This window comes from Streptomyces sp. NPDC050423 (genome assembly GCF_040655445.1).
In the GTDB taxonomy this organism is placed as follows: Bacteria; Actinomycetota; Actinomycetes; order Streptomycetales; family Streptomycetaceae; genus Streptomyces.
Genome location: NZ_JBFAJY010000003.1, coordinates 1 through 57671, shown reverse-complemented (window position 1 = coordinate 57671; position 57671 = coordinate 1). Strand labels below are relative to the sequence as shown.

The 57671-nt window shown below is 70.6% G+C and carries 44 protein-coding genes, 1 tRNA gene and 2 pseudogenes (1 of these 47 running past the window's edge); 24 read left to right on the top strand and 23 right to left on the bottom strand.

The genetic code is table 11. The features are described from left to right. A protein-coding gene (locus tag AB0I52_RS03200) for a lytic transglycosylase domain-containing protein (protein ID WP_363068394.1) crosses the window boundary here: on the bottom strand, positions 1–38 show its beginning. The gene continues 1666 nt to the left of window position 1, outside the view; the window shows 38 of its 1704 coding nt (coding positions 1–38); the start codon lies at positions 36–38; its stop codon lies beyond the left edge, outside the window. Between the two features lie 186 nt (positions 39–224). On the opposite strand from AB0I52_RS03200, the gene AB0I52_RS03195 reads away from it, so the two are divergent. Then, positions 225–1097, top strand: a complete 873-nt coding sequence (locus tag AB0I52_RS03195; protein ID WP_363068392.1) for a DUF4184 family protein — start codon at positions 225–227, stop codon at positions 1095–1097. An 83-nt stretch (positions 1098–1180) separates the two neighbouring features. Here AB0I52_RS03195 and polA read toward each other — a convergent pair whose 3' ends face one another. Further along, positions 1181–3892 (bottom strand): DNA polymerase I, encoded by a 2712-nt coding sequence (gene polA / locus AB0I52_RS03190; RefSeq protein WP_363068390.1) that lies wholly within the window; start codon positions 3890–3892, stop codon positions 1181–1183. 158 nt (positions 3893–4050) lie between these two features. Here polA and AB0I52_RS03185 point away from each other — a divergent pair, with 158 nt between their 5' ends. From AB0I52_RS03185 to AB0I52_RS03155, 7 genes are all read left to right on the top strand, one after another. Then, the gene (locus AB0I52_RS03185; protein WP_363068388.1) at positions 4051–6324 is read left to right on the top strand and encodes an FdhF/YdeP family oxidoreductase; all 2274 of its coding nucleotides are present in this window, start codon (positions 4051–4053) and stop codon (positions 6322–6324) included. 161 nt (positions 6325–6485) lie between these two features. Continuing rightward, entirely contained in the window at positions 6486–6956 is a 471-nt protein-coding gene (locus tag AB0I52_RS03180) for a hotdog fold thioesterase (protein WP_362953760.1), read from the top strand. A gap of 647 nt (positions 6957–7603) precedes the next feature. Then, positions 7604–8815: a branched-chain amino acid ABC transporter substrate-binding protein gene (locus AB0I52_RS03175; protein WP_363068779.1), complete on the top strand. Its 1212-nt coding sequence runs from the start codon at positions 7604–7606 to the stop codon at positions 8813–8815. A 100-nt stretch (positions 8816–8915) separates the two neighbouring features. After that, entirely contained in the window at positions 8916–9845 is a 930-nt protein-coding gene (locus AB0I52_RS03170) for a branched-chain amino acid ABC transporter permease (protein WP_124283810.1), read from the top strand. A 5-nt stretch (positions 9846–9850) separates the two neighbouring features. Then, positions 9851–11650, top strand: a complete 1800-nt coding sequence (locus tag AB0I52_RS03165) for a branched-chain amino acid ABC transporter permease (RefSeq protein WP_363068386.1) — start codon at positions 9851–9853, stop codon at positions 11648–11650. Between the two features lie 5 nt (positions 11651–11655). Then, the gene (locus AB0I52_RS03160; RefSeq protein ID WP_363068384.1) at positions 11656–12552 is read left to right on the top strand and encodes an ABC transporter ATP-binding protein; all 897 of its coding nucleotides are present in this window, start codon (positions 11656–11658) and stop codon (positions 12550–12552) included. Further along, positions 12549–13265 (top strand): ABC transporter ATP-binding protein, encoded by a 717-nt coding sequence (locus AB0I52_RS03155; RefSeq protein WP_363068382.1) that lies wholly within the window; start codon positions 12549–12551, stop codon positions 13263–13265. Before AB0I52_RS03160 ends, AB0I52_RS03155 begins: the two co-directional genes overlap by 4 nt. A gap of 74 nt (positions 13266–13339) precedes the next feature. Here AB0I52_RS03155 and AB0I52_RS03150 read toward each other — a convergent pair whose 3' ends face one another. After that, positions 13340–13990, bottom strand: a complete 651-nt coding sequence (locus AB0I52_RS03150) for a response regulator (protein WP_123526669.1) — start codon at positions 13988–13990, stop codon at positions 13340–13342. A gap of 98 nt (positions 13991–14088) precedes the next feature. On the opposite strand from AB0I52_RS03150, the gene AB0I52_RS03145 reads away from it, so the two are divergent. Both AB0I52_RS03145 and AB0I52_RS03140 read left to right on the top strand, forming a co-directional pair. After that, positions 14089–14164 (top strand) — tRNA-Leu (locus AB0I52_RS03145). A gap of 109 nt (positions 14165–14273) precedes the next feature. Continuing rightward, the gene (locus AB0I52_RS03140) at positions 14274–15029 is read left to right on the top strand and encodes a transcriptional regulator (RefSeq protein ID WP_363068380.1); all 756 of its coding nucleotides are present in this window, start codon (positions 14274–14276) and stop codon (positions 15027–15029) included. Between the two features lie 6 nt (positions 15030–15035). On the opposite strand, the gene pyk is transcribed toward AB0I52_RS03140, so the two are convergent. Beyond that, positions 15036–16469 carry a pyruvate kinase gene (pyk, locus tag AB0I52_RS03135; protein WP_363068378.1) on the bottom strand — a complete coding sequence of 478 codons (1434 nt, stop codon included), beginning with the start codon at positions 16467–16469 and terminating at the stop codon, positions 15036–15038. A 123-nt stretch (positions 16470–16592) separates the two neighbouring features. Then, positions 16593–17288: an SIMPL domain-containing protein gene (locus AB0I52_RS03130; RefSeq protein ID WP_363068376.1), complete on the bottom strand. Its 696-nt coding sequence runs from the start codon at positions 17286–17288 to the stop codon at positions 16593–16595. Positions 17289–17453: 165 nt separating this feature from the next. Between AB0I52_RS03130 and AB0I52_RS03125 the strand changes: the two genes are divergently transcribed. After that, entirely contained in the window at positions 17454–19265 is a 1812-nt protein-coding gene (locus tag AB0I52_RS03125; protein WP_363068777.1) for a 5'-nucleotidase C-terminal domain-containing protein, read from the top strand. Between the two features lie 78 nt (positions 19266–19343). On the opposite strand, the gene AB0I52_RS03120 is transcribed toward AB0I52_RS03125, so the two are convergent. From AB0I52_RS03120 to AB0I52_RS03110, 3 genes are all read right to left on the bottom strand, one after another. Then, on the bottom strand, positions 19344–20780 hold the full coding sequence (locus tag AB0I52_RS03120; protein WP_363068374.1) for a SidA/IucD/PvdA family monooxygenase: 1437 nt from the start codon (positions 20778–20780) through the stop codon (positions 19344–19346). Then, positions 20777–22174, bottom strand: coding sequence for an aminotransferase class V-fold PLP-dependent enzyme (locus AB0I52_RS03115; protein WP_363068372.1), 1398 nt, complete (start codon positions 22172–22174; stop codon positions 20777–20779). The genes AB0I52_RS03120 and AB0I52_RS03115 overlap by 4 nt, the downstream gene beginning before the upstream one ends. A gap of 338 nt (positions 22175–22512) precedes the next feature. Further along, positions 22513–23631, bottom strand: coding sequence for a serine hydrolase domain-containing protein (locus tag AB0I52_RS03110; protein ID WP_363068370.1), 1119 nt, complete (start codon positions 23629–23631; stop codon positions 22513–22515). A 185-nt stretch (positions 23632–23816) separates the two neighbouring features. Here AB0I52_RS03110 and AB0I52_RS03105 point away from each other — a divergent pair, with 185 nt between their 5' ends. After that, the gene (locus tag AB0I52_RS03105) at positions 23817–24476 is read left to right on the top strand and encodes a helix-turn-helix domain-containing protein (protein WP_363068368.1); all 660 of its coding nucleotides are present in this window, start codon (positions 23817–23819) and stop codon (positions 24474–24476) included. 94 nt (positions 24477–24570) lie between these two features. Here AB0I52_RS03105 and pepN read toward each other — a convergent pair whose 3' ends face one another. Then, entirely contained in the window at positions 24571–27114 is a 2544-nt protein-coding gene (gene pepN / locus AB0I52_RS03100; protein ID WP_363068366.1) for an aminopeptidase N, read from the bottom strand. 201 nt (positions 27115–27315) lie between these two features. Here pepN and AB0I52_RS03095 point away from each other — a divergent pair. Then, positions 27316–27579, top strand: a pseudogene (locus AB0I52_RS03095) (MarR family transcriptional regulator); the annotation flags it as partial. Between the two features lie 169 nt (positions 27580–27748). Here AB0I52_RS03095 and AB0I52_RS03090 read toward each other — a convergent pair. Both AB0I52_RS03090 and AB0I52_RS03085 read right to left on the bottom strand, forming a co-directional pair. Then, positions 27749–28084, bottom strand: coding sequence for a chorismate mutase (locus AB0I52_RS03090; RefSeq protein ID WP_363021442.1), 336 nt, complete (start codon positions 28082–28084; stop codon positions 27749–27751). Between the two features lie 35 nt (positions 28085–28119). After that, a complete protein-coding gene (locus AB0I52_RS03085; protein WP_363068364.1) occupies positions 28120–28998 on the bottom strand; it encodes an AraC family transcriptional regulator in 879 nt (292 codons plus the stop codon). 220 nt (positions 28999–29218) lie between these two features. On the opposite strand from AB0I52_RS03085, the gene AB0I52_RS03080 reads away from it, so the two are divergent. From AB0I52_RS03080 to AB0I52_RS03070, 3 genes are all read left to right on the top strand, one after another. Next, complete coding sequence (locus AB0I52_RS03080; RefSeq protein ID WP_363068362.1) at positions 29219–31039, top strand: beta-galactosidase family protein; 1821 nt, start codon at positions 29219–29221, stop codon at positions 31037–31039. A 77-nt stretch (positions 31040–31116) separates the two neighbouring features. Beyond that, complete coding sequence (locus AB0I52_RS03075; protein WP_363068360.1) at positions 31117–32025, top strand: hypothetical protein; 909 nt, start codon at positions 31117–31119, stop codon at positions 32023–32025. 51 nt (positions 32026–32076) lie between these two features. Continuing rightward, positions 32077–33048, top strand: coding sequence for an ankyrin repeat domain-containing protein (locus AB0I52_RS03070; protein WP_363068358.1), 972 nt, complete (start codon positions 32077–32079; stop codon positions 33046–33048). Between the two features lie 185 nt (positions 33049–33233). Here the strand turns inward: AB0I52_RS03070 and AB0I52_RS03065 are convergent, their stop codons facing one another. The 5 genes from AB0I52_RS03065 to AB0I52_RS03045 all read right to left on the bottom strand — a co-directional run bounded on the left by AB0I52_RS03065 (position 33234) and on the right by AB0I52_RS03045 (position 37448). Next, positions 33234–34826, bottom strand: a complete 1593-nt coding sequence (locus AB0I52_RS03065) for a DEAD/DEAH box helicase (RefSeq protein WP_363068356.1) — start codon at positions 34824–34826, stop codon at positions 33234–33236. A 242-nt stretch (positions 34827–35068) separates the two neighbouring features. Beyond that, positions 35069–35272, bottom strand: coding sequence for a cold-shock protein (locus tag AB0I52_RS03060; protein WP_015607926.1), 204 nt, complete (start codon positions 35270–35272; stop codon positions 35069–35071). 299 nt (positions 35273–35571) lie between these two features. Beyond that, on the bottom strand, positions 35572–36183 hold the full coding sequence (locus AB0I52_RS03055) for a TetR/AcrR family transcriptional regulator (RefSeq protein ID WP_363068354.1): 612 nt from the start codon (positions 36181–36183) through the stop codon (positions 35572–35574). 68 nt (positions 36184–36251) lie between these two features. Further along, positions 36252–36758, bottom strand: a complete 507-nt coding sequence (locus AB0I52_RS03050) for a pyridoxamine 5'-phosphate oxidase family protein (RefSeq protein WP_363068352.1) — start codon at positions 36756–36758, stop codon at positions 36252–36254. A 105-nt stretch (positions 36759–36863) separates the two neighbouring features. After that, positions 36864–37448, bottom strand: coding sequence for a HutD family protein (locus AB0I52_RS03045; RefSeq protein ID WP_363068350.1), 585 nt, complete (start codon positions 37446–37448; stop codon positions 36864–36866). 154 nt (positions 37449–37602) lie between these two features. Between AB0I52_RS03045 and AB0I52_RS03040 the strand changes: the two genes are divergently transcribed. Further along, the gene (locus AB0I52_RS03040; protein WP_363068348.1) at positions 37603–38526 is read left to right on the top strand and encodes a rhomboid family intramembrane serine protease; all 924 of its coding nucleotides are present in this window, start codon (positions 37603–37605) and stop codon (positions 38524–38526) included. A 119-nt stretch (positions 38527–38645) separates the two neighbouring features. Here the strand turns inward: AB0I52_RS03040 and AB0I52_RS03035 are convergent, their stop codons facing one another. The 3 genes from AB0I52_RS03035 to AB0I52_RS03025 all read right to left on the bottom strand — a co-directional run bounded on the left by AB0I52_RS03035 (position 38646) and on the right by AB0I52_RS03025 (position 45878). Beyond that, the gene (locus AB0I52_RS03035) at positions 38646–40172 is read right to left on the bottom strand and encodes a glutamate synthase subunit beta (protein WP_363068346.1); all 1527 of its coding nucleotides are present in this window, start codon (positions 40170–40172) and stop codon (positions 38646–38648) included. Next, positions 40165–44724, bottom strand: coding sequence for a glutamate synthase large subunit (gene gltB / locus AB0I52_RS03030; RefSeq protein WP_363068344.1), 4560 nt, complete (start codon positions 44722–44724; stop codon positions 40165–40167). The genes AB0I52_RS03035 and gltB overlap by 8 nt, the downstream gene beginning before the upstream one ends. A 419-nt stretch (positions 44725–45143) precedes the next feature. Then, a complete protein-coding gene (locus tag AB0I52_RS03025) occupies positions 45144–45878 on the bottom strand; it encodes a VIT1/CCC1 transporter family protein (protein ID WP_363068342.1) in 735 nt (244 codons plus the stop codon). Between the two features lie 265 nt (positions 45879–46143). On the opposite strand from AB0I52_RS03025, the gene AB0I52_RS03020 reads away from it, so the two are divergent. The 7 genes and pseudogenes from AB0I52_RS03020 to AB0I52_RS02990 all read left to right on the top strand — a co-directional run bounded on the left by AB0I52_RS03020 (position 46144) and on the right by AB0I52_RS02990 (position 53300). Continuing rightward, positions 46144–47331 (top strand): ADP-ribosylglycohydrolase family protein, encoded by a 1188-nt coding sequence (locus tag AB0I52_RS03020; RefSeq protein ID WP_363068775.1) that lies wholly within the window; start codon positions 46144–46146, stop codon positions 47329–47331. Further along, complete coding sequence (locus tag AB0I52_RS03015; protein ID WP_363068340.1) at positions 47328–48548, top strand: ADP-ribosylglycohydrolase family protein; 1221 nt, start codon at positions 47328–47330, stop codon at positions 48546–48548. The genes AB0I52_RS03020 and AB0I52_RS03015 overlap by 4 nt, the downstream gene beginning before the upstream one ends. Beyond that, positions 48475–49677: an ADP-ribosylglycohydrolase family protein gene (locus AB0I52_RS03010; protein WP_363068338.1), complete on the top strand. Its 1203-nt coding sequence runs from the start codon at positions 48475–48477 to the stop codon at positions 49675–49677. The genes AB0I52_RS03015 and AB0I52_RS03010 overlap by 74 nt, the downstream gene beginning before the upstream one ends. Next, entirely contained in the window at positions 49674–51056 is a 1383-nt protein-coding gene (locus AB0I52_RS03005; protein ID WP_363068336.1) for an ADP-ribosylglycohydrolase family protein, read from the top strand. Before AB0I52_RS03010 ends, AB0I52_RS03005 begins: the two co-directional genes overlap by 4 nt. Continuing rightward, a pseudogene (locus tag AB0I52_RS03000) lies at positions 51053–51205 on the top strand (PfkB family carbohydrate kinase); the annotation flags it as partial. The gene AB0I52_RS03005 and the pseudogene AB0I52_RS03000, both read left to right, overlap by 4 nt. A gap of 71 nt (positions 51206–51276) precedes the next feature. After that, complete coding sequence (locus AB0I52_RS02995) at positions 51277–52476, top strand: CoA transferase (RefSeq protein ID WP_363068334.1); 1200 nt, start codon at positions 51277–51279, stop codon at positions 52474–52476. Next, positions 52473–53300 carry a CoA ester lyase gene (locus AB0I52_RS02990; protein ID WP_363068332.1) on the top strand — a complete coding sequence of 276 codons (828 nt, stop codon included), beginning with the start codon at positions 52473–52475 and terminating at the stop codon, positions 53298–53300. The genes AB0I52_RS02995 and AB0I52_RS02990 overlap by 4 nt, the downstream gene beginning before the upstream one ends. 231 nt (positions 53301–53531) lie before the next feature. Here AB0I52_RS02990 and lgt read toward each other — a convergent pair whose 3' ends face one another. The 4 genes from lgt to trpB form a co-directional block, all read right to left on the bottom strand. Next, on the bottom strand, positions 53532–54494 hold the full coding sequence (gene lgt / locus AB0I52_RS02985) for a prolipoprotein diacylglyceryl transferase (protein WP_363068330.1): 963 nt from the start codon (positions 54492–54494) through the stop codon (positions 53532–53534). Positions 54495–54592: 98 nt separating this feature from the next. Next, on the bottom strand, positions 54593–55420 hold the full coding sequence (locus tag AB0I52_RS02980; protein ID WP_363068328.1) for a thioredoxin domain-containing protein: 828 nt from the start codon (positions 55418–55420) through the stop codon (positions 54593–54595). A 75-nt stretch (positions 55421–55495) separates the two neighbouring features. Further along, on the bottom strand, positions 55496–56308 hold the full coding sequence (trpA, locus tag AB0I52_RS02975) for a tryptophan synthase subunit alpha (protein WP_363068326.1): 813 nt from the start codon (positions 56306–56308) through the stop codon (positions 55496–55498). Next, on the bottom strand, positions 56305–57588 hold the full coding sequence (gene trpB / locus AB0I52_RS02970; protein ID WP_363068324.1) for a tryptophan synthase subunit beta: 1284 nt from the start codon (positions 57586–57588) through the stop codon (positions 56305–56307). The genes trpA and trpB overlap by 4 nt, the downstream gene beginning before the upstream one ends. Positions 57589–57671: the final 83 nt, after the last annotated feature.

Sequence of the window (57671 nt, the reverse complement as noted above, 5' to 3'; positions counted from 1 at the left end):
GCCCCTCTGCGCAGTCGGCGACCGAATTGCACTGCCATAACGTGTGGGCCCTCCCCGTCGTCGGCTGTCCGCGCTCCCCTGCGCCTGGACTCAGGCGACCCTACGGCAACTTGTGCCGCCCGGACACAGTGGCCTTACCGCTTCTCACCGGTTTCTCACGTTCCGGATCACAAGGTGTACAAGGGCCGACGCTTCGGTGACGGCGGCTCACACATACTTTCACCATGCCGTTCACCCTCAGCCATGCCGCAGCCGTCCTGCCGGGGCTCCACCGCGACGGAACGGGGCGCGGACCACTCGTCGCCTCAGCCCTCGTCGCAGGTTCGTTCGCGCCCGACATCACGTACTACGCGGACACCGCCATTCCGGGCGCCATGGAGTTCGGGCAGGTCACGCATGCGGTGTGGGGCGTGTTCACGGTGGACGTCCTCATCACGGCGGCGACCGTCGCGCTGTGGCTGCTGCTGCGCGAACCGCTGGTGGCGCTGCTGCCGCGGAACCGTCAGGGGCGAGTGTACGCACTGGTGCGGGGAGCCGTCCGTGCGCCGGGGCGGGGGCCGCGGGGTGTCCGGGACGGTGCCTGGTTCGTGGCATCGGCGGTCGTCGGGGCCGGTACGCATGTCGTCTGGGACGCGTTCACCCACCACGACCGGTGGGGGGTGCGACTGGTGCCGGTGCTCGGCCGGGACGCGGGCGGATACCCGGTGTTCCAGCTGGTGCAGTACGGCACTTCGGCACTGGCGCTGGCCGTGCTCACGTGGTTCACCGTGTCCGCGCTGCGGCGCACCGGTGAACAGCCGGATCCGGCGTCCGTACCGGTGCTCGGCCGCCGGGCGCGGTGGTACGCGGGCGGCGCCATCGGCCTGTGCGTGCTGCTGGGTGTCATTCACCGGTGCGCGCGCTGGTACGCGTACTTCGGGCACATCGACACACCGCTCGACATCATCCCCACCGCGTGCTTCGGCGCGGGCGCCGGACTGGCGGTGGGACTGGTGCTGTACGGGGTGTGGATGCGGCTCCCGGGCCGCGGCGGCACCGGCACACCGTCGCCCTCAGTCGCCTCAAGCGCCCGGAACGCGGGCCCGTCCGGCGACTGAGGGCGATACGCCCCCTGGGCCGCGTCCGCGAAGTCCCGTCTGGTGCGCGACGGGACTTCGCGGACACGACCTGGTCCTGCCTGTCAGTGCGCGGCGGACTCCCAGTCCCCGCCCACGCCGACCGACACGTCCAGCGGCGCGCGCAACTGCACCGCCGTCGACATCTCGTGGCGCAGGATGCGCTCCACCTGCTCGCGTTCCCCCGCGGCGATCTCCAGCACGATTTCGTCGTGCACCTGGAGCAGCATCCGCGACTCCAGCTTCGCCTCGGTGAGTGCCCGGTCGACGTGGAGCATCGCGACCTTGACGATGTCCGCCGCCGTGCCCTGGATCGGCGCGTTGAGCGCCATCCGCTCGGCCGTCTCCCGGCGCTGGCGGTTGTCGCTGTTCAGGTCCGGCAGGTAGCGGCGGCGGCCGAAGACCGTCTCCGTGTAGCCGGTGGCACGGGCCTCCTCCACCACCCGGCGCAGATAGTCACGGACCCCGCCGAACCGCTCGAAGTAGGTGTCCATCAGACCGCGGGCCTCGCCCGCCTCGATGTTCAGCTGCTGGGAGAGGCCGAACGCGGAGAGACCGTATGCCAGCCCGTAGCTCATGGCCTTGATCTTGCGCCGCATCTCCGGGTCGACCGCGGACTTCTCCACGCCGAACACCTGCGAGGCGACCGTGGTGTGCAGGTCCTCGCCGGAGGTGAACGCCTCGATCAGGCCCGCGTCATCGGAGAGGTGGGCCATCACCCGCAGTTCGATCTGGCTGTAGTCCGCCGTCATCAGCGACTCGAAGCCCTCGCCGACGACGAACCCGCGACGGATCGCCCGGCCCTCGTCCGTACGGACGGGGATGTTCTGCAAGTTGGGGTCGGTCGAGGAGAGCCGGCCCGTCGCCGCCACCGTCTGGTTGAACGTGGTGTGGATGCGGCCGTCCGCCGCGATCGTCTTGACCAGGCCCTCGACCGTCACCCGGAGCTTCGCCTGCTCACGGTGGCGCAGCATGATGACCGGCAGCTCGTGCTCGGTCTGTGCGGCCAGCCACGCCAGGGCGTCGGCATCCGTGGTGAAACCGGTCTTCGTCTTCTTCGTCTTCGGCAGGCCCAGCTCGCCGAAGAGCACTTCCTGGAGCTGCTTGGGCGAGCCGAGGTTGAACTCCCGGCCCACCGCGGCGTGCGCCTCCTTCACCGCCTGCTGCACGGCGCCCGCGAACTGCTGCTCCATGCCCTCCAGATGGGACCGGTCGGCCGCGATGCCGTGCCGCTCGAGGCGGGCCAGCAGGATGGACGTCGGCAGCTCCATGTCGTGGAGCAGTTCGGCGGCGCCGACCTCCTTGAGCCGCGTCGTGAACGCCTCCCCGAGATCCAGGACCGCGCGGGCCTGCGTCATCAAGGCGTCGGCCTCCGCCTGGTCGTCCGCGCCGAAGGCCAGCTGCCCGTCGGAGGAGGCCGCCGGGGCCAGCTCCCGCCCCAGGTACTCCACGGCCAGCGCGTCCAGTGCGAAGGAACGCCGGCCCGGCTTGACCAGGTAGGCGGCGAGCGCGGTGTCCATCGAGACGCCGTCGATCCGCCAGCCGTGCTCCGGGAAGACCCGCATGGCGCTCTTCGCGTTGTGCATGACCTTCGGGCGCCCGGCATCCGCGATCCAGGCCGCGAACGCCTGCTCGTCGGCCTCGTCGAGCTGCGAGGGGTCGAACCAGGCGGCGGCCCCGCCGGCCGCGGCGAGCGCGATCTCGGTGACCGTGCCGCTGCCGAGCGCCCAGGTGTCGACCGTGGCGACGCCGAGCGGCTGCCCGCCGTGCTCGGCCAGCCACGGGGCGACCTCGCCGGCGCCCAGCACCGAACCGTCCAGCTCGATGCCCGCGGCGGGTGCCGGGGCCTCGTCCTCCGCGGCGCCCGGGTCCACGGCCAACAGCCGCTCGCGCAGGCTCGGGTTGCGGATCTCCAGCACATCCAGGACACCGGTGACCGCCGTGCGGTCGTAGGGGGCACGCTCCAGGTCGGCCGGGGTCTTCGGCAGCTCCACGTCACGGACCATCTCGGTCAGCCGCCGGTTCAGCAGCACCGCGTCCAGGTGGTCGCGGAAATTCTGCCCGGCCTTGCCCTTGACCTCCTCGGCCCGCGCCACCAGGTCGTCGAACGAACCGAACTGGTTGATCCACTTCGCGGCCGTCTTCTCGCCGACCCCGGGAATGCCCGGAAGATTGTCCGACGGGTCACCGCGCAGCGCCGCGAAGTCCGGGTACTGCCGCGGGGTGAGCCCGTACTTCTCCTCGACCTTCGCCGGGGTGAAGCGCGTCAGCTCCGAGACGCCCTTGGTCGGGTACAGCACCGTGACGTTGTCCGTGATCAGCTGGAACGAGTCCCGGTCGCCGGTGACGATCAGCACTTCAAAGCCGGCCGCCTCGGCCTGGGTGGCCAGCGTGGCGATCACATCATCCGCCTCGAAACCGTCGACCGCGAACCGGTCGGCGTGCATCGCGTCGAGCAGCTCCCCGATCAGCTCGACCTGCCCCTTGAACTCGTCCGGGGTCTTCGACCGGTTCGCCTTGTACTCGGGGAACTCCTCCGAGCGCCAGGTCCTGCGGGACACGTCGAACGCCACCGCGAAATGCGTCGGCGCCTCGTCACGCAACGTGTTCGCCAGCATCGACGCGAAGCCGTACACGGCGTTCGTCGGCTGCCCCGCCCCGGTCGTGAAATTCTCCGCAGGCAGCGCAAAGAACGCCCGGTACGCCAGGGAGTGCCCGTCCATCAGGAGCAGGCGCGGTCGGTTGTCTGCCGTCTTCTTCGATGCCGTCTCAGCCACGCCCCCGATCCTGCCACGTACCACTGACAATCCGGACCGGCGGCAACCCCGCGACCGCTCGCCGGGCCGCCGCGCCGCCCCGCGTGCCAGGATCGAAGGACACGGAATCACGCACAGCGGACCCCGCCCGGTCCGCAGCCGGCTCAAAGGGGAACACGATGGCCACCAAGCCGCCCGCAGATGACCCGGTCCAGGACGCACCGAAGGTCGAACCGGCCCAGCTCGCCGCCGCCGGGCTGCCCGCCGTCGCCCACAGCCTGCGCATCGCCCAGCAGCAGATGGGGGTGCGCCGCACCGCGCGGACCCTCCTCAAGGTCAACCAGAAGAACGGCTTCGACTGCCCCGGCTGCGCCTGGCCCGAGGGCGACAAGCGGCACACGGCCGAATTCTGCGAGAACGGCGCCAAGGCCGTCGCCGAGGAGGCGACACTGCGCCGCGTCACCCCGGACTTCTTCGCCGAACACCCGGTCGCCGATCTGGCCACCCGCAGCGGCTACTGGCTCGGCCAGCAGGGACGCATCACGCAGCCCGTGTATCTGCCCGAGGGGGCCGACCGGTACCAGGCCGTGACCTGGGAGCGCGCCTTCGACATCATCGCCGAGGAGCTGGGCGCGCTCGCCTCCCCCGACGAGGCCCTCTTCTACACCTCCGGGCGCACCAGCAACGAGGCCGCGTTCCTGCTCCAGCTGTTCGCCCGCGAATTCGGCACCAACAACCTGCCCGACTGCTCCAACATGTGCCACGAGTCCTCCGGCTCGGCCCTGACGGAGACCATCGGCGTCGGCAAGGGCTCCGTCTCCCTGGAGGACCTGCACCACGCCGACCTGATCATCGTCGCCGGACAGAACCCCGGCACCAACCACCCCCGGATGCTCTCCGCCCTGGAGAAGGCCAAGTCCGCCGGCGCGAGGGTCATCTCGGTGAACCCGCTGCCCGAGGCCGGACTCGAACGGTTCAAGAACCCGCAGACCCCCCTCGGCGTGATCAGGGGCGCGGCCCTCAACGACCTCTTCCTCCAGATCCGCATCGGCGGCGACCAGGCCCTCTTCCGGCTCCTCAACAAGCTGATCCTGGAGACCGAGGGCGCCGTCGACGAGGCCTTCGTCGCCGAACACACCCACGGCTACGAGGCGTTCGCCGCGGCGGCCGCCGAAGCCGACTGGGACGAGACCCTCGCCGCCACCGGCCTCGACCGCTCCGCCATCGAAGAGGCCCTCGCGATGGTCCTCGCCTCGGAGCGCACCATCGTGTGCTGGGCCATGGGCCTCACCCAGCACAAGCACTCCGTGCCGACCATCCGCGAAGTCGTCAACTTCCTCCTGCTGCGCGGCAACATCGGCCGGACCGGCGCCGGCGTCTGCCCCGTACGCGGCCACTCCAACGTCCAGGGCGACCGCACCATGGGCATCTTCGAGCGGCCCGCGCCCGCGTTCCTCGACGCCCTCGACAAGGAATTCGGCATCACCTCGCCGCGCCACCACGGCTACGACGTGGTCCGCTCCATCGAGGCACTGCGCGACGGCCACGCCAAGGTCTTCTTCGCCATGGGCGGCAACTTCGTGGCCGCCTCCCCCGACACCGACGTCACCGAGGCCGCCATGCGCAACGCCCGCCTCACCGTGCACGTCTCCACCAAGGTCAACCGCTCCCACGCCGTCACCGGCACCCGGGCCCTGATCCTGCCCACGCTGGGCCGCACCGACAAGGACGTCCAGGCCGGCGGCAAGCAGTTCGTCACCGTCGAGGACTCCATGAGCATGGTGCACGCCTCCCGCGGCAACCTCACCCCCGCGAGCCCCCACCTGCTCTCCGAACCCGCCATCGTCGCCCGCCTCGCCCGCGCCGTACTCGGACCCGCCTCCACCACCCCCTGGGAGGAGTTCGAGAAGGACTACGGGACGATCCGCGACCGCATCTCCCGCGTCGTCCCCGGCTTCGAGGACTTCAACGCACGCGTCGCCCGTCCCGGCGGATTCAGCCTCCCGCACGGCCCCCGCGACTCCCGCCGCTTCCCCACCGCCACGGGCAGGGCCAACTTCACGGCAGCGCCCGTCGAGTTCCCCGAACTCCCCGAAGGACGGCTCCTGCTGCAGACGCTGCGCTCCCACGACCAGTACAACACCACCATCTACGGCCTCGACGACCGCTACCGCGGCATCAAGGGCGGCCGTCGCGTCGTCCTCGTCAACCCCGACGACGCCACCGCCCTCGGCCTCACCGACGGCGCCTACGCCGACCTGGTCAGCGAATGGAAGGACGGTACGCGACGGCGCGCCCCCGGCTTCCGCGTCGTCCACTACCCCACCGCCCGGGGCTGCGCGGCCGCCTACTACCCCGAGACAAACGTCCTGGTCCCCCTCGGCTCCACCGCCGACACCAGCAACACCCCCGCCAGCAAGTCCGTGGTGATCCGCTTCGAGAACGTGCGCTGACACCGCGGACGAGCCCTCACCACGAGCGCGCACTAACGACCTGATCCGCTCCCTATCGCGCACCAGGTCGTAAGCGTCCGCTCAGTCGTCTGATAAGAACAGCGCACCAGGAACAAACGCACACAGCGACGAACCACCGCACAGAGACGGAGCCGGACCCCATGGGCGAGCACACCGCACCCAAGTTCCCCCAGGAGATCATCGACGAGTACGCCGCCCTCGGCGTCGACCTGCCCGCCCTCTTCTCCGCCGGCCACCTCGGCGAGCGCATGGGCGTCCGGATCACCGAGGCCTCCGCGGACCGCGTCGTCGGGACCATGCCCGTCGAAGGCAACACCCAGCCCTACGGACTCCTGCACGGCGGCGCCTCCGCCGTCCTCGCCGAGACCCTCGGCTCCGTCGGCACCATGCTCCACGGCGGCCCCGCCAAGCTCGCCGTGGGCGTCGACCTGAACTGCACCCATCACCGAGGGGCACGGAGCGGACTCGTCACCGGCGTCGCCACCCCCGTGCACCGCGGCCGCACCACCGCCACGTACGAGATCGTCATCACCGACGAACACGACAAGCGCGTCTGCACCGCCCGCCTCACCTGCCTCCTGCGTGACGCGCCCAAGGCTGAATCCGCCTGACCCCCCGACACCCCCGCACCACCCCTGCCCGGCCGGACCCGCAAACCGGCCGGGCATCGCCATATCCCCCCACAACCACAGCCCCGCACACCGAACTTGCACATCCGCACCGACCAACGCCCTTGACCACAAACCGCGTTCTGTGGCCCACTCAGCAGCCACTCCCCGCCCGCACCCCCGCCACACCGCGTCGATCACACCACCCCCGATGTAACACTGCGTAACATCCGCGCAATGTTCACCCGCCCCGACGTGGCCCGAGGAACCCGGCCCCACAGACGCCGGGCACTTCCGCACGCACTCACGCGCCCTGCGCACCCCCACGACGCGACAGCAGCAAGATCGCTTCAAGCCCCTTAGCAGAGCTGCGCGTTCTCAGGATGCGGTCACTTCGCCGTCCGGTAAAAAGCCGTACATGTCCACACAGCCACCTCAAGCCTTCCTCAAGGGCATAACAAGACAGTCACATCATTCGACTGACCCGTCCCCGACCCCCGCCCCTGCCCATAGAGTCACCGCCAGTCACCGCGCCGCCGGGCGCGTCTGCGGCACGGCCCTGTACCCACCAGTACGGCCCGGCGAACGACACGGCACCTCAAGCAGAGGAGGCCGCGCCAGGGAAAGGACTTTTCGTGCGACACCGTTCTTTGCTCATCCTCACCACAGTGCTCACCACAGGAGCACTGACACTCACCGCCTGCGGGTCGCGCGACGACGGCAAGAAGAGCAGCGACAGCGGCGGCACCCAGACCGTCGTTATCGGCGTCGACGCACCCATCACCGGTGACCTGTCCGCCCTCGGCCTCGGCATCAAGAACTCCGCCGACCTCGCCGCCAAGACGGCGAACAAAAACAAGACGGTCCCCGGCATCAACTTCGTCGTCAAGCCCCTCGACGACCAGGCACAGCCCTCCGTCGGCCAGCAGAACGCCCAGAAGTTCATCGACGACGACACCGTCCTCGGCGTCGTCGGCCCCCTGAACTCCGGCGTCTCCCAGTCGATGCAGAAGCCGCTCAACGACGCCAGCCTCACCCAGGTCTCCCCCGCCAACACGGGCACCGAACTGACCCAGGGCGAGAACTGGAAGACCGGCGACAAGAAGCGCCCCTTCAAGACCTACTTCCGCACCGCCACCACGGACCAGATCCAGGGCGCCTTCGCGGCGAAGTACCTGTACAACAATGCGAAGATCAAGCAGGTCTACCTCATCGACGACCAGAAGCCCTACGGCGCCGGTCTCGCGGCCTCCTTCAAGGCGACCTTCACCGGCCTCGGCGGCAAGATCGTCGGCTCCGACCACGTCAACCCCGACGACCGCGACTTCAACGCCGTCGTCACCAAGGTCAAGAAGTCCGGCGCCAAGGCCGTCTACTACGGCGGTGAGTACCCCGCCGGCGCACCCCTGAGCCAGCAGCTCAAGGACAGCGTCAAGATCCCCCTCATGGGCGGCGACGGCATGTACAGCGCCGACTTCATCAAGCTCAACAAGAAGGCCCAGGGCGACATCGCCACCTCCGTCGGCAAGCCCGTCGAGGAGCTCGACTCCGCCAAGACCTTCATCGCGAACTACAAGACGGCCGGATACAAGGACGCCTACGAGGCCTACGGCGGCGGCACCTACGACGCCACCTGGTCCATCATCGAGGCCGTCAAGATCGCCGTCGCCGACAACAACGGCAAGCTCCCCGACGACGCCCGCGCCAAGGTCCTCGCCGCGATGAGCAAGGTCAAGTTCGACGGCGTCACCGGCCCCGTCTCCTTCGACGAGTTCGGCGACACCACCAACACCATGATGACCGCCTACCAGGTGGACGGCGGGAAGTGGGCCTCCAAGCTCAGCGAGGTCTACAAGCCGTAACAAGCTCCCGGTCACGCACTGACTGACACCAGACCGCGCGGGAGCGCCATGAGCGCTCCCGCGCGGTGCCATATCCGAACCACTCCACGGAGGCCCTGCGGTGCACGAACTGCCGCAACAGCTGGCCAATGGACTCATCCTCGGCGCGATGTACGGACTCATCGCGATCGGTTACACGATGGTCTACGGAATCATCCAGCTCATCAACTTCGCCCATGGCGAAATCTTCATGATCGGAGGGTTCGGGGCCCTCACCGTCTACCTCTGGATGCCGGCCGGCACCAACCTCCTCGCGATCATCCCCCTCATGATCATCGGCGGCGTCATCTGCTCCGTCGCGATCAGCACAGCCGCCGAACGCTTCGCCTACCGGCCCCTGCGCAACGCACCACGACTGGCCCCGCTCATCACGGCCATCGGACTCTCCCTGGCCCTCCAGCAGGCCATCTGGAAGTGGTACCCCGACGCCAAGAAGGACCGTTCCTTCCCCCAGTTCAAGGGCGAAGCGATCGACATCTTCGGCGCCCACATCCAACGCGGCGACATCTTCGTCCTCATCACCGCACCCGTCTGCATGATCGCCCTCGGCCTCTTCGTCTCCAAGACCCGCGCCGGCCGCGGCATGCAGGCCACCAGCCAGGACCCCGACACCGCAAAGCTCATGGGCATCAACACCGACCGCATCATCGTCATGGCCTTCGCCATCGGTGCCGCGTTCGCAGCCGTCGCCGCCGTCGCCTACGGGCTCAAGAACGGCCAGATCGGCTTCAAAATGGGCTTCATCATGGGGCTCAAAGCCTTCACCGCAGCCGTACTCGGCGGAATCGGCAACATCTACGGCGCCATGCTCGGCGGCGTCGTACTCGGCATCGCCGAATCACTCGCCACCGGCTACATGAGCGACGTCCCCGGCATGGAACTCTTCGGCGGCGGCGCCTGGAAGGACGTATGGGCCTTCGTCCTCCTCATCATCGTCCTGCTGCTCCGCCCCCAGGGCCTGCTCGGCGAACGCGTCGCGGATCGGGCGTGATACGGATGACCACCAACACCACCACCACGCCCCCCGCCACCGCCCTGATCCCGTTGCCAGCCCCCGCGGCCCGCATCGCCACCACGGCAGGCGCGGCCGTCGCCCTCGCGGGCACCTTCCTCGCCTGGACCTGGACCGACCAATTCCCCGGCGACCTCACCGTCACCGGCTACCCCGGCGGCCTCCAGGTCCTCACCCTCATCAGCGCCGCGCTCACCCTGCTCCTCACCCTCTCCGGGTACGGCATCCGCGGCCTCGGCTGGCTCACCCCCGGCGGAACCAACAGCCCCGTCCGCCTCCTGGCGCTCGGCACCTTCGCCACCACCGCCTACGCCATCGGCGCCATCACCTACGACCTCGGCGGCGTCGTCAACCTCGAACCCGGCGCCTGGGTCAGCGGCATCGGCTCGCTCATCGCCGTCATCGCCGCCCACGGACTCCCCGCCGACCAGCCCCTTCCCGAAACCGGGAACCCGGACGCCGGCTGGCAGCGCTTCCGCAACGGCCTCAGCGCACCGGCCGCCCGCCGCGCCGCACCCGTCCCCGCCTGGGCCGAGATCCTCACCATCGCCATAGCCTTCGGCATCGGCCTCTACATCTTCGCGTACGGCATCGACACCGACTACACCGAACTCTTCATCGGCTTCCTCATCACCGCCGCCTTCGCCTTCACCGCGCTGAACCGTGCCGGACTCATCTCCCGCATCACCGCGATGACCGCGAAGCACCGCAACATCACCCTCACCGCGGCCCTCGTCGCAGCCGTCTGCTTCCCCTTCACCCAGCAGAAAGAGGAATACGCGCTCATCGGCGCCAACATCCTCATCTTCGCGACCGTCGCACTCGGCCTCAACGTCGTCGTCGGCCTCGCCGGCCTCCTCGACCTCGGGTACGTCGCCTTCCTCGGCGTCGGCGCCTACGCCGCCGCCCTGGTCTCCGGCTCCACCATGTCGGCCATCGGCGTCGAGTTCCCCTTCTGGGCCGCCGTCCTCACCGGCGCCGGGGCCTCACTCGTCTTCGGCGTACTCATCGGCGCACCAACCCTGCGACTACGCGGCGACTACCTCGCCATCGTCACCCTCGGCTTCGGTGAAATCTTCCGCCTCACCGTGAACAACCTCAACGGCAACAGCGGACCCGACCTCACCAACGGCTCCCAGGGCATCCCGAGCATCCCCGACCTCAACCTCTTCGGAATCGACTTCGGGCTCAAGCACGACATCGGCGGCTTCACCCTCGGCAGGTCGGCCAACTACTACCTGCTCATGCTCGTCTTCACCGCCGTCGTCGTCCTCGTCTTCCGCCGCTCCGGAGAATCCCGCATCGGCCGCGCCTGGGTCGCCATCCGCGAGGACGAGACCGCGGCCACCGCCATGGGCATCAACGCCTTCCGGCTCAAGCTGCTCGCCTTCGCCCTCGGCGCCACCCTCGCCGGACTCGCCGGAACCGTGCAGTCACACGTCAACTACACCGTGACGCCCGAGCAGTACCAGTTCGCCGGCTCCGTGCCCCCGAACTCCGCCTTCCTCCTCGCCGCCGTCATCCTCGGCGGCATGGGAACCCTCAGCGGACCCCTCGTCGGCGCCGCACTGCTCTACCTCATCCCGGCGAAACTCCAGTTCATGCAGGACTACCAGCTCTTCCTCTTCGGCATCGCACTCGTCCTCCTGATGCGCCTGCGCCCAGAAGGACTGGTCGCCGACCGCAGGAAGCAGCTCGAATTCCACGAGACCGACCAGCTCGACGTACCGGAACCCCGGAAGTCCGACGACGTCGACGCCGGCATCGCCAAGGCGGGGGCGTGACCACCATGACCACCACCACAGAGACCGGCACCCCCGTGCTCGACGCCAGCGGCGTCACGATGCGCTTCGGCGGCCTCACCGCCGTCCACGACGTCGACCTCACCGTCAACGCGGGAGAGATCGTCGGCCTCATCGGCCCCAACGGCGCCGGAAAGACCACCTTCTTCAACTGCCTCACCGGCCTCTACGTCCCCACCGAGGGCAAGGTCAGCTACAAAGGCACCGTCCTGCCCCCCAAGCCCCACCTCGTCACCCAGGCAGGCATCGCCCGCACCTTCCAGAACATCCGGCTCTTCGCCAACATGACCGTCCTGGAGAACGTCCTCGTCGGACGCCACACCAGGACCAAGGAAGGCCTCTGGTCCGCCCTCCTGCGCCTCCCCGGCTTCACCAGGGCCGAGAACGCCAGCCGGGAACGCGCCATGGAACTCCTGGAGTTCATCGGCCTCCAGGACAAGGCCGAACACCTCGCGCGCAACCTCCCCTACGGAGACCAGCGCAAGCTGGAAATCGCCCGCGCACTCGCCAGCGACCCCGGCCTCCTCCTCCTGGACGAGCCCACCGCCGGCATGAACCCGCAGGAAACCCGCGTCACCGAAGAACTCATCTTCGCCATCCGCGACCAGGGCATCGCCGTACTCGTCATCGAGCACGACATGCGCTTCATCTTCAACCTCTGCGACCGCGTCGCCGTACTCGTCCAGGGCGAGAAGCTCGTCGAAGGCACCTCCGACGTCGTCCAGAGCGACGAACGCGTCGTCGCCGCCTACCTCGGCACCCCCTTCGAAGGCGCCCCCGGCGCCGAAGAAGTCGCCGAGGTCGAAGCCGCCGAGGCCGTCGCCACCAAGAACGCCGCAACCACCACCGACACCACCAGCACCGAGGAGGAGGACACCCGATGACCGCACTGCTAGAGGTCGAGGACCTCCGCGTCGCCTACGGCAAGATCGAAGCCGTCAAGGGCATCTCCTTCAGCGTCGAAGCCGGCCAGGTCGTCACCCTGATCGGCACCAACGGTGCGGGCAAGACCACCACCCTGCGCACCCTCTCCGGGCTGCTCAAGCCCATCGGCGGCCGCATCCTCTTCGAGGGCGAGCCGCTGACGGGCATCCCCGCACACAAGATCGTCGCTCTGGGCCTCGCCCACTCCCCCGAGGGCCGCCACATCTTCCCCCGGCTGACGATCACCGAGAACCTCCAGCTCGGCGCCTACCTCCGCAGCGACAAGGCAGGCATCGAGAAGGACATCCAGCGCGCCTACGACCTCTTCCCCATCCTCGGGGAACGCCGGAAGCAGGCCGCGGGCACCCTCTCGGGCGGCGAGCAGCAGATGCTCGCCATGGGCAGGGCCCTGATGTGCCAGCCCAAGCTCCTGATGCTCGACGAACCCTCCATGGGCCTCTCTCCGATCATGATGCAGAAGATCATGGAGACCATCGTCGAACTCAAGGCCCAGGGCACCACGATCCTGCTCGTCGAGCAGAACGCCCAGGCCGCGCTCTCCCTGGCCGACGAGGGCCACGTCATGGAGGTCGGCAAGATCGTCCTCTCCGGCACCGGCGCGGACCTCCTCCACGACGAGTCGGTCCGCAAGGCCTACCTCGGCGAGGACTGAACCCGCCTGTACGGCAGAAGGCCCGCGCCCCCGGACTGCTCCCGGGGCGCGGGCCTTCTCCATGTCCTACGGAACTACTCCGCGGCCTTCTTCTTCTCCTCGGCGTCCTCGATCAACGCCTCGGCCAGCTGCTGCATCGACAGCCGCCGGTCCATCGACGTCTTCTGGATCCAGCGGAACGCGGCCGGCTCGGACAGCCCGTAGTCCGTCTGCAGAATGCTCTTCGCCCGGTCCACCAGCTTCCGCGTCTCCAGCCGCTGCGACAGGTCCGCGACCTCGCCCTCCAGCGCCTTCAGCTCCGCGAACCGCGACACCGCCATCTCGATGGCCGGCACCACGTCGCTCTTGCTGAACGGCTTCACCAGGTACGCCATCGCCCCGGCGTCCCGGGCCCGCTCCACGAGGTCGCGCTGCGAGAACGCGGTGAGCATCAGGACGGGCGCGATGGACTCCTCGGCGATCTTCTCGGCGGCGGAGATCCCGTCGAGGACCGGCATCTTCACATCGAGGATGACCAGGTCCGGCTTGTGCTCCCGGGCCAGCTCGACAGCCTGCTGCCCGTCCCCGGCCTCACCGACGACCGAGTACCCCTCTTCCTCCAGCATCTCTTTCAGGTCGAGGCGGATGAGCGCCTCGTCCTCGGCGATGACGACGCGGGTCGTCAGCGGCGGGACGTGCGACTTGTCGTCGTCGGCGACGGGCTGGGGCGACTCGGGGGTGGTCACGGGGCTCCTTGGTTCAGGGCAGGTACTGCTCCCTTGAGCCTACCCAGCTGCGGTATGGTGGTCGCGCAGCGGGTCGAAGGGAACCTTCGATTCTGCCAGCCCCGGTAGCCCAATTTGGCAGCAGGCAATGGATTCAAAACCCATACAGTGTCGGTTCGAGTCCGACTCGGGGCACTTTTCCTTCGATTCCAAGGTCACAGGGAAACGCTACAGATTCACATGATCGTGTGACTGCCTACTCGTTTCTACCCATGAGCCGGCTAATCCTCCCAGGCTCAGCCATGTGTACGACCTTGAAACACGTAAGCAGGCGCTGGCCCTCCTCGGTCAGGGTCTCAGCCAGAACACCGTAAGCAAGCGAACCGGCATTTCCCGAGCTGCCATCCGTTCCTGGCTCGAACGAATAGAGCCCCTCGGATACAACCGTGGCTCCGAATGCCCTCGGTGCGGGGACACCCCAAAGCCACCCGCCGCATACTCGTACCTTCTGGGCCTCTACCTCGGTGATGGCTGCATCAGTGCGAACAAGCGCGGCGTGTACTCCCTCCGCATTGCATGTGCCGACGCCCGGCCAGGCCTCATTGACGCTTGCGCGGAAGCGATGCAGGCTGCGCGACCGGCCAACAAGGTCTGTCGCGTATCAAGCCCTGGCTGCCAGTACGTCACAAGCTTCAGCAAGCACTGGCCTTGCCTCCTCCCTCAGCACGGGCCCGGCAAGAAGCACGATCGCAGGATCACGCTCGCCGACTGGCAGCAAGACATCGTCGATGCACACCCTTGGGAGTTCATCCGTGGCCTCATCCACGCCGACGGCTGCCGGATCACCAACTGGACCACGCGCCTCGTCGGTGGCGAGCGCAGACGGTACGAGTACCCGCGCTACTTCTTCACCAACCTGTCGGCCGACATCCTGGGGCTCTTCACCAGCACGCTGGACCAGGTAGGAGTCGAGTGGAAGCAGCCCAACAGTCGGAACATCTCCGTCGCCCGACGGGCATCCGTAGCCCTCATGGATGCACACGTCGGGCCGAAATACTGAGCCGCCCTACTTCGGGCTGTCGTCCTCGCCGATGCGGTGCACCCGCACCAGGTTCGTCGAGCCCGCGACGCCGGGCGGGGAGCCGGCCGTGATGACCACCACGTCGCCCTTCCGGCAGCGGCCGATCTTCAGCAGTTCCTCGTCGACCTGCGCCACCATCGCGTCCGTCGACTCCACATGCGGGCCCAGGAATGCTTCCACGCCCCAGGTGAGGTTCAGCTGGGAGCGGGTCGCCGGGTCCGGGGTGAAGGCCAGGAGCGGGATGGGTGAGCGGTAGCGGGAGAGGCGTTTGACCGTGTCGCCGCTCTGGGTGAAGGCCACCAGGAACTTCGCGCCGAGGAAGTCGCCCATCTCGGCTGCCGCGCGGGCGACCGCGCCGCCCTGGGTACGGGGCTTGTTGCGGTCGGTGAGCGGCGGGAGGCCCTTGGTGAGGATGTCCTCCTCGGCGGCCTCGACGATGCGGGACATCGTGCGGACCGTCTCGACGGGGTATTTCCCGACGCTGGTCTCGCCGGAGAGCATGACCGCGTCCGTGCCGTCGATGACGGCGTTGGCGACGTCGGAGGCCTCGGCGCGGGTGGGGCGGGAGTTGTCGATCATCGAGTCGAGCATCTGGGTGGCGACGATGACCGGCTTGGCGTTGCGCTTGGCGAGCTTGATGGCGCGCTTCTGGACGATCGGTACCTGCTCCAGGGGCATTTCGACGCCGAGGTCGCCCCGGGCGACCATGATGCCGTCGAAGGCGGCGACGATGTCGTCGATGTTCTCGACGGCCTGGGGCTTCTCGACCTTGGCGATGACGGGGAGGCGGCGGCCCTCCTCGTCCATGACGCGGTGGACGGGTTCGATGTCGCGTCCGCTGCGTACGAAGGAGAGGGCGATGATGTCGGCGCCGGTGCGCAGGGCCCAGCGGAGGTCGTCGATGTCCTTTTCGGAGAGGGCGGGGACGGAGACGGCGACGCCTGGGAGGTTGAGTCCCTTGTGGTCGGAGACCATGCCGCCCTCGATGACGGTGGTGTGGACGCGGGGGCCGTCGATTTCGGTGACTTCGAGGGTGACGCGGCCGTCGTCGATGAGGATGTGTTCGCCGGGGGCGACGTCGGTGTTCAGGCCTTCGTAGGTGGTGCCGCAGGTGTGGCGGTCACCCTCGATGGGTTCGACGGTGATGGTGAAGTGGTCGCCGCGTTCAAGGAGTACGGGTCCTTCGCGGAAGCGGCCGAGGCGGATCTTCGGGCCTTGAAGGTCGGCGAGGATTCCGACGCTGCGTCCGGCTTCGTCGGATGCTTTGCGTACTCGGTGGTAGCGCTCTTCGTGTTCGGCGTAGGTGCCGTGGCTGAGGTTGAGGCGGGCCATGTCCATACCCGCTTCGACCAGGGCCTTGATCTGGTCATATGTGTCGGTGGCGGGTCCTAGGGTGCAAACGATTTTTGCTCGGCGCATGGTTTGAGCCTAGACCTTACCTACGGGTAGGGAATTGGCTCCGCATGACTGCTCAACAACCTTTGGGTGAAGGGTTTTTGACAAGTGTTGAATTGTGCGGAGGGGTGCTCGGATGAGCATTTTCTAGAGCACGGGCGGGGTCATGAGGAAGCGGGCGTTCACCTGGGCGTGGACGGTCTGGCGTTGCGGTTCGAGGTCGAGGGCCGGGGCGGGTTCGGCTGCCGCGCCGGCGAATCCGCGGGTGCGGCCGTAGCCACCGGGGGCGGCCATGGCGGGGGTGGTGTTCTCGGCGCCGAGGTCGGCGAGTTCGACGAGGGCGGCGAGCCGGGCGCCGACTGCGTCGGCGTATTCGCGGGCGCGCTGGACGGCTTCGCGTACGGCTTGGCGGCGGGCTTCGCCGTGGGCGGGTGAGTCGGGGCGCAGGGCCCACCAGGGGCCGTCGATGCGGGTCATGTCGAGGTCGGCGACGCGGGTGGTGAATTCACCGAGTGCGGTGAAGTCGTTGAGTACGGCGGTGATGTGGACGCGTCCGTGGTAGGCGCGGATCTTCTCGTCGCGGCCGCGCTGGGTGAGTTCGGGGGTGATGGAGAACGTGCCGGTTTCGAGCTTTTCGACGGCTTGTCCGTAGGTGCGGGCGAGTTCGAGGACGGTGGTGTTGCGCCGGGTGAGGTCGTCGAGGGCGGCGCGGCGGTCTTTTCCGCGGGCGCTGACGGTGATGCCGACGCTTGCGGTTTCGGGCTCGAACTCGAGGCGGGCCTCGCCGCGGACGGCGAGGCGGGGGTGGTCGGGGGTGCCGTAGGGGTACGGGGTGTCGGTCATGGATCCACTGTGGCACTCCGGTACGACAGCGGGTGGTCATCGAAACGAAACCTGCGAGGGGTGTTGCCGGGTGCCGTGCGTGGGTGATTATCTACGCGCGTTGTCCACGCGTGCGCGGGGTCTACGCGCGTTGTGTACGGAGAGAACTGAGATGTGGGAGACGAGATGCCGCTGAATCGAAGGACGTTCCTGGGCACATCGGCCGCGGCCGGTGCGGGTGTCGCGATCGCGGGCGGTGCCGCGGTTCCCGCCGAGGCACACGGCCACGGGCATGGGAACGGTCATGGGCGTCCGCAGAAGCGGTACTCGTTCACCGTGATGGGTACGACCGATCTGCACGGAAATGTCTTCAACTGGGACTACTTCACGGACAAGGAGTTCGACGACGGCGACCACAACGACGTCGGTCTGGCGAAGATCTCGACGCTGGTGGATCAGGTGCGCCGGGAGAAGGGCCGCCACAACACCCTGATGATCGATGCGGGTGACACGATCCAGGGCACGCAGCTGTCGTACTACTACGCGAAGATCGATCCGATCACGGCGAAGCGTGGTCCGGTGCATCCGATGGCGCAGGCGATGAATGCGATCGGTTATGACGCGGCGGCGCTGGGAAACCATGAGTTCAACTACGGCATTCCGGTGCTGCGCAAGTTCGAGGAGCAGTGTGATTTCCCGCTGCTGGGTGCGAACGCCCTGGATGCGAAGACGTTGAAGCCGGCGTTCGCGCCGTATGTGATCAAGAAGCTGCGTACGCCGCACGGCCGGGATGTGAAGGTGGCGATCCTGGGTCTGACGAATCCGGGTATCGCGATCTGGGACAAGGCGAACGTCAGCGGCAAGATGGTGTTCCCGGGCCTGGAGGAGCAGGCGGCGAAGTTCGTGCCGCGGCTGCGTTCGATGGGTGCGGATGTGGTGATCGTGTCGGCGCACTCGGGGAACAGCGGGAAATCTTCGTACGGTGACCAGATTCCGTATGTGGAGAATGCCGCGGGTCTGGTGGCGGAGCAGGTGCCGGGGATCGATGCGATTCTGGTGGGTCATGCGCATCTGGAGATTCCCGAGTACTTCGTGGAGAACAAGAAGACCGGAAAGAAGGTCGTTCTTTCGGAGCCGTTGAAGTGGGGGCAGCGGCTGACGCTGTTCGACTTCGATCTGGTGTGGGAGAAGGGCCGCTGGGTGGTCGAGAAGGCGGGGTCGCAGGTGTTGAACTCCAACACGGCGGCGGAGGACCGGAAGATCACGAAGTTGCTGGCGGATGAGCACAAGAAGGTCGTGGCGTACGTCAATCAGGTGATCGGTACGTCGACGGCGGCGATGACCACGGCCGAGGCGGCGTGGAAGGACGAGCCGATCATCGATCTGATCAATGTCGTCCAGGCGGAGACGGTGACGGCGGCGCTGGCGGGTGGCGAGTACGCGGCGCTGCCGGTGCTGTCGCAGGCTTCGTGTTTCTCGCGTACGGCGCAGATCCCGGCCGGGGACGTGACGATCAAGGATGCGGCGGGTCTGTATCCGTTCGAGAACACTCTTGAGGCGCGGCTGCTGACGGGTGCGCAGATCAAGGATTATCTGGAGTTCTCGGCGCGGTATTACGTGCAGACGGCGGCGGGTGCTCCGGTGGATCCGGCGAAGCTGACGAATGCGGACGGCACTCCGGATTACAATTATGACGCGGTGTCGGGTCTGACGTATGACATCGACGTCGCGAAGCCGAATGGTTCGCGGATTGTTGGTCTTTCGTTCGAGGGCAAGGCGATTGATCCGGCGGCGCAGTTCGTGCTGGCGGTGAATAACTACCGTGCGAGTGGTGGGGGTAACTTCCCGCATGTGCCGGGTGCGAAGCAGCTCTGGGCGAATTCGGAGGAGATCCGGAACACCATCATCGCGTGGGTGCAGGCGAAGGGTTCGGTGGACGGCGCGCAGTTCGCTTCGGTGGACTGGCGGCTGACGCGGGACGGTACGCCGGTGTTCTAGGTTGTGGTGGGGCGGCCGTCTCCTTTCCTTTTGGGATGGGGCGGCCGCTTTTCTGTGTGCCGGGTGGGGCGGGGGGTGTCAGTTGCTCTGGACCAGGGGGGTGAGGGCGGTGCCCTGGTGGGGGACCTTCGGGGCGTGGGGGGTGAGGCCGAAGGTGGTGAAGGCGGTGCGTTGTGGGAGGTGGTAGGCGGTGGTGCCGGTGAGGTTGTTGAGGATGGTGGCGCTGCGCCAGGCGGCGAGGCCGAGGTCGGGGGCGCCGACGCCGTGGGTGTGGCGTTCGGCGTTCTGTACGTAGATGTTGCCGGTGATGGCGGGGTCGAGGTCGAGGCGGAACTGGTCGTCGATGCGGGGGCGGCCGGAGCTGTCGCGGCGCAGGTGGGTGTGGAGGCCGTCGAGCATCTGGTCGAGGGGGCGTTCGCGGTAGCCGGTGGCGAGGACGACGGCGTCGGTGGTGAGGCGGGAGCGGGTGCCCTGCTGGGTGTGTTCGAGGTGGAGTTCGACGCGGGTGGTGGCGACGCGGCCTGCGGTGCGTACGCAGACGCCGGGGGTGAGGGTGGCGTCGGGCCAGCCGCCGTGGAGGGTGCGGCGGTAGAGCTCTTCGTGGATGGCGGTGATGGTGTCGTGGTCGATGCCCTTGTGGAGCTGCCACTGGTCGGGGACGAGTTCGTCGCGCACGGGCTCGGGGAGGGCGTGGAAGTAGCGGGTGTAGTCGGGGGTGAAGTGTTCGAGGCCGAGTTTGGAGTACTCCATGGGTGCGAAGGCGGGGGTGCGGGCGAGCCAGTGGAGTTTTTCGCGGCCGGCGGGGCGGGCGCGGAGGAGGTCGAGGAAGATCTCGGCGCCGGACTGTCCTGATCCGATGACGGTGATGTGTTCGGCGCCGAGGAGTTGTTCGCGGTGGTGGAGGTAGTCGGCGGAGTGGATGACGGGGACCGATCCGGCTTCGGCCAGGGGTTTGAGGGGTTCGGGGATATGGGGTTCGGTGCCGACGCCGAGTGCGATGTGGCGGGTGTGGGCGCGGCCCAGCGCCTCGGCTTCGCCGTGGGTGTCGAGTTGGGTGAAGTCGACTTCGAAGAGGGCGCGTTCGGCGTTCCAGCGGATGGCGTCGACCTGGTGGCCGAAGTGGAGGCCGGGGAGTTGTTCGGTGACCCAGCGGCAGTAGGCGTCGTATTCGGCGCGTTGGATGTGGAAGCGCTCGGCGAAGTAGAAGGGGAAGAGCCGGTCGCGGGTGCGTAGGTAGTTGAGGAAGGTCCAGGGGCTGGTGGGGTCGGCAAGGGTGACGAGGTCGGCGAGGAAGGGGACTTGGAGGCTGGCGCCGTCGATGAGGAGGCCGGGGTGCCAGTGGAAGGCGGGGCGTTGTTCGTAGAAGGTGGCGGCGAGGGGGTGGGGGGTGCCGGGGATGCCGTGGGCGAGGGCGGCGAGGGAGAGGTTGAAGGGGCCGATGCCGATGCCGACGAGGTCGTGTGGCTGGTCGGCGTCGGGGGTGGGCCGGGCTGGCCGGGCTGGCCGGGCTGTCATCGGTGTGTGCTGCCTTCCGGGAGTGCTGTGGCGAGGTCGGTGACGAGGTCGAGGAGTTTCTGGAGGTCGTGGGGGGTGGTGTGGGGGTTGAGGAGGGTGGCTTTGAGCCAGAGGCGGCCGTTGGTGTGGGTGCGGCCGAGTACGGCGTGGCCTCGGGTGAGGAGGGTGCGGCGGATGGTGGCGACGGTGTGGTCGTCGGCGTCGGTGGGGCGGAAGAGGACGGTGGTGATGGTGGGGTGGTCGTAGAGGTCGAGGGTGGGAGTTTTGGTGATGAGGTCGGCGAGGTGGTGGGCGGCGGTGCAGGTGCGGTCGATGAGGTCGGCGAGTCCGGTGCGGCCGAGCGCTTGGAGAGTGACGGCGATTTTGAGTGCGTCGGGGCGGCGGGTGGTGCGCAGGGAGCGGCCGAGGAGGTCGGGGAGGCCGGCTTCGGTGTCGTCGTCGGCGTTGAGGTAGGGGGCGTGGTGGTGGAGTGCGTCGAGGTGGTGGTGTTCGGGGACGGCGAGGATGCCTGCTGATGCGGGTTGCCAGCCGAGTTTGTGCAGGTCGAGGGTGACGCTGTGGGCGCGGTCGAGGCCGTGGACCTTGTTGCGGTGGGTGGGGCTGAAGAGGAGGGGTCCGCCGTAGGCGGCGTCGATGTGGAGTTCGGCGCCGTGGGTGGTGCAGAGGTCCGCGATCTCGGTGAGGGGGTCGATCTGGCCGGTGTCGGTGGTGCCCGCGGTGGCGGTGACTAGGAGCGGCCCGTGGAGTCGGGCGAGGGTGTCGTCGAGGGCGGTGAGGTCGATGACGCCGGTGGGGGCGGGGACGGTGACGGGTTCGGGGAGGCCGAGGAGCCAGGCGGCGCGGGTGATGCTGTGGTGGGCGTTGGCGCCGCGGATGGTCTGGACGGGGCCGTGGCGTTCGCGGGCGAGGAGGAGCGCGAGTTGGTTGGCTTCCGTGCCGCCGGTGGTGACGAGGGCGTCGGGTGCGGTGTGGTGGGGGTAGATCTCGGCGGCGAGCGCGGTGGTGAGGTCGGCTTCGAGGGCGGAGGCGGCGGGTGCCTGGTCCCAGGAGTCCATGGAGGGGTTGAGGGCGGAGGCGGCGAGGTCGGCTGCTGCGGCGAGGGCGAGGGGCGGGGTGTGGAGGTGGGCGGCGCAGAGGGGGTCGGCGGGGTCCGCGGCGCCTTGGGTGAGGGCGGTGATGAGGGTGGCGAGGGCGTGGTGGGCGCCGGTGCCGTGGTCGGGGATGACGGGGTGGAGGGCGGTGCGCAGGTGGGGGGTGACGGTGTCGGGGCCGCCTGCGGGGAGGGGGCCGTCGCGTCGGTGGGCGCCGTCGTGGAGTGCGGTGAGCACGGTGTCGAGGAGGGGGCGCAGGGCGGCGGGGCCGGTGGTGCCTCCGGCGAGGGGCGGGGTGGGCATTGCGGTGGTGGCCCTTCGGAGCGCATGGGTGGACATCCCAGCTTGTCCGGGTTTCGGGTGGCGCGGCCGGTGAGCCCGGTGATCTGAACTCGAAAGGGGGACGGGTGTGCGATGGGGGCGGGGTGGTGGAGGTTCGGGTGGTATGGGTGGTGCGGTTGTGGGCCTGGCTGTTCGTGGGCTGCTGGGGGTGGTGCCGGGGCTCGGGCGCTGGAGGCGGTTCCGGAGGCTGCCCGTGGGGTGGGGTGGGTACTTCGCCGGAACGCGGACGATCGGGCGCCCGGGAGCGTTCTCCAGGCGCCCGATCGTGTCTGCGGGGCGGGGGCGTTCCTCCGGTTCGGTCAGCCGTACATCGCCACGCCGCAGAGGGCCGCGAGCGCGTCGTCGATGGGGTGGGGCTGTGGCCTGCCGGTGGGGTCGAGTGTGTTCCACCTCTGCAGGTTCAGTGCGACGGACAGCTGCCGGTTGCCGTCGGCACGGGTCATGGACAGTGCTCCGGCACCCCAGACGGTGCCGCCGTGGCCCCAGAAGGTGGCCTGGCCGGGGGCCTGCGTCGGGTGCAGGCCGAGGCCGTACTCGATCGTCTTTCCCTCCTGGGAGATGACCGGGACGGTGTGTTGCATCTGTGCCAGCGATGACGGGCTGACGATCTCGCCGGCCAGCAGCATGCCGTAGAAGCGGTTGAGGTCGGCGACGGTCGATATCAGCGAGCCCGCCGGTCCCACCCATGACATGTCGTGGACGCTGTAGTCGCGCGGTGGGTCGATCATGCCGAACCATGCCTCGTAGATCCGCGAGTGCGGTCCCTGGACATGTGTTCCGGTGGGGAGTTCGGTGTCCCGGAGCCCGGCGCGCTCGATGACGTTCCGGGTGATGCACTGCTCGGCCGTGGTGCCGGTGACGTGTTCCAGGAGCCGGCCGAGGAGCAGGTAGTTGGTGTTGGAGTACACCCCTGGAGTGCTGCCCGGGGCGCCGGTGGCGGGTGCGGCGACTCCCATCTGGATGAGTTCGGTGGGGTGGAACCGGGTGAGCCGGTTGTCGTCCAGGCTCTCGGGCCGGGTGTCCGCGACGTTGGGGAACGCCTTGAGGGACGGGTAGGCGTACGGGAGGTACTCGGCGAGGCCGCTGGTGTGGTTGATCAGCATCCGGACGGTGATCGCGTCACCGCGTTCGCCGGGGACCAGTTTCGGAAGGTACCGGCCGACCGGTGCGTCGAGGCCGATCCGGCCGCTCTCGACCTGTTGCAGTACGGCGGCTGCGGTGAAGGTCTTGGTGATACTGCCGACGCGGTGGCGCATGTCGGCGGTGACGGGGCGGCCGGTGGCGGTGTCGGCGACCCCGGCCGCGCCGCGCCAGACCTGGTCGCCGTCACGTACTTCGGCGAACAGGCCCGGCATGCCTGCGCGGTGGACGTTCTCGATGGCTGCGGTCAGCTTCGCGGGATCCGGTGAGTTCCTCACGGCTGCGTCCTTTCGTAGTCCCCGGGGTGGGCTCCGCGTCGTCCCGCCCGCCCGGGTGGCGGGGTACGGGTGGCACGCCGGCCGGCCCGCTGACGGCTGCCCGGCACGCCCATGTCCTCATTATGCACGCGGTGCGCGCAACACCAAGTGCATACGTTAGGCTGGGACCCGACGAGAGGAGCGGGATGACAGGGCGAAGGCGCTGGTCGACCGAGGAGATCCTGGACGCGGCGGCGGACCTGCTGCGTACGGGCGACGCCGAGTCGTTCAGCGTGCGCAGACTGGCCGCGGCCCTCGGGACCGATTCCTCCAGCCTCTACCGGCACTTCCGCAGCAAGACCGAACTGCTGCGCGCGGTCGCCGACCGGATTCTGCTGGCCGCCATGGACGGCTACCGCCCCGAGGGCGACTGGAAGCAGCGCATCACCGCCCTGGGCCTGCGCGTGCGGGAGGCCTTCGGACAGCAGCCCCAGCTCGCCGCGGTCTGGGGGCGCCACGCGTCGAGCGGCACCGGTTCCCGGCTGGTGATGGAAGAGGTGCTGCAGGCCCTGCGGGCGTCAGGGCTGCCCGACGAGGAGATCCCCGCGCACTATCACCGGATCGCCGTCCTCATCTCCGCGCTGATCGCCTCCGAGGCCGGGGTCAGCGCCCTCACTCCCCAGGAGTACGACCAGGGCATGGAGCTCTTCCGCGTCGCGGTACTCGGCGCCGACCCCGAACGCTTCCCGGCCCTGTCCCACTTCGCCCGCGACGTCCGCCCCCTCGGAGCGGACCGCCGCGCCGCGTTCGTCGAGCTGATCGCCGCCCAGCTCGCCCACGTCGAGGCGGCGGTCCGCGCAGCCTGAAGGCTGTCCCGGTCTCGCGTACGGGCGTGCCCGGCCCGCCCTCCGTGGTGAGGGCGGGCCGGGCACGGGTGGTGCGGGCCGGTTCGGGTACGGGTCAGTGGGCCTCGCGGACGGCGAGGGCGCGGCGCAGGTCGTCGATCTGGTCGGCGAGTTTGCGGCGCAGGGCGGGGATGAGTGTCTGGTCGGTGAGTGCCTGTTCACCGAGGTGGAGGCTGTCCGCGTCGATGGCGTACACGGGGAACGCGTAACTGCCGGCGGCTGCGGCGATGACCGGGCCGCGACGGACGGCGAGTTGGGCCGCGTCGGGATAGTAGCGGGGCACGTACGCGCTGACGAGGTCGGCCTGCTCGGGCTGCCAGAAGCCCTGGGCGACGGCGGTGAAGAGGTAGTTGGAGAGGCTGTCGTCGGTGAACATGGCCTGCCAGGCGGCGGCCTTGGCCTCGGGGGTGGGCAGGGCGGCGCGGCAGCGGGCGGCGCCTTCCTGGCCGGTGGCGCTGGGGTCCTGGTCGAGTTCGGCGGCGATGGCGGCTTCGTCGGCGGCGCCGAGGACGGCGAGTCGGGTGAGGATGCGCCAGCGCAGTTCGGCGTCGAGTTCGGGCCCGCCGGGGACCGTGCCTTCGGTGAGCCAGCCCTGGATGGCGTCGGGCTGGGTGGCGGAGTCGATGAGGCGGCGTACGGCGATGAGGCGGAGGCCGGGGTTGCTGCCGTCCTCGGTGCGGCGGATGAGGTCGCGGCAGAGGGCGGTGACAGCGGTGAGCGCGGCGGGCCGGTCCTCGGGGGTGAGGTAGCGGCCGGCGATCTGGGCGCCGGCGAAGGTGAGGACGCCCTGGTGGAGTGCCAGGTCGGTCTCGTGCGGGAGGTGGGTGCGGGCGGCCTCGATGTAGGTGGCGGGGGCGAGGTCGCCGTCGCGGACCATGTCTCGGGCGGTGTTCCAGATGACGGCTCGGGTGAGTGCGTCGGGGATGCCGGAGAGGCTGTGCAGGACGGTGTTCCAGGAGTCCGGGTCGAGGCGGACCTTGGCGTAGGTGAGGTCGCCGTCGTTGAGGACGACGAGGGCGGGGCGGCGTCCGGGGCGGGTGACGGGCGCGCCGTCCTGGGGGATGCCGATGTCGAAGCGGTCGCGCAGGACGAGCCGGTCGGGGCCGGACTGGGTGTCGATGGCGTGGTCGTACGTACCTACGGCGATGCGGTGGGGGCGGGAGCCGCGGTGGTCGACGGCGAGCGACCAGGTGGTGTCGGCCTCGGTGACGTGCGCGGTGAGGGTGTCGACTCCGGAGGTGCGCAGCCACTGGCCGGCCCAGGCGTGGACGTCGCGGTCGGTGGCGGACGCAAGGTTGTCGATGAAGTCGGCGAGGGTGGCGTTGCCGAACTTGTGGCGGGCGAAGTGGGTGTTGATGCCGGCCAGGAAGTCCTTCTCGCCGAGCCAGGCGACGAGCTGGCGGAGGGCGGACGCGCCCTTGGCGTAGGAGATGCCGTCGAAGTTGAGCATCGCGGAGGCGGTGTCGGGGACGGCGGCCGGGTCGGGTGCGACGGGGTGGGTGGAGGGGCGTTGGTCGGCGTCGTAGCCCCAGCCCTTGCGGGCGACGCCGAAGTCGACCCAGGTGTCGGGGAATGAGGTCTCCCCTGCTCGAACGGAGTTGAGAGCTTGGGGAAGGGTGACCTCGGCGAGGGTCTGGTAGCCCATGTACTCGGCGAAGGACTCGTTCAGCCAGATGTCGTCCCACCAGGCGAGGGTGACGAGGTCACCGAACCACATGTGGGCCATTTCGTGCGCGATGACCATGCCACGGGTCTGGCGCTCGGTGTCGGTGACGGCGGAGCGGTAGATGAATTCGTCGCGGAAGGTGACGAGGCCGGGGTTCTCCATGGCACCGGCGTTGAATTCGGGGACGAAGGCCTGGTCGTAGGAGTCGAAGGGGTACGGCTCCTCGAATTTCTCCTGGAACCGGTCGAAGCAGGCTCGGGTGATGCCGAGGATCTCCTCGGCGTCGGTGTCGAGGTGGGGGGCCAGCGAGCGGCGGCAGTGGATGCCGAAGGGCAGTCCGGCGTGTTCCGTGGTCACCGAGTGCCAGGGGCCGGCGGCGACGGCGACGAGGTAGGTGGAGACCGGCGGTGTGGGGGCGAGGGTCCAGTGGCCGTCCCCGGTGTGCCGGGCGGTGCCGTTGCCGAGGACGGTCCAGCCCTCGGGGGCGGTGACGGTGAGGGCGAAGACGGATTTGAGGTCGGGCTGGTCGAACGCGGCGAAGACGCGCTGGACGTCGTCCAGGAAGAGCTGGGTATAGACGTAGGTCTCGTTGTCGGTGGGGTCGGTGAAGCGGTGCATTCCCTCGCCGGTGCGGGAGTAGCGCATGGCGGCGTCGACGCGGAGTTCGTGTTCGCCGCGGGTCAGGGACGTGAGCGGGAACCGGTTGCCGTCGAGGTCCGCGGGGTCGAGTGGGTGCCCGTCGAGGCTGATCGAGCGCAGGGTGGCGGGCTTGATCTCGACGAAGGTGTCGCCGTCGGCGAGGGCGGTGAACCGGATGAGGGTACGGGAGTCGAAGGTCTCCTCCCCCGCGGTCAGATCGAGGTCGATCGTGTACCGCTGTACGTCGAGGAACTGGGCTCGGGTCTGCGCTTCGTCGCGCATCAGTACGGACATGGACCCATGCTGCCGCATGCGGTGTGGGAGGTGCGGGCGGGTTCGCGGCGGGCTGAGCGGGTTCGTACCGATTCCTTTGAGGGCTAAGATTTTTACCCGTTGTGTACCTGCACGGAGGAGTGCCCGGGATGGCGAAGAACCAGGCTTCCGAGACGTCCGCGACGTCCGCGAAGGGGCAGGACGCGGCGCCTCGATCGTGGAGGACTGGCGGCGGGGGTGACGTTGCGGATCGACCGGCTGGAGAAGGACGGGCTGATCCTGCGGGAGCGGGATCCGCAGGACCGCCGGGTGGTGCACTCGCGGCTGACGGACGAGGGGCTGTCGGTGATCGACGAGCTGTTCTCGGAGCATCTGGACAACGAGCGGCGCATGCTGGCGGGGTTGTCTCCGGCGGAGTGCCGGCAGCTGGCGCGGTTGCTGGAGGAGCTGGAGCGGTCTGTGTTGGCGGCGGAGCCGGGCGAGTAGTTCCTTGGGGTGGGGTGCGGGGGCGCTCCGCGGGGCACCAGTGCCCCGGTGCGGGGGGGCCTCAATCGCCGGACGGGCTTGGATTTGGGCACCGTTGCCCCGGAGCTGGGTTTGTTCTCAAACGCCGGACGGGCTTGAGGGCGGAAGGCGGCGGGCGGCGGGGCCTCGGTCAGGCCTGTGCGCCGCCCGTCCCGTTCGCCGATTCGTCCGCGATGCGTTCGTGGTGGCGGATGACCTCCGCCACGATGAAGTTCAGCAGCTTCTCGGCGAACGCCGGGTCCAGGTGGGCGCTCTCCGCCAGCTGGCGCAGCCGGGCGATCTGGCGGCCCTCGCGCGCCGGGTCGGCCGGGGGAAGCTGGTGGGCGGCCTTGAGATGGCCCACCTGCTGAGTGCACTTGAAGCGCTCGGCGAGCATGTGGACAACTGCCGCGTCGATGTTGTCGATGCTCTCGCGCAGCCGGTTCAGCTCGGCGCCTACGGACTCGTCGATGTCGCTCGTGGTCATGGTCATCGAGCTTAGGTCCTCTCCGGCGCGGCGGACTACGGGCCGATCGTCGGCGGGTGGTCCGGGTCCGGCACCCGGTCGCTCCAGCCGCCCGGCACGCTGCGTCCCTGCTGTTCGCGGAAGCGGACCGGGGCGATGCCGACCCGGCGGGCGAACAGCCGGGAGAAGTACGCCGGATCGTCGTACCCGACGCGGCGGGCGACGGCCGCGACCGGCAGATCGCTGGTGGCGAGGAGCTCCTTGGCGCGGCCGAGCCGGATACCGAGGAGGTAGTCCTTCGGACTGCAGCCCGCACCGCGCCGGACGGCCGTGCGCAGTTCGGCGGGGGTCATGCCGTGCCGGGCGGCGTGCTCGGCGACGGAGAGCGGCTGGAACGCGTCCCGGGTCATGGCCTGGAGCACCGGATCGCCGTCGGGGCTGACATCGGCGCGGGCCCGGCGCAGCGCGACGAGCAGTTCGTGGACGGCCGCACCGGTCTCCACCTCCAGCAGCGGGTTCCCGCGCCGCGCCGCCCGTACCATCCGGCCGATGGCGGCCCGCGGTGCCGCCGTGTCGGAGAGCGGGACGAGGGGGCGGTCCGGCTCGATGTAGCCGAGTTCGGTGTACGTGGTGGTGGCGGGGCCGGTGAAGTCGACGAAGCTCTCGTCCCAGCCGGTGGCCGGATCGGCGCCGTAGTGGTGCGGGGTGCCCGGGGTCAGCCAGATCAGGCTGGGCCCGGTGACCGGCACCCGCCGCCCGTCGGGCCCGGCGAACCATCCGCTGCCCGAGTTGATGACCACGGCCACGTGGTGGTCCAGGGTGCGGGGGCCGACGGTGGGCAGCGCACCGTGCTGGAGCCCCACCCCGAGGCAGACCAGACCGAGGCGGTGGTGGAGCGGGCTCGGGGTGAAGAAGCGCATCCAGGTGTGGTACATCGGCTTTCGCTCCCCGGTTCTCGCGTCGTGCGCCGACAACGATGTGCTGCGTCCAAACAGCAATGATCTTTGTCCATGGACCGGCCGCACGCCAGGGGTGAGGCTGGGTCGCGACATTCCTCCCGAGTTCGCCCGCTCCGTCGTACGGTGCCGCATTCCGCCGGTACCGGTTCGCGGGGCGCGGCGGCCGGGACCGCCCGCACAGGAGAGAACGAGCACGATGGCTGACTTCACGGTGGGCGACGACGACCACTTCAGACTCGACGGGCGGCCCGTACGGCTGCTTTCGGGCGCCCTGCACTACTTCCGGGTGCACGAGGCGCAGTGGGATCACCGGCTGTCGATGCTGCGGGCGATGGGCCTGAACTGTGTCGAGACGTACGTGCCGTGGAATCTCCACGAGCCGCGGCCGGGCCGGTTCCGGGACGTGGCGGCGCTCGGCCGCTTCCTGGACGCGGTGCGGCGGGCCGGCCTGTGGGCGATCGTCCGCCCCGGGCCGTACATCTGTGCGGAGTGGGAGAACGGTGGTCTGCCGGTCTGGGTGACCGGGCGGTTCGGGCGGCGGGTGCGGACCCGCGACGCCGCCTATCTGGACGCGGTACGGCGCTGGTTCGCCGAACTGCTGCCCCAGGTCGTGGAGCGGCAGATCGACCGCGGCGGCCCGGTGATCATGGTGCAGGCGGAGAACGAGTACGGCAGTTACGGCACCGATCAGGCCTACCTGCGGCAGGTGTCCGCGATGCTCGGCGAGTACGGCGTGAGCGTCCCGCTGTTCACGTCCGACGGGCCGGAGGATCACATGCTCACCGGCGGCTCGGTGCCCGGTCTGCTGGCCACGGCGAACTTCGGGTCGGGGGCGCGCGAGGCGTTCCGGGTGCTGCGGCGTCACAGGGACGCGGGCCCGCTGATGTGCATGGAGTTCTGGTGCGGCTGGTTCGAGCACTGGGGCGCCCCGCCGGTCGTACGCGATCCGGCACGGGCCGCCGAGGCGCTGCGGGAGATCCTGGAGTGCGGGGCGTCGGTCAACATCTACATGGCGCACGGCGGGACGAACTTCGGCGGCTGGGCGGGAGCCAACCGCGCGGGCCCGCTCCAGGACCAGGAGCTCCAGCCGACGGTGACGTCGTACGACTACGACGCGCCGGTCGACGAGTACGGGCGGCCCACGGAGAAGTTCTGGCTGTTCCGGAAGATCCTCGCCGAGTACGCGGACGGGCCGCTGCCCGAACTGCCGAAAGCGCCCGCCGCGCTCGCCGCACCACTGCGGGCCGCGCTGACCGACTGGGCACCGCTCCAGGACGTCATGGAGGCACTCGGCGACGAGGAGCAGCCGGAGTCCGGCGTTCCGCCCACGTTCGAGGAGCTGGGCGTCGACCGCGGCCTGGTGCGCTACCGGGTCGGCGTCCCGGGTCCCCGACAGCCGTACGCCCTGGGCGTTTCGGGCCTGCGGGACCGGGCGGTGGTGTACGTGGACGGTGTCCGCAGGGGCGTCCTGAGCGAGGAGGACGGCACCCTGGCGGAGCCGGTGGCCGGGCCCGCCGAGGTCGAGCTGTGGGTGGAGTCGCTGGGCCGGGTCAACTACGGGCCGCGGCTGGGCGAGGCCAAGGGGATCACCGGGGGCGTGCTGCACGAGCGGCAGTTCCTGCACGGCGTACGGGCGCGGGCGCTGCGGCTCGACGCGTTCGAGGACGCGGCGGCGGTGGCCGGCGTCCCGTTCGCCCCGGTCGACGGGTCCGGGCGCTGCGGCCTGTACCGGGGCTCCTTCGAGCTCGCGGACGCGGACGGCACCGGGCACGCGGGGCTCGAACTGCCTGGCTGGACGCGCGGATTCGTCTGGGTGAACGGGTTCTGCCTCGGGCGGTACTGGTCGGCGGGCCCCCAGCGGACGCTGTACGTACCGGGTCCGGTACTGCGGGGCGGCGCCAACGAGGTGTGGGTGCTGGAGGTGGAGGACGCGGGCGCGCCGTACGCGGAGCTGGGGCCGGGCCTGCCCGCGCGGACGGACACCACTGACGGCGCCCCGGAGGATGCCCGGGTCTGACGTCCGGCTTTCCGGGCCGCCCGGTGCCGCCCCGGCTACAGTGGGCGGAGCCGAGCGGCGCGGACGGGGGTGAGGGCGTGAGCGACAGCCCCCACGGCAGCCCGGTGGTGCACGGCTTCCCGCACCTGGCCACCGTCCGGTCGGCGATCACCGCGCTGTACCGGCGGCTGTCGTACGACGGTGTCCACCGTTTCGCGCCGAGCCTGCTCCCCGCCGACGCGGCCTTCGCCGACTCGGACGATCTGCATCTCGGCGCGCAGCGCGTGGCGCGGGCGATGGTGCAGCACCTGCGCCTGCCGGACGCCCGGATGGTCGTCGCGTTCCGTGCGATGGAACATGCGGGAAGTGTCGAACTCGCGGCCGGGCCGGAGTACTTCATCGAGCTCAACGACCGCTTCCGCACCCACCGCAGGGACATCGGGGCCGCGCTGTCGCACGAGGTCATGCATGTGCTGCTGCACCGGCTCGACCTCCAGTTCCCCGGGACCCGCGACAACGAGATCCTCACCGACACCGCGGCCGCCTATCTGGGAGCGGGCTGGCTGCTGCTGGACGCGTTCCGGGAGGACGCCACCTCCAGCCAGAAGCTCGGCTACCTCACCCCCGAGGAGTTCGGGTACGTACTGGCCAAGCGGGCACTCGCCTTCGACGAGGACCCCTCGCCGTGGTTCACCAGCCCGCAGGCCTACACGGCGTACACGAAGGGCCGGGCGCAGGCTCTGCGCGAGGGCCTGCAGCCACCGCTGACGGCGGCCGGCTGGGCGGGCCGGCGCCGGTACGCCAAGGACCGGCGGTACGCCCAGGACCATCCCGGTGCGGGCGCGGCCCCGGGCCCCGAGCCCCCTTACACCTTCGAGACCGGCCCGGACGGGCTCCGCGTCGCCTTCGCGTGCCCGACCTGCCATCAGCGCAACAGGGTTCCGGCGCGCGGCCGGGTGCGGGCCCGGTGCGCGCTGTGCCGCACGGTGCTGGACTGCACGACGTGAGGCGCCGCCGCCCGCAACGGGCCGCGGCGCAAAAGGTATTACAGTCGAAATGTGACAGAAGACCCGATGGCGGTGGCGGACGGGCTGAGCCTGTTCGACGCGCTGTACGAGGGCGAGGACGCCGTCGTACGGCTGCTCCGCGCCGGTGCGCCCGCCGAGTCGTCCGACGAGGACGGCGCGAGCCCGCTCTACCTGGCGGCGGTCTCGGACCGGCCGGGCGTGGTGCGGCTGCTCCTCGCCGCGGGCGCCGATCCGGACCGGGCCTGCGGGCCGGAGTCGGGCGATCTGCCGATCTGCGGGGCGGCGTGCGGCGGTCACACCGAGGTGGTGGAGGCGCTGCTGTCCGCCGGGGCCCGGCCGGATCTGCGTGAGCAGTTCGGGTTCACGGCGCTGCGCTGGGCGGTGGGGCTCGGCCACGCGCGGACCGCGCGGACGCTGCTCGCCCACGGCGCCGACCCCTGCCTGCCGGGGCCGGAAGGCGAGGCCCCCCTCCTCCTGGCCGCCCGTCGGGGCTCCCTGGAGACGGTACGGGCGCTGCTGCGCCACGGCGCGGGAGCACCGGACGGGGCGCTGGAGGAGGCACTCGTCGAGACGCGCCGCATGCTGGACGTGGACCTGGAGCGGGAGCTGCGCGGCGGACTGCTGGACGCCTACGGGGACTCGGACGCGCACCAGGTCTCGGTGCACCGTGCCGTCGTCGACGGCGGAGAGACGCTGACCGTCGAACTGATGCGGAACGGCGAGCCGTTCGCGGGCCGGGACCAGCAGACGGGGCACGGTGCGATCGCCACGCTCCTGGAGAGCGAGCTGGGGCTCCTGGCCTCGTTCGAGGAGCTGGCGCGGCGGGCGCTGCGGTGCGGGAGCCCGGACCTGGACAACTGGCACGCGTCGGCGGAGGCGCTGCGCGAGCGCGGCGGCGAGGAGACCCGGCAGGTGGCGGCCGCGTGGTGCGCGGCGGGTGATCCCCTGCGTCGGGCGTTCGGCGCGGATGTCCTGGCGCGACTCGGGCGCCCCGGGGCATGAACAAGCCCGTCCGGCGTTCCGGGTCGTGTCCGCGGAGCCCCGCCGGACGGGACTTCGCGGACACGTCCCAGGACGGGAGCGGCGCTCGGGCGAACCCGGCTGACGCTCCGTCCTCGAACGCCGGACGGGCTGGAATGTGCATGCGTGCACCGCCCGGAAGCTCCGGGCGGGCTGAAACGTATCGGCTACGCCGCGCGACGACCACGCGCGGGCGCACCACCACGGCCGGAGCCGCCGGAGCCGCCGGAGCGGCCCGCGCCCTGCGCACCGGCGCCGCCGGCACCCCCCGCACCGCCGCCGCGTCGGCCACGCCCCCGCGTGCCCGAGCGGAACCCGCCACCGGCGCCCGCGCCGGACCCCGTGCCGCCGGGCCGCGTGCGCGGCTTCGGCTGGGTCGGCTGCGGGACCTCGACGACGATGGCGACGCCCGACGGCTCGCGCGCCCCGGTGATCCGGGTGAGCTCCTCGTCGCTGGACTTGATCCGGGTGGTGCGCGGCGCGATGCCCGCGTCCTGCATCAGCCGGGTCATCTCCCGCTTCTCCTCGGGCAGCACCAGCGTGACGACGCTGCCGGACTCCCCGGCGCGCGCGGTGCGCCCGCCGCGGTGGAGGTAGTCCTTGTGGTCGGTGGGCGGGTCCACGTTGACGACCAGGTCGAGGTCGTCGACATGGATGCCGCGCGCCGCCACGTTCGTCGCGACGAGCGCGGTGACCTGGCCGTTCTTGAACTGGTCCAGGGTCCGGTTGCGCTGCGGCTGAGAGCGGCCGCCGTGCAGGGCGGCAGCCCGTACACCGCTGGCGAGCAGCCGCTTGGCGAAGCGGTCGGCGGCACGCTTGGTGTCGACGAACATGATCACCCGGCCCTCGCGGGCGGCGATCTTCGTCGCGACGGCCTTCTTGTCGGTCTCGTCGAGCACATGGAGCACGTGGTGCTCCATGGTGGTGACCGCGCCGGCGGACGGGTCGACCGAGTGCACGACGGGGTCGGTCAGGAACATCTTGACCAGCCGGTCGATGTTCTTGTCCAGGGTCGCGGAGAAGAGCATCCGCTGCCCGTCCGGCTCGACCTGCTTGAGCAGGGCGACGACCTGCGGCATGAAGCCCATGTCGGCCATCTGGTCGGCCTCGTCGAGGACGGTGATGGCGACCTGGTCGAGGCGGCAGTCGCCGCGCTCGATGAGGTCCTTGAGCCGGCCCGGCGTGGCGACGAGCACCTCGGCGCCGCGGCGCAGGGTGCCCGACTGCTTGCTGATCGACATCCCGCCGACGACGGTCGCCATCCGCAGGTTGACGGACGTCGCGTACGGCGTCAGTGCGTCGGTGACCTGCTGGGCGAGCTCACGGGTCGGGACGAGGACGAGGACGAGCGGCGCCTTCGGCTCGGAGCGGCGTCCGGCGGTACGGGCCAGCAGCGCGAGGCCGAAGGCGAGGGTCTTGCCGGAGCCGGTGCGGCCGCGGCCGAGGATGTCCCGGCCGGCGAGCGAGTTCGGCAGGGTGGCGCCCTGGATCGGGAACGGGTCGGTGACGCCCTGCGCGGCAAGGGTTTTCAGCAGGGCGGCGGGCATGTCCAGCTCGGCGAACGCCTCGACGGCGGGCAGTGCGGGGGTCATGGTTTCGGGCAGGGCGAACTCACCCTGCGGCGGCGTTGCCTTGCGACGCGGCGACGCCTTGCCGGATCCCTTGCCGGAACCCTGTGCGGTTGCCTTTGCCTGGGCCGTGCCACGCCCCCTCGACGGGCGATTGCGGACGGGACGGTCCTGACGTTCGGAGCGGGTCATACGGAATTGCCCTCCTGGGGATTCCTGGGAACTACGTGGGAATGCTGGGACTTGCCGGGGCCTGCGCGGAATGCGGACTGCGGCACGCGGTGCGCGGGGGCCCGGAACACCCGGGGTGCTTCGTCGCACCCGGTGCGGGGCGCTCGGAGGCGCCCGGAACTTCCGTACTTCCCAGGGACAGCACAAGCCGGGGCCCGCACCTTCACGGTGCGGGCCCCGGCTGCGAGGTACGCGTCCGGCAATTAGGCCGGGACGATGTTCTCCGCCTGCGGGCCCTTCTGGCCCTGCGTGACGTCGAAGGAGACCTTCTGGCCCTCCTGGAGCTCACGGAAGCCCTGGGTGGCGATGTTGGAGTAGTGGGCGAAGACGTCAGCGCCGCCGCCGTCCTGCTCGATGAAGCCGAAGCCCTTTTCCGAGTTGAACCACTTCACGGTTCCAGTAGCCATGTCATTCTCCTAAAACAGGTGCAGTGCCGGAAATCCGCACTTTACGAATTCCAAGTCGCCGCATTGAGCCCCACCCGGAGAAAGCCGGAAAACAATAAAGCGCCTGAGGAAGCATTCCCGTCAGGCGCACATAAAGTTCATGGGTACCAAAACTGCAACCGGATCACCGTAGCACAATCTGCCGACCGGCGGTGGGACACGCCACGCCGCCGGCCGGCTGTTGTCCGAGTGAACCCTTGGGGCGTACGGGTCGGAGCCGTTCGAAAGATCGTCGGAGACGGGTCCTGAACGGGATCGCCTCAGTCGCGCAGGGCGATCCCTTCCAGGACCATCGACAGGTACTGGCGGGCGATCTCCTCGGGGCTGTGCTGTCCGCCCGGCCGGTACCAGGAGGCGGCGACCCAGACGGTGTCGCGGACGAACCGGTAGGTGAGGCGGATGTCGAGGTCGGCGCGGAAGACCCGGTCGGCGACGCCGCGCTCCAGGGTGCCGAGCCAGGCCTTCTCGAACTTCTGCTGGGAGTCGACGAGGTACTGGAACCTCGGCTGGGCCGCCAGGTGCTGGGACTCCTTCTGGTAGATGGCGACGGCGGCACGGTGCCGGTCGATCTCGCGGAAGGACTCGGTGACGAGAGCCTCGATGGTCTCCCTGGGGCCGAGGCCGGCACCGAGCACGGCGTCGTACCCCTCCCAGAGCTCGTTCAGGAAGGTGGAGAGGATCTCGTCGACCATCGATTCCTTGGAATCGAAGTGGTAGTAGAGGCTGCCCGCGAGCATTCCGGCCGCGTCCGCGATCCGGCGGACGGTCGTGGCGTTGTATCCCTGCGCGGCGAACACCTCGGCGGCGGTGGCGAGCAGTTCGCCGCGCCGCTCGGGGGAAGGCGTCGCCTGTGGCTTCTTCTTGGTAGGCACCCGCCCATTCTCCGCCCGGCCGCCTCCCCCGCCGCCGTACGGGCCGCGGGGGCGCCCCGCCGGGGCCGTCAGGAGGTCTCGGCCAGGGAGCCCTCGTCGTTGCCCCTGCGGAAGGAGCGCAGCGGGCGGCCGGGGCGCCAGACCTGGATGACCAGGGTGTCGCCGCCCTCGATGCCGGTGCGCACCACCTCGGTCAGCTCCATCCGGAACAGGTGGAAGGGCTCCGGCGGCTTCACCTCGTCGATGAAGCGGGCCAGCACGGCGGGGTCGGTCACCTCCACCGCCCGCCCGGAGATCCGGACGTCCCCGTCGGCCATCTCGGCGTCGGGGCCGGGGTTGGCCTGCACGGCGAAGCGGGGGTCGCGGCGCAGGTCCAGCGCCTTGCGGGAGTTCGGCATCATGCCGAGGAACGGCTCGCCCAGCCGGAACTCCACTTCGAGGCCGGTCACCCGGGGCGAGCCGTCCTTGCGGAGGGTCGCCAGGACGTGGTGCCTGTACTGCTGGAAGCGCTGTCGCACGGTGTCGGCGAAGTCCGGCTCCGCGGTTCGGAAATCTGCCCAGGAGTTCGATGTCATGGGTTCATCGAACTCCGTAATCCCGACATCTCCTGTCCGGTTTCCTCCTCGGCTGTCGCGGACCACCCGTTCGGATCCCGTCCGGAAACCGTCTTGCGCCGTCCCCTACCGGCTGACCGGCCCCTGTCCCGTCAGTGTGATCAGCGCCGCGTATCCCTGCGTCCGCAGCACGCACGGCGTCCGGCCGTGCAGCAGCACCGCGTCGTAGCGGCCGAGTCCGGTGTCCGTACCGTCGATGACGGCGCCGTCCTCCAGTGCCACGGCCAGCGCCGTCCCGCCCTCGGGCGCCATCAGCCGCAGGGTGCCGCGTACGACCGCCACCTCGGCCCGCGTACGGTCCCTGCGGTACATCACGTTGAGGTTGACGACCGGGCCCGCCAGCAGCCGTCCACCGGTCCCCACGTCGCCCGGGAAGTCGTGGGGCCAGTACGGCTCGTCGACGATGTGGTGCTCCCCGTCCACCATGAGGTCCATCCCGGCGCCCTCGACCACGGTCAGGGTGCGGTCGACGCCGGGGAACACGGAGAACGGCCCGTCGTCGGTCACGTCCGCCAGGCTGACCCGCCAGTCGAAGGCGCCGGCCGCCGCGCCGGGGGACGCGGCGATCTCGCGGGTGACGCCCCCGCCGTTCTTCCAGGGCGCCGGCACCCGGCCGGCCGCGCGCAGGATCCTGAACGCCTCGGAGGTCATGCGGATGCTCCAGTCTCGACGGGGTCGGGGACGTCGAGCCTAACGACCTGGTGCGTAAGCCCTGCCGGTCCGTGCTCCCCGGGGGTTCGCTATCTTGATCGCCGCCGCCCCCCACCGGCCGCTCTCGCCCCGTTCACCGATGAAGGAGCCGGCCATGGAGGCCGCCATCACCACGTGCTATCGCCATGCCTCGTACGAGACGTATGTGAGCTGTACCCGCTGTGAACGCTTCATCTGCCCGGACTGCATGCGCGAGGCCGCGGTCGGCCACCACTGCGTGGAGTGCGTGAAGGAGGGCCGGCGTTCGGTCCGGCAGGCGCGGACGGTCTTCGGCGGGACGGTGGCCCGGAGCACCGTGCCGCTCGTCACCTATGTGCTGATGGGCCTGAACATCCTGGTGTATCTGGGCGAGCTGGTGCGCCCGGGGATCGTCGACCGGTTCGGGATGACGGGTGCGGGGCTGGCCGGTCCGGACGGCAGCCAGTACGTCTACGTGACCGGCGGTTTCCCCGGCCTCCAGGTGATCGGGGTGGTGGACGGCGAGTGGTACCGGCTGCTGACCAGTGCCTTCCTGCATCTGCCGCCCGGCGATTCCGCCCTCGGCTCGGTGCCGTTCGGGGTGCTGCACATCGCCTTCAACATGTACGCGCTGTGGAACCTGGGCCGGGTCGTCGAGGAGCAGCTGGGGCGGGTCCGCTACCTCGCGCTGTACCTGCTGTCCGCGCTGGGCGGTTCGGTGCTGGTGTACCTGATCGCGCCGCTGGACACGGCGGTGGGCGCCTCGGGTGCGATCTTCGGACTCGCGGCGGCGTTCTACGTCATCAACCGGCGGCTGGGCCGGGACATGCAGGCCGTGAACAGGTTCCTCGCCGGGTTCCTGGTCTGGATGGTGATCTCGGCGGGCTTCACCTCGTGGCAGGGGCATCTGGGCGGGCTGCTGACCGGTGCGTTCGTGACGGTCGTCTACGCGTACGCCCCGGCGGAGCGCCGTACGGCGGTCCAGGCCGCCGGGTGCGTGGTGCTGTTCGCCGTGCTGATGCTGCTGGTGGTCCTCAAGACGTCGGCGCTGACGGGCTGAGCCCGCGGTGCGCCTGCCCCGGGACGCGCCACGGCGCCTGCCGAATCGTCCGGTCGGGGACGGGCAGGCGCCGCGTTCAGTTCCGTACGCCGTTGTACGGGACGTCTGGTGTGCCGTGATCAGACCGTCATGGAACGGTCCGTCGGGCGGATCGGGGCCGGCAGTGCGCTGGCCCCGGTGAGGAAGCGGTCCACGCCGCGTGCCGCGGAGCGGCCCTCGGCGATGGCCCACACGATGAGGGACTGGCCTCGGCCGGCGTCACCGGCGACGAAGACGCCGTTGACGTTGGTGGCGTAGTCGTCGTCGCGGGCAACATTACCCCGTGCGTCGAGGTCCAGGCCGAACTGCTGGACGAGGCCGTTGGCCTGGTCGGTGCCGGTGAAGCCCATGGCGAGGGTGACCAGCTGGGCGGGGATCGTCCGCTCGGTGCCGGGCTTCTGCGCCGGCTTGCCGTCCTTGAACTCCACCTCGATGAGGTGGAGCGACTGGACGTTGCCTTCCTCGTCGCCCTCGAAGTGGGTGGTGGACACGGAGTAGATCCGTCCCTCGCCCGCCTTCGGCGAGGAGGGGCCCTGCCCCGGCTCAGCGCCCTCCTTGAGGCCCGCCAGAACCTCGGTCTCCTCGTGCGCGGAGGTGACCTTGTAGAGCATCGGGAAGGTCGGCCAGGGCTGGTTGGCGTTCCGGTCCTCGCCCGGCCTGGGCATGATCTCCAGCTGGGTGACGGAGAGCGCGCCCTGCCGGTGGGCGGTGCCTACGCAGTCCGCGCCGGTGTCGCCGCCGCCGATGACGACGACGTGCTTGCCCTCGGCGGTGATCGGGGAGACCGTCAGGTCGCCCTCCTGCACCTTGTTGGCGAGCGGCAGGTACTCCATCGCGAAGTGCACACCGTTCAGCTCGCGGCCCGGGACGGGAAGGTCGCGGGAGACGGTGGCACCGGCGGCGATGACGACGGCGTCGTAGCGGCGGCGCAGCTTGGCGGCGTCGACGTCCGTGCCGACCTCCACCTCGGTGCGGAACTTGGTGCCCTCCGCGCGCATCTGCTCGATGCGGCGGTTGATGTGCGACTTCTCCATCTTGAACTCGGGGATGCCGTACCGCAGGAGGCCCCCGATGCGGTCCGCGCGCTCGTAGACGGCGACCGTGTGGCCGGCCCGGGTCAGCTGCTGGGCGGCGGCGAGTCCGGCGGGTCCGGAGCCGATGACGGCCACGGTCTTGCCGGAGAGGCGCTCGGGCGGCTGCGGGGTGACGTCGCCGCGGTCCCACGCCTGGTCGATGATGGAGACTTCGACGTTCTTGATGGTGACGGCCGGCTGGTTGATGCCGAGCACGCACGCCGACTCGCACGGGGCGGGGCAGAGCCGCCCGGTGAACTCCGGGAAGTTGTTGGTGGCGTGCAGCCGCTCGGACGCGGCCGTCCAGTCCTCGCGGTAGGCGTAGTCGTTCCACTCGGGGATGAGGTTTCCGAGCGGGCAGCCCTGGTGGCAGAACGGGATGCCGCAGTCCATGCAGCGGCCGGCCTGCTTGCTGATGATCGGGAGCAGCGAGCCGGGAACGTAGACCTCGTTCCAGTCCTTGACGCGCTCGCCGACGGGGCGGGTCTCGGCGACCTCGCGGCCGGTGGTCAGGAAGCCCTTGGGGTCAGCCATTGGTCGCCGCCTCCATCATCTTCTCGGTGGTCTCCTGCTCGGAGAGACCGGCGAGCTCAGCGGCGTCCTTGGCGGCGAGCACTGCCTTGTAGGTGGACGGGATGATCTTGCTGAAGCGGGCCACCGAGGTCTCCCACTCGGCGAGGAGCTTCTCGGCGACCGTGGATCCGGTCTCCTCCCGGTGGCGGCGCACGACGTCGTGCAGCCACTGCCTGTCGGCGTCGGAGAGCTCCTCGACCGCGCCGAGGTTCCCGACGTTGACGTGGTCGCGCTCGAGGTCGATGACGTACGCGACGCCGCCCGACATGCCGGCCGCGAAGTTGCGTCCGGTCTCGCCGAGGACGACGGCGTGTCCGCCGGTCATGTACTCGCAGCCGTGGTCGCCCACGCCTTCCGAGACGACCGTGGCGCCGGAGTTGCGGACGCAGAACCGCTCGCCGGTGCGGCCGCGCAGGAACAGCTCGCCGCCGGTGGCGCCGTAGGCGATGGTGTTGCCCGCGATGGTGGAGTACTCGGCGAGGTGGTCGGCGCCGCGGTCCGGGCGGACGATGACGCGGCCGCCGGAGAGGCCCTTGCCGACGTAGTCGTTGGCGTCGCCCTCCAGGCGCAGCGTCACACCGCTGGGGAGGAAGGCGCCGAAGGACTGGCCGGCTGAGCCGGTGAAGGTGATGTCGATGGTGTCCTCGGGCAGGCCCGCACCGCCGAACTTCTTCGTGACCTGGTGGCCGAGCATGGTGCCGACGGTCCGGTTGATGTTGCGGATCGCGATCTGCGCGCGGACCGGCTGGGCGGTCTCGGCGCTGTCGGCCTTCAGGGCGTCGGCGGCGAGCTTGATCAGCTCGTTGTCGAGGGCCCTGGCCAGGCCGTGGTCCTGCTCGGCGATCTGGTGGCGGACGGCGCCGTCGGCCAGCTCGGGGACGTGGAACAGCGGGGTGAGGTCGAGGCCCTGGGCCTTCCAGTGCGTGATCGCACGGTCGGTGTCGAGCAGCTCGGCGTGGCCGACGGCCTCTTCGATCGTACGGAAGCCGAGTTCGGCGAGGATCTCGCGGACCTCCTGGGCGATGAACTCGAAGAAGTTGACGATGTACTCGGCCTTGCCGGAGAACCGCTCGCGCAGGACCGGGTTCTGGGTGGCGATGCCGACCGGGCAGGTGTCCAGGTGGCAGACGCGCATCATGACGCAGCCGGAGACGACGAGCGGCGCGGTCGCGAAACCGAACTCCTCGGCGCCCAGCAGTGCGGCGATGACGACGTCGCGGCCGGTCTTGAGCTGGCCGTCGGTCTGCACGACGATGCGGTCGCGCAGTCCGTTGAGCAGCAGCGTCTGCTGGGTCTCGGCGAGGCCGAGCTCCCAGGGCCCGCCCGCGTGCTTGAGCGAGGTGAGCGGGGAGGCGCCCGTTCCGCCGTCGTGGCCGGAGATGAGGACGACGTCCGCGTGTGCCTTGGAGACACCGGCGGCGACCGTGCCGACGCCGACCTCGGAGACCAGCTTCACGTGGATGCGGGCCGCCGGGTTGGCGTTCTTGAGGTCGTGGATCAGCTGGGCCAGGTCCTCGATGGAGTAGATGTCGTGGTGCGGCGGCGGGGAGATCAGGCCGACGCCCGGGGTGGAGTGCCGGGTCCTGGCGACCCACGGGTAGACCTTGTGGCCGGGCAGCTGGCCGCCCTCGCCGGGCTTGGCGCCCTGCGCCATCTTGATCTGGATGTCGTCCGCGTTGACCAGGTACTCGCTGGTGACACCGAAGCGGCCGGAGGCGACCTGCTTGATGGAGGAGCGGCGCGCCGGGTCGTAGAGCCGGTCGGCGTCCTCACCGCCCTCGCCGGTGTTGGACTTGCCGCCCAGCTGGTTCATGGCGATGGCGAGGGTCTCGTGCGCCTCGCGGGAGATCGAGCCGTAGGACATGGCGCCGGTGGAGAAGCGCTTGACGAGGTCGGAGACGGACTCGACCTCTTCGATGTCGATCGCCTCGCGGTCCGAGGTGAAGCCGAACAGGCCGCGGAGCGTCATCAGCCGCTCGGACTGCTCGTTCACCCGGTCCGTGTACTGCTTGAAGATGTCGTAGCGGCGGTTGCGGGTGGCGTGCTGGAGGCGGAAGACCGTGTCCGGGTCGAACAGGTGCGGTTCGCCCTCGCGGCGCCACTGGTACTCGCCGCCGATCTCCAGCGCGCGGTGCGAGGCGGAGATGCCGGTGGCGGGGTAGCCCTTGGCGTGCCGGGCGGCGACCTCCTTGGCGACGACGTCGAGCCCGGCGCCGCCGATCTTGGTGGCGGTGCCGTTGAAGTACTGGGCGACGAAGTCCTCGTTCAGGCCGACGGCCTCGAAGACCTGGGCTCCGCGGTAGGAGGCGACGGTGGAGATGCCCATCTTGGACATCACCTTCAGGACGCCCTTGCCCAGGGCGTGGATGAGGTTGCGGATGGCCTGCTCTGCCTCGATGCCCTCGATGAAGGTGCCGGCCCGGACCAGGTCCTCGACGGACTCCATGGCCAGGTACGGGTTGACCGCGGCGGCGCCGAAGCCGATCAGCAGCGCGACGTGGTGGACCTCGCGGACGTCACCGGCCTCGACCAGCAGGCCCACCTGGGTGCGCTGCTTGGTGCGGATGAGGTGGTGGTGGACGGCCGAGGTGAGCAGCAGCGACGGGATCGGCGCGTGCTCGGCGTCGGAGTGCCGGTCGGACAGGACGACCAGGCGGGCGCCGTCCTCGATGGCGGCGTCGACCTCGGCGCAGATCTCCTCGATCCGCGCGGCCAGCGCCTCGCCGCCGCCGCCGACCCGGTAGAGACCGGAGAGCGTGGCGGCCTTCATGCCCGGCATGTCGCCGTCGGCGTTGATGTGTATGAGCTTGGCCAGCTCGTCGTTGTCGATCACCGGGAACGGCAGCGTGACGCTGCGGCACGCGGCGGCGGTCGGCTCCAGGATGTTGCCGGCCGGGCCGAGCGTGGAGCGCAGCGAGGTGACGAGCTCCTCGCGGATGGCGTCCAGCGGCGGGTTGGTGACCTGCGCGAACAGCTGGGTGAAGTAGTCGAAGAGCAGCCGGGGCCGGGCGGACAGCGCGGCGATCGGCGAGTCGGTGCCCATGGAGCCGAGCGGCTCGCCGGCGGTGCGGGCCATCGGGGCGAGGATGACGCGGAGCTCTTCCTCGGTGTAGCCGAAGGTCTGCTGGCGGCGGGTGACGGAGGCGTGCGTGTGCACGATGTGCTCCCGCTCGGGGAGGTGCTCCAGCTCGATCTCGCCGGTCTCCAGCCACTCCTGGTAGGGCTGCTCGGCGGCGAGGGACGCCTTGATCTCGTCGTCCTCGATGATGCGGTGCTCGGCGGTGTCGACGAGGAACATCCTGCCGGGCTGCAGGCGGCCCTTGCGGACGACCTTGGCGGGGTCGATGTCCAGGACGCCGACCTCGGAGGAGAGCACGACGAGGCCGTCGTCGGTGACCCAGTAGCGGCCGGGGCGCAGACCGTTGCGGTCGAGGACCGCGCCGACCTGGACGCCGTCGGTGAAGGTGACGCAGGCCGGGCCGTCCCAGGGCTCCATCATCGTGGCGTGGTACTGGTAGAAGGCGCGCCGGGCCGGGTCCATGGAGCCGTGGTTCTCCCACGCCTCGGGGACCATCATCAGCACCGAGTGCGGCAGCGAGCGGCCGCCGAGGTGGAGCAGCTCCAGGACCTCGTCGAAGGAGGCGGAGTCGGAGGCGTCCGGGGTGCAGACGGGGAAGATCCGGTCCAGCCCCTCCGTGCCGAAGAGGCCGGAGGCGAGCTGGGACTCGCGGGCCTTCATCCAGTTGCGGTTGCCCTTGACCGTGTTGATCTCGCCGTTGTGCGCGACGAAGCGGTACGGGTGGGCGAGCGGCCAGCTCGGGAAGGTGTTGGTGGAGAAGCGCGAGTGGACCAGCGCGACCGTGGTGGCGAACCGGTCGTCGGAGAGGTCCGGGAAGAACGGCTCCAGCTGCCCGGTGGTGAGCATTCCCTTGTAGACGACCGTGCGGGCGGAGAGCGACGGGAAGTAGACCCCGGTCTCACGCTCGGCGCGCTTGCGCAGCACGAAGGCCTTGCGGTCCAGGACGATCCCGGTGCTCTCGCCGTCCGCGACGAAGAGCTGACGGAACTCGGGCATGGTGGCGCGGGCGCCCTTGCCGAGGATGCCGGGGGTGACCGGCACGTCGCGCCAGCCCAGGACCTTCAGGCCCTCCTCGGCGGCGATCTTCTCCAGGCCCCGAACGGCCTCCGTGGAGTCGTCCGCGGGCAGGAACGCGATGCCGACGGCATAGGCACCGGCCTCGGGGAGGTCGAAGGGGACCTCCGCGCGGAGGAAGGCGTCCGGTACCTGGAGCAGGATTCCGGCGCCGTCACCGGAGTCGGGCTCGGATCCGGTGGCGCCGCGGTGTTCGAGATTGCGCAGTACGGTCAGCGCCTGCTCCACCAGCTCGTGGCCGGCCACACCGGTCAGAGTGGCGACGAATCCGACACCACAGGCGTCGTGCTCGTTGCGGGGGTCGTACATCCCCTGCTGGGCGGGGCGACCGTCCATGGGCGACCAGGCGTCGGTGCGCATCGGCTCTCCCGTCGTCGTCGTGGCATATGAACTGCCGAGGGACGACGTTGGCCCTCTGCGAAATTTCGTGCAGATTACATGACGCTTCTCAAGAAGCGGATAGCTTGTTCCAACATACGGACACCGCGATGGCGGTGGAGTGGGTCGCAGTCGGAGGATCGGCGCCCGGGGAGACCGCAGAGAGCAGGCGTCGTTGCCTGCGGTGTCTACAGCTCATGCCCGGCGGCGGCAAAAACGAAACAGCTGGGCAATGACTACTTATGTGTATCGCTGCATAGCGTCTCATTTTACGTCGCGCCAGGCCGTTCCGCCCAGCGGCGGGTGCCAAGACGTACGTCACACAGGTGGCGCACACGTTACGGGCCGGGACCGATGTTCCGGTCCCGGCCCGTAACGCGGGGGCGGCCCCGCGGAGCGGCTCAGCCGCCGACCGCGACGCCGAACAGCATGCCCAGACCGTAGGTGAGCGCGGCCGCCGTGCCGCCGAGCACCAGCTGACGCAGCCCGCTGAACCACCAGCTGCGGGCCGTCACCCGGGCCACCACCGCACCGCAGCCGAAGAGGCCGATCAGGGCGAGCAGCACGGCCGGCCACAGCGCGCTCGCGCCGAACAGGTACGGCAGCAGGGGCAGCAGGGCGCCCAGCGCGAAGGCGCCGAACGAGGACACGGCGGCGACGAGCGGCGAGGGCAGATCGCCCGGGTCGATGCCGAGCTCCTCACGGGCGTGGATCTCCAGGGCCTGCTCCGGGTCGCGCGACAGCTGCCGGGCGACCTCGCGGGCGAGGCCGGCCTCGACCCCCCGGGACTCGTAGAGCTCGGCGAGCTCCCGCTCCTCGTCCAGCGGGTGCTTGCGCAACTCCCGGCGCTCCACGTCGAGTTCGGCTTCCACCAGCTCGCGCTGCGAGGCGACGGAGGTGTACTCGCCGGCCGCCATGGAGAAGGCGCCCGCGGCCAGTCCGGCCAGTCCGGTGATCACGATCGTCCGGTGCGAGACCGCGCCGCCCGCGACACCGGTCATCAGGGCGAGGTTCGAGACGAGACCGTCCATGGCACCGAACACCGCCGGCCGCAGCCAGCCACCGTTCACATCCCGGTGGGTGTGGTTGTCCCGGTGCGCCTCGTGCAGTACGGCGTCGGTCTCGATGATGGACACAGCTCTCCCCTTACTCCGGCAGCGGGTCCACCCCGCTCCGGCCCCGCTCGACACCATCGAAAGTACGCACGAAAAATGGCCCCCGCCAGCAAGGCAGGCCGTACTTACCACTGTCTGTGACCAGGTAGGTACGGCTTGCCTTGCTGTCCGAAGACCGTCATCCGAGTGGCCCTTTTGTTGCGATTGTCGGCCTCTGTCGTGGCTCCGCGTGGCACAGATCCCACAGGTACGGGAACTGGCTCGGTACGAGCGAAGGGTCGACGCGATGGAGCTGATCGCAGGAAATCCGGCAGCGCCGCGGACGGACGGCACGCGGACGGCGGCACACGGGGCGCCGGCCCCGGGCGAAACGGTCCGGGGCGGTCCGGGTGACCGGGCCAGGGGTTCGTTGCTGGGCCTCGCGGTCGGCGACGCGCTGGGCGCACCCGCGGAGAACATGCGGCCCTCCGAGATCCGCCGCCGCTGGGGCCGCATCGAGGGCTTCGTGAGCGACGACCCGGCGGGCACCGACGACACGGAGTACGCGATCTTCTCGGGGCTGCTGCTGGCCCGGCACGGTTCGGCGCTGACCGTCAGCCATGTCGAGCGGGCCTGGCGGCTGTGGATCGCGGACCTGGACGAGGGGCCGTTCCGCGGTGCCGGGTTCAGCGAGCGCGGCACCCTGGAGAACCTGCGCCGGGGCCTGGCCGCCCCGATCTCCGCCCAGCACCGGCACGCCTGGAGCGACGGTCTGGCGATGCGGGCGGCACCGTTCGGCGTCTTCGCGGCGGGCCGCCCCGCCGAGGCGGCCCGGCTGGTCGCGGTGGACGGCCGGGTCAGCCATGAGGGCGAGGGCATCTACGGCGGCCAGGCGGTGGCGGCCGGGGTGGCGGCCGCGATGACGGGAGCCGGGGTCACCTCCGTGATCGCCGCCGCGCTCTCCGCCGTGCCGATGGACTCCTGGACCGCGCGTTCGCTGCGCCGCGCGGTGACGGCCGCCCGGCGCCCGTACCCCGACCGGCTCACGATGGAACGCGCGGTGCGCTCGGCCGTGGTCGTCGGCGGCTACCCGTGGACGGACCTGGCGCCGGAGGCGGTGGGGCTGGCCTTCGGGGCGTTCGCCGCGGCGCGCGGCGACTTCCGTACGGCGGTGCTGACCGCGGTCAACATGGGCCGCGACGCCGACACCACGGCCGCGGTGGCGGGCGCCCTGGCCGGGGCGCTGCACGGGGCCTCGGCCATTCCGCGCCCCTGGGCGGAGGCGATCGGCCCGGTCCGGGGCAGTTGCCTGCCGTCGATGCGCGGCTACCACGTCCTGGACATCGCGGAGCTGCTCACCCCGGCCGAGGCGGACGAGCGGAAGGGGCACCCGGCCCCCGGGCCCGGCGGCGGGGCTCCCCCTCCCGGTGAAGCCGTCGGCGACAGCGCCGGCCACCGGGACATCCGCGCCGACGCACCGGCGGTGCGCCCATGACCGGCACCGTCCGCCGCGCCCGGATCGAGGGGCTGCTGCTCGGGCTGGCCGCCGGGGACGCCGCGGGGTGGCCGGCCGCGCGGCACCGGGCGGCCCGGATGCCGGAGTGGACCCGGCGCCTCACCCGTGAGCTCGACACCTTCGCCGAGCAGAACGCGACCACCACACTGCCCGTCCCCATCGCCCTCAACCAGCCGCCCGAACCCCTGCGGCTCGGCCCGTCCGACGATGCCGAATGGGCGGCGTTCGCGGCCGGGACCGTCCTGACCTCGGCAGCGGCCCCGCTGCACGGCCTCTCCCCCGGCCGCCGGATCCGGGCCGCGGTGGACGTCGCCTGGAACGCGCTGGCCGCCGAGGTCGCCGCCGCCGCCGCACGGGCACCCGAGGTCGAGTCGGCGGTCCTGCCGCTGCGGGCCCGGATCTCGGTCCGGGCCGGGCTCGGCAACCTGGCCGCCGGGCTGCGCCCGCCCGCCACCGGCCACGACAACCCGCACTACTTCGACGACGCGGCGTGTGTGCGGGCCGCCGTACTGGCCGTCGTCCACCCCGGCGACCCGGCGGCGGCGGCCGACCTCGCCGAGTTCGACGCGCGCTACACCCAGGACGGCGACGGGGTGCACGGTGCGCGGGCGATGGCCGCCGCGATCGCCGCGGCGCTCGGCGGGGCGGACGTGGACACGGCGGTGAACGCCGCGCTCGCGCAGCTCCCCGAAGGCACCGAGATCGCCCGCAACGCCGCCCACGCGGTCCGTCTCGCCCGCGACTTCGCCGGCGAGACGGCCGGCGCCTTCGCCCTCGTACCGGTGCTGGAGCATCAGATCGTCGACCACGTCTACAGCTACGGGATCGCCGCGGCCGAGACCGTCCCGGTCGCCCTCGCGCTGGCGACCGCGGCCCGCGGCGAGCTCGCGCAGGCCGTACCGTCCGCGGCCTGCCTGTCCCGGGTCGCCGATTCGGCGCCCGCCCTGGCCGGTGCGCTGACGGGTGCGCTCGGCGGCATCGCCACCGTGCCCGACGGCTGGCGCGAGGCCTGCCGCACCCTGGCGGGGTGCGCGCTGCCCCGTTTCGCGGGCACGGATCTGATGGAACTCGCCGGGCTGCTGGCAGACACGGAACCAGCACTCCCGGGTGGACAATTCGGACATGACATCCACAGTGCCCCCGGCGCCCACGAGGTCCGCACCGCCCACGACGCCCACGGCGCTCACCCTCGATGAACGGATCGCGGGCGCGCTCGTCGGCGCCGCCGTCGGTGACGCGCTCGGCGGTCCGGTCGAGGGCCGGCCCCCCGAGCAGATCGCGGCCCGCCACGGCGGGCGGATCACCGGCGTCGTCGGCCCCTGGGACGGCGACGACTGGCGCACCGCCCGCCCGATCGCCCCGTACCACAAGGGCGACGGGCACGTCACCGACGACACCTTGATGACCCATGCGCTGGTCCGGGTGTACGGGAAGGTGCGCGGCCATCTCGACGCGTACTCCGTCGCCGACCACCTCGTACCCGAACTGATCTCGAACCCCCGCTGGATTCCGGAGCTGGAGGCCGAGGCGCTGCCGCTCCAGCGGATCTTCCTCGCGGAGAAGTGGATCGTCGCCCGGCTGCACTACGGCCATGTCGACCCGCGCGAGGCGGGCTCGGGCAACATCGTCAACTGCGGTGCGGCGATGTACATGGCCCCGGTCGGCCTGGTGAACGCGGCCCATCCGCAGGCCGCTTACGCCGAGGCCCTGGACGTCGCGGGCGCCCACCAGTCCTCGTACGGAAGGGAGGCGGCCGGCGTCTTCGCCGCCGCCGTCGCGGCGGCCTGTACGCCCGGGGCGACGCCCGCCTCGGTCGTCGAGACGTGCCTGTCGCTCGCCAAGGACGGCACCCGGGCCGCCATCGAGGCAGTGTGCGAAACGGCCGTCGGGTACCGGGACTTCGAATCCGCCCTGGCCCCGCTGCGCGAGGCCGTCGCCCCCTTCGACACCGTCGGCCCCGACTACCGAGCCCCCTCGCTCGGCGCCCGCCGCCCCTCCCGGCTTCATGCCATCGAGGAACTCCCCGTCGCGCTCGGCATGCTGCTCGTCGGGGACGGGAACTACCGGCACACGGTCCTGGGGTCGGTCAACTACGGGCGGGACTGCGACTCGATCGCCACCATGAGCGGCGCCGTCGCGGGCGCGCTGCACGGCGAAGGGGCGATCCCCGCCGACTGGGTGAGCGCGGTCGCCGGGGCCAGCCGCCTCGATCTGCACGCCCCGGCCCGGACCCTGACGGAGGTCGCCCGCGAGGTGTTCGCACACGACACGGTCCGCCGCCGCGCCCACGAGGCCGCCTTCGCCGCGCTGGCGGGCACCGCGTGAGCACGAGGGTGCGGGCCACCTGGGTGCAGCCCGAGGACCTGGTCGGGCACGAGTTGCGGCAGGCCGCCGAGGACGGGCGCGACGCCCGGGACATCGAGCGCCGGTGGTACGAGGCAGGCGGCTCGCCCGCCCCGGAACGCGCGGGCGCCTCCGAGCCCCCCGCACCGCCGGAACTGCGCGCGGTCGCCGGGCGGCTGCTGGACGAACTCGCGCTGCTGGATTCCCCGTCGGCCCAGGACGAGCCGACCGGCCTGGACGCGATCCGGGCCGCCTGCCCGCACTGGCCGCGCCCCCGCACGGACCTGGCCGCCGTGGGCCGCGACCGGCTGCACGCGGCCTGGCTGGGGCGCGCCGCCGGCTGTCTGCTGGGCAAGCCGGTCGAGAAGCTGCCACTGGAGGGCATCCGCGCACTGGCCCGCGCCACCGGGAACTGGCCGCTGTCCACCTGGTTCACCGCCAAGGGGCTGCCCCCGGGCCTGTCGGCCACCTACCCCTGGAACCGGCGCTCCGCGACCACCTCGCTCGCCGAGAACATCGACGGGATGCCGGAGGACGACGATCTCAACCACCCGCTGCTGACCGTGGTTCTGCTCCAGCGGTACGGCCGGTCGTTCACCACCGCCGACCTGGCCCGCCTCTGGCTGGAGGAGCTTCCGGCCGGCCGGACGTTCACCGCCGAGCGCGTCGCGTACCGCAATCTGCTGGACGGCGTCGAACCGCCGGACACCGCCCGGTACCGCAATCCGTTCCGGGAGTGGATCGGCGCGCAGATCCGGGCCGATGTGCACGGCTGGACGCACCCCGGCGACCCGGCCGCGGCGGCGGAGCAGGCGCACCGGGACGCGGTCCTCACGCACACCGGGAACGGGGTGTACGGCGCGATGTTCACCGCGGCGGCGCTCGCGGAGGCGGCCGGCGGCGAGGCCGATGTGCACGGCTGCCTGGCCGCCGGGCTCAGGGTCGTACCACCGCGCTCGCGGTTCGCACGGGCGGTACGGGACGGTGTCGCGGCGGCCCGCGGCACGTCCGGCTTCGACACGGTCGTCGACCGGCTCCACGACACGTACGGCAGGTACCACTGGGTGCATGTGCTGCCCAACGCGGCTCTGCTCGCCGCCGCGCTCACGCACGCCGACGGTGATTTCACCGGCTCGGTCTGCCGCGCGGTGTCCGGCGGCTGGGACACCGACTCCAACGGGGCGACCGCCGGTTCGCTCGCCGGACTGCTGGCCGGGCGGCCCGAGGCGCTGCCCGACCGGTGGACCACCCCGCTGAAGAACCGTCTCGCCACGTCCGTCCCCGGTTTCGACTCGGTCGGCTTCGACACGCTCGCCGACCTGACCCACCGGCTCACCCAGCAGGAGGCACTCCGCCCATGACCGGTATCGCGGTGCTCGGCAGCACCAACATGGATCTCGTGGCCTACGTCGACCGGGCTCCGGCACTCGGACAGACCGTCACCGGAAGCGAGTTCCGCACCGTGCCCGGCGGCAAGGGGGCCAACCAGGCCGTCGCCTGGGCCTCGTCGGCCGCCGCGCTCTGCGTACAGAAACCCGGCGCCTCGACGTCCATGCCGTACCGCAGCGAAATCGACGCCGCGTGACCGGCCGGGCGGCTGCGCCGCTGACCGGGCTCCGGGTGATCGACCTCGCCACGCTCTTCGCGGGCCCCCTGTGCGCCACCATGCTCGGTGACTACGGCGCCGAGGTGATCAAGGTCGAGCATCCGGGGCGGCCCGACCCGTCCCGGGGACACGGCCCCACGAAGGACGGCATCGGGCTGTGGTGGAAACTGCTCGGCCGCAACAAACGCACCATGACCCTCGATCTGTCCGGGCCCGGTGGCCGCGACATCCTGCTGCGGCTCGCCGCGGGCACCGATGTGATCATCGAGAACTTCCGGCCGGGCACGCTGGAGCGGTGGGGTCTTGGCTGGGAGGAACTGCACGCCGTCAATCCCCGGCTGGTACTGGCCCGGGTCACCGGTTTCGGCCAGTTCGGCCCGTACGCGCACCGGCCCGGCTTCGGCACGCTCGCGGAGGCGATGAGCGGATTCGCGGCGATCACCGGGGAGCCGGACGGCCCGCCGACGCTGCCGCCGTTCGGTCTCGCCGACTCGATCGCGGCGATCGCCACGGCGTTCGCGGTGATGACCGCGCTGGCCGGGCGGGAGCGGACCGGTGAGGGGCAGGTCGTCGACCTGGCGATCATCGAGCCGATCCTGACGGTGCTCGGCCCGCAGCCGCTCTGGTACGACCAGCTCGGTTACGTCCAGCCGCGCACCGGCAACCGTTCGCGCAACAACGCCCCGCGCAACACGTACCGCACCTCGGACGGGCAGTGGGTGGCCGTCTCCACCTCCGCGCAGTCCGTCGCGGAGCGGGTGATGCGCCTGGTGGGACGGGCGGAGCTGATCGACGAGCCGTGGTTCGGCTCCGGCACCACCCGCGCCGACCACTGCGAGGAGCTCGACGAGGCGGTCGGCGACTGGATCGCCCGGCACACCCGGGACGACGCGGTCTCCGCGTTCGAGAAGGCGGAGGCGGCCATCGCGCCCGTCCATGACATCCGCGACGTGATGGAGGACCCGCAGTACCGCGCGCTGGACTCCATCACGGAGGTCGACGACCCCGAGCTGGGCCCGCTGCGGATGCAGAACGTCCTGTTCCGGCTCTCCGGCACCCCGGGGGCGATCCGCTGGGCGGGGCGGCCGCACGGGGCGGACACCGAGGAGATCCTCACCGGGCTCGGACTGACCGGCCCGGAGATCTCGGCGCTGCGGGCGGAGCGGGTCCTGTGACCCCGGCGATCCCCCTCACCTGGCTGTACGTCCCCGGGGACCGGCCGGACGTGGTGCGCAAAGCCCGCGATTCGGGGGCGGACGTGGTGATCGTGGACCTGGAGGACGCGGTCGCCCCGGACCGCAAGGAGTACGCACGGGCCGCCACCGCGGAGCTCCTCTCCGGACCCGCGGACGCCGGCGCGGTGCCGGTCCATGTCCGGGTCCACACCGAGGCCGACGTCCTGGCCCTGGCCGGATTGCCGGGCCTCGCCGAACTGCGGCTGCCGAAGATCACGCACGCGGCGTCCGTCCATCACATCGCGGCGCTGGCCCCGGGGGTCGCGCTCTGTCCGCTGCTGGAGTCGGCGCTCGGCATCGAGCACGCGTACTCGGTCGCCGCCGCCCACCCCCAGGTGCGGTCCATCGCCCTGGGCGAGGCGGATCTCCGGGCCGATCTGGGGGTCCGGGACGATACGGGGCTCGACTGGTCGCGCAGCCGGACGGTGGTCGCGGCCCGCGCGGCCGGGCTGGCCCCGCCCACCCAGTCGGTGTTCCCGGACGTCAGGGACCTGGACGGTCTGTGGGCGTCCTGCGCCCATGGGCGGGCGCTGGGGTTCCTCGGCCGGGCGGCGATCCACCCCCGGCAGCTGCCGGTGATCGAGCGGGCGTTCCGGCCGACGCCGCAGGAGATCGAGGCGGCGCAGGAGATCGTCGAGGCGGCGCGGACGGAGGCGGGTGCGCTGGCCCTGCCGGACGGCCGCTTCGTGGACGCGGCGGTGGTGGCCTCGGCCCACCGCACGCTTGCCCTGGCGGGGCGCACGGCGACGACCGACCGAGGCTGACCCCGCACCCCGCCCTTGTCCTCAATCGCCGGACGGGCTTGATTTCCGCCCAGGCGGCACATCCAGGCCCGTCCGGCGATTGAGGACACCACGGTCCGCACGGAACCGGTCACAGACGGCAAAACCAGCCCGTCCGGCGATTGAGGACACCACGCGACGGTGGTCGCGGCGCACAACGTGGCGAGGGGCCGCCGAATCGCTCGGCGGCCCCTCGTTGTCGTTGTGGCGGCGTCAGCCCTTGGCCGTCTCCGTCGCATCCTTCGTCTTCGACGCGTCGGACTCGGCCGCAGCCTCACCCGACTCCGCCTCACCCGACTCCGCGTCCTCGACGCCTCCGGCGTCCACCGCGTCCACCGCCTCAGGAGCCTCCGGCTCCCCGGGCTCCCCCGGCTCGACGATCTCCTCGCGCCCCGGCCGCACCTTCGCCGAGATCACGAAGTACACCACTGCCAGCACGAACACGATCAGCGCGGTCCATACGTTCAGCCGCAGGCCCAGGATGTGGTGGGCCTCGTCGACGCGCATGTACTCGATCCACGCGCGACCGGCGCAGTAGGACGCGACGTACAGCGCGAACGCCCGCCCGTGACCGAGCTTGAACCGGCGGTCCGCCCAGATCACCAGGAGGGCCACGCCGATGCACCAGAGCGACTCGTACAGGAACGTCGGGTGGTACGTGCCCGCCACCCGGTTGGGGCCCTCGCTGATCTTCAGCGCCCACGGGACGTCGGTCGCCCGGCCGTACAGCTCCTGGTTGAACCAGTTGCCCCATCGGCCGCAGGCCTGGGCCACGGCGATACCGGGGGCGAGCGCGTCGGCCCAGGCGGGCAGCGGGATGCCGCGGCGGCGGCAGCCGATCCAGGCACCGACCGCGCCGAACGCGATCGCACCCCAGATCCCCAGGCCGCCCTGCCAGATCTTGAAGGCGTCGACCCAGTTCTCACCGTCGCTGAAGTACAGCTGGTAGTCGGTGATGACGTGGTAGAGCCTCCCGCCGACCAGGCCGAAGGGAACGGCCCAGACGGCGATGTCGGCAACGGTGCCGGCTCTGCCCCCTCGGGCGATCCAGCGCCTGTTGCCGAGCCATACGGCGACGAAGACACCGATGATGATGCAGAACGCGTAGCCGCGAAGCGGGATCGGGCCGAGATCGATCACGCCGGTCGACGGGCTGGGAATGTAGGCAAGGTCCATGACAGGGTCGACGCTACCTTGCCGGGCGGGAGGTACGGCAACCCGCCCGACAACGGCTGGGTAACGAGCCGGTCATCGATTCCCCAGGATTCCGCCGTTCAGGACCCCGACGGGGCGGGTGTGACCGTGCCCGGCCGCTTGCCCTTGTTGGCCTCGGCGACCCACTTCTTCAGGTTGGCCACGGTGATGGGTTCGTTCCCCTTCTTGGGGAAGATCGACTCACCGTTGAGCAGTGCCGTCGGCGTGCCCGGGAAGCCGCCCTTCCGGAACGCGGTGTTGGACTTCTGGACCCAGCTGTCGTGGGTGCCGTCCTCGACGCAGCCGCGGAAGGCGGGCGTGTCGAGCCCGTCGACCTTCTTGGACAGGTCGATCAGCTTGCTGTTGTCGCCGAAGGCGTCGTCGGTCTCCTGCGGCTGATTGCGGTACAGGATGTCGTGGTACGCGGAGAACTTGCCCGCGTCCTGGGCGCAGGCCGCCGCGTTGGCGGCCTTGAGGGAGCCGCTGCCGCCGAGATTGCCGTCGATCAGCGTGGCGAGGTGGTATTCGACCTTGAGCTGCCCGCTCCGCTCCAACTGGTGGATCGTGTCCCGGAACGCGTTCTCGAACTGGGCGCAGACCGGGCAGCGGAAGTCCTCCCAGATCGTGAGCGTGGACGGGGCGTCGTCCGCTCCCACCTGGATGGCCAGGCTGTCCTTGCCGGTGGCGCCCGACGGCGCGACGGCGGGACCCGATGCCTTGTTCTTGCTGCCCTTGCCGCCGCTGTTCGCGGCGATCACGCCGACGACGGCGGCCAACGCAAGGACACCCACCACCGCGGTGGAGACGATCAGCGTGCGGCGGCGGCGCTCTCGCGCCTTCGCCTGCTCACGCTGCTGGATCAGCCGGTCTCGCGCGGCCCTTTTTCCCTCTGGGTTCTTCTCGCTCACACCGCAGCAACGACCCGGGGAGGCACTCTCGTGCCTCCCCGGTCCCAGGTCCACCCGTTCGGGTGACGCCCGGTATCAGCGCTTTCGAACACCTTCGGCCAGATCGGCCGCCAGTGAGCGGACGGCCGCCAGGCCGGCCGCCTCGTCGGGAGCGTCCAGCATCCGCTTGACGAAGGCGGAGCCGACGATGACGCCGTCGGCGAAGCCGGCGACCTCCGCCGCCTGGCCGGCGTTCGAGACGCCGAGGCCGACGCAGACCGGGATGTCGGTGGTGGCGCGGGTGCGCCTCACCAGCTCCTGGGCCTGTTCGCCGACCGAGACGCGGGTGCCGGTGACCCCCATCAGCGAAGCGGCGTAGACGAAGCCGGAACCGGCCGCCGTGATGGTGGCGAGGCGCTCGTCCTTGCTGCTGGGCGCGACGACGAAGACGGTCGCGAGACCGTGCTTGCCGGCGTGCTCGCGCCACAGGGCCGACTCCTGGACCGGCAGGTCGGGCAGGATGCACCCGGCGCCGCCCGCCTCGGCGAGTTCGGCGGTGAAGCGCTCGACGCCGTACCGGTCGATCGGGTTCCAGTACGTCATGACCAGGATCGGGACGCCGGTCGCCTCGTACGCCTCGCGGACCGTGCGCATCACGTCGGCGATCTTCACGCCGCCGCGCAGCGCGATGTCGTCGGCGGTCTGGATGACCGGGCCGTCGAGGACCGGGTCGCTGTGCGGCAGACCCACCTCGACGACGTCGGCGCCGCCGGCCACCACTGCCTTGACGGCCGCGATGCCGCCGTCGACGGTCGGGAAGCCCGCGGGCAGGTACGCGATCAGCGCCGCCCGGTCCTCGGCCCTCGCCGCGGCGAGGGTGGAATTCAGCAGCTCGATGTTGCCGCTCACTTGACGTCCCCCTCGATCTCGGCGCTGCCGGCGGCGTCCGCCTCGACGGTCGCGTCGGCCTCGTACAGCCCGAAGTACCGGGCCGCCGTGTCCATGTCCTTGTCGCCGCGGCCGGACAGGTTGACCAGGATCAGGCCGTCCTTGCCGAGCTCCCTGCCGACCTCCAGCGCGCCGGCCAGCGCGTGCGCGCTCTCGATGGCGGGGATGATCCCCTCGGTGCGGGAGAGCAGCCGCAGCGACTGCATGGCCGCGTCGTCGGTGACCGCGCGGTACTCGCCGCGGCCGATGTCCTTCAGGTACGCGTGCTCCGGGCCGATGCCCGGGTAGTCCAGACCGGCCGAGATGGAGTACGGCTCGGTGATCTGGCCCTCCTCGTCCTGGAGGACGTAACTGCGCGAGCCGTGCAGGATGCCGGGCTCGCCCGCGGTCAGGGTCGCCGCGTGCTCGCCGGTCTCCACGCCGTGTCCGGCGGGCTCGCAGCCGATGAGGCGGACGCCCGCGTCCGGAATGAAGGCGTGGAAGAGGCCGATGGCGTTGGAGCCGCCGCCGACACAGGCGACCGCGGCGTCCGGCAGCCGGCCGGCCCGCTCCAGGATCTGCCGCCTGGCCTCGACGCCGATGACGCGGTGGAAGTCGCGGACCATGGCGGGGAAGGGGTGCGGGCCCGCGACCGTGCCGAAGAGGTAGTGCGTGCGGTCCACGTTGGCGACCCAGTCGCGGAACGCCTCGTTGATGGCGTCCTTGAGCGTGCGGGAGCCGGACTTCACGGCGATGACCTCGGCGCCGAGCATCCGCATCCGCGCCACGTTCAGCGCCTGCCGCTCGGTGTCGATCTCACCCATGTAGATGGTGCATTCGAGGCCGAAGAGGGCGCAGGCGGTCGCGGTGGCGACGCCGTGCTGGCCGGCCCCGGTCTCGGCGATGACCCGGGTCTTGCCCATGCGCCGGGTCAGCAGCGCCTGGCCCAGTACGTTGTTGATCTTGTGCGAACCGGTGTGGTTGAGGTCCTCGCGCTTGAGGAAGATCCGGGCGCCGCCGGCGTGCTCGGCGAAGCGCGGCACCTCGGTCAGCGCGCTGGGCCGGCCGGTGTAGTTGACCATGAGCTCGTTGAGCTCGGCCGCGAATGCCGGGTCGGCCTTCGCCTTGTCGTACTCGACGGCGACCTCGTCCACGGCGGCGACGAGCGCCTCCGGGATGAACTTTCCGCCGTACGCACCGAAGTATCCCTCGGCGCTGGGGATCAGACCCTCCGGGTCCGGAATGAAGAAGTCAGATGACATCCGACGTGTGCTCCTCGACATGGCATGGGGTGGATGCGTGGATTCACCGTGTCGCGCCGTGAGCGGAGCCCCGCCGTGGCCGG

Excerpts from the sequence above, each read along its gene's own strand:
- AB0I52_RS03120 (WP_363068374.1), bottom strand. The coding sequence starts at position 20,780 with ATGACAGCCCGGCCAGCCCGGCCAGCCCGGCCCACCCCCGACGCCGAC.
- AB0I52_RS03010 (WP_363068338.1), top strand. The coding sequence starts at position 48,475 with ATGACATCCACAGTGCCCCCGGCGCCCACGAGGTCCGCACCGCCCACG.
- AB0I52_RS03160 (WP_363068384.1), top strand. The coding sequence starts at position 11,656 with ATGACCACCACCACAGAGACCGGCACCCCCGTGCTCGACGCCAGCGGC.
- AB0I52_RS03080 (WP_363068362.1), top strand. The coding sequence starts at position 29,219 with ATGGCTGACTTCACGGTGGGCGACGACGACCACTTCAGACTCGACGGG.
- pepN (WP_363068366.1), bottom strand. The coding sequence starts at position 27,114 with ATGTCCGTACTGATGCGCGACGAAGCGCAGACCCGAGCCCAGTTCCTC.
- gltB (WP_363068344.1), bottom strand. The coding sequence starts at position 44,724 with ATGCGCACCGACGCCTGGTCGCCCATGGACGGTCGCCCCGCCCAGCAG.
- AB0I52_RS03060 (WP_015607926.1), bottom strand. The coding sequence starts at position 35,272 with ATGGCTACTGGAACCGTGAAGTGGTTCAACTCGGAAAAGGGCTTCGGC.
- AB0I52_RS03045 (WP_363068350.1), bottom strand. The coding sequence starts at position 37,448 with ATGACCTCCGAGGCGTTCAGGATCCTGCGCGCGGCCGGCCGGGTGCCG.
- lgt (WP_363068330.1), bottom strand. The coding sequence starts at position 54,494 with ATGGACCTTGCCTACATTCCCAGCCCGTCGACCGGCGTGATCGATCTC.
- AB0I52_RS03105 (WP_363068368.1), top strand. The coding sequence starts at position 23,817 with ATGACAGGGCGAAGGCGCTGGTCGACCGAGGAGATCCTGGACGCGGCG.
- AB0I52_RS03155 (WP_363068382.1), top strand. The coding sequence starts at position 12,549 with ATGACCGCACTGCTAGAGGTCGAGGACCTCCGCGTCGCCTACGGCAAG.
- AB0I52_RS03015 (WP_363068340.1), top strand. The coding sequence starts at position 47,328 with ATGACCGGCACCGTCCGCCGCGCCCGGATCGAGGGGCTGCTGCTCGGG.
- AB0I52_RS03040 (WP_363068348.1), top strand. The coding sequence starts at position 37,603 with ATGGAGGCCGCCATCACCACGTGCTATCGCCATGCCTCGTACGAGACG.
- AB0I52_RS03130 (WP_363068376.1), bottom strand. The coding sequence starts at position 17,288 with ATGACCGACACCCCGTACCCCTACGGCACCCCCGACCACCCCCGCCTC.
- AB0I52_RS03185 (WP_363068388.1), top strand. The coding sequence starts at position 4,051 with ATGGCCACCAAGCCGCCCGCAGATGACCCGGTCCAGGACGCACCGAAG.
- AB0I52_RS03165 (WP_363068386.1), top strand. The coding sequence starts at position 9,851 with ATGACCACCAACACCACCACCACGCCCCCCGCCACCGCCCTGATCCCG.
- AB0I52_RS03115 (WP_363068372.1), bottom strand. The coding sequence starts at position 22,174 with ATGCCCACCCCGCCCCTCGCCGGAGGCACCACCGGCCCCGCCGCCCTG.
- AB0I52_RS03065 (WP_363068356.1), bottom strand. The coding sequence starts at position 34,826 with ATGACCCGCTCCGAACGTCAGGACCGTCCCGTCCGCAATCGCCCGTCG.
- AB0I52_RS03180 (WP_362953760.1), top strand. The coding sequence starts at position 6,486 with ATGGGCGAGCACACCGCACCCAAGTTCCCCCAGGAGATCATCGACGAG.
- pyk (WP_363068378.1), bottom strand. The coding sequence starts at position 16,469 with ATGCGCCGAGCAAAAATCGTTTGCACCCTAGGACCCGCCACCGACACA.
- AB0I52_RS03050 (WP_363068352.1), bottom strand. The coding sequence starts at position 36,758 with ATGACATCGAACTCCTGGGCAGATTTCCGAACCGCGGAGCCGGACTTC.
- AB0I52_RS03125 (WP_363068777.1), top strand. The coding sequence starts at position 17,454 with ATGCCGCTGAATCGAAGGACGTTCCTGGGCACATCGGCCGCGGCCGGT.
- trpB (WP_363068324.1), bottom strand. The coding sequence starts at position 57,588 with ATGTCATCTGACTTCTTCATTCCGGACCCGGAGGGTCTGATCCCCAGC.
- AB0I52_RS03090 (WP_363021442.1), bottom strand. The coding sequence starts at position 28,084 with ATGACCACGAGCGACATCGACGAGTCCGTAGGCGCCGAGCTGAACCGG.
- AB0I52_RS03020 (WP_363068775.1), top strand. The coding sequence starts at position 46,144 with ATGGAGCTGATCGCAGGAAATCCGGCAGCGCCGCGGACGGACGGCACG.
- AB0I52_RS03085 (WP_363068364.1), bottom strand. The coding sequence starts at position 28,998 with ATGTACCACACCTGGATGCGCTTCTTCACCCCGAGCCCGCTCCACCAC.
- AB0I52_RS03035 (WP_363068346.1), bottom strand. The coding sequence starts at position 40,172 with ATGGCTGACCCCAAGGGCTTCCTGACCACCGGCCGCGAGGTCGCCGAG.
- AB0I52_RS03195 (WP_363068392.1), top strand. The coding sequence starts at position 225 with ATGCCGTTCACCCTCAGCCATGCCGCAGCCGTCCTGCCGGGGCTCCAC.